We start from the raw sequence: 44,397 nt of genomic DNA, 5'->3' as shown, positions 1-44,397 counted from the left end.
TTCTTTGCTGGCTTTTTCTTCTTACCCTGCGCCCCTTCCTCAGCGGCGACTTTTACTACTATATCAAATATCTGCGGGTTTGTCAATAGGTTTTTGATATTTTACACTGTGTTTAAGTCATTAAAATATAGTTTGGCAATTTTATTTTTTTTTATACATTATATATAGCTTAATATAAACTTAAGAAAAATCCATCCTATGAACTTAATAACAGCTATTATCCCCTAACTATTTTTAGTAAGTGTACTCATTATAAATTATTCTCCAGATATTTTATTCTTTTTTACCTACTACTTTACCTGCAATAAAGATGTAGATTTGTCAAAAAACGATTATTTTAGTCCAGTTATTTTTTTCTTGCATGCAATAGTAATTTCATCATGTGGATTAATATCAAAGGATAAGTTAATATATTTTTCTGCTTTTGTCTTGTCACCTATTTCAAAATACATCATCGCTAGATTACATAATACTTCGCTGTTTTTTTCTTCTAATGCTAATGCTCTATGAAATTCTTCAATAGATTTTTCTATTTCACCAAGGGCTCCATAGCATAGACCTAATTCTACAATGCTATCTACCTGGTTTTCTTTCAGCTCTAAAACTCTTTTAAAGTATTGAAGCGCTACATGAAACGCCCCTAGTTGCCGATGCGCTAAGCCAATGAAGAACAATAAGTTCCACCACTCCTCATACCTTTTCTTCAACTCCTCTAATAGGGGTAAGCCTTCTTGAGGTCTGCCAGCAAGCACTGCTTCATATCCTTTTTCATATTGCACCATATCTTCAACCTCTATAAGCAATGCTTGGAGGTGCTCTTTGTATTTTTCCTCTATTCCATGTTCTATAGCTTTTTCCCAGTGCAACTTTGCTTTAATAAATTGCTTACTATCTTTGTATATAAATCCTAAGTAGTAATAAGCTAAAGGCTCATCTTTCTTTATTAACAATAATTCCTCTAACTTGTCTCTTGCTTCTTTAGTAAACTTTGTATATGTTTTTTTCATTGTAATAAGCTCTTTGTCTCTATATTGTAATACGGTTGTTCCATAATTTATTAGAGCATTGGTGTTCTTGGGATTTATTAAAAGCAAGCATTTAAAGTATATAATACCCTTTATTAGATTATTTACTTCCAGCGCTTGTAATCCTTGAAATAAAATATATTCTTCAATTTTAGGGTTCGCTTTGTATAAAAATTCAATATACTCTTTTTTGTGTTTGAATTTAGAATCTATTCCTAACAAGTATATGATTCCTCTTATTATACTTCCTATAGTAATTACTTCATTTACTTCTTTCTTCTTAATACTCTCTGCTAGTTCTTCTATCATGATAGGCATATCTAACCCATCATGAGGAAGCTTATAGTTCCTTATATTTAACTGTGCGTCGTTCTTTAAGTGAATAAAGGACAATTCCTCTGTCCTTTTTAACAAGTAATCATCTATTAGAAAAATCATTTTTATCCTCCATACATTTTATAATTTATTTATTCCAGTATTTTATGAAAAATGACATCGTCTATATATGTTTTTGTTTTAGCATCAAAATGATGCTGATAGACACTTCCAGAAATAGTAAAGCCACAACATAACATTGTATTGATGGAGGCCTTATTGTTACTATATACATAAGCTCTAGCTAAAGATATATTTTTTTCTTTTTTCTTAATATCATCCAGGCTATACAAAATAAGACTTTTAGCAATATGTCTATTTCTATAATCAGGATCAATTGCAATAGTGATTAAGATACCATGTGATTCATTGCTTAAGCCTCTAACGCCTCTAAAAAATCCTACTATTTTTTCATCAATAATGGCAACATATATATAATAATTAGGCTGATGTAACCAATTTTCAACTTGTTTTTTCTCTACAATATCTACGTATGTAACTTCTGCTGCCTCTTCTTTCAATTTTTTAAACAAAAGCAAAGATTGATGTAAATCATCTTTATTCAACTTTTTATAAATAGTGTTCATTAGGTCTCCTCCATTGAATAGCATCTGCTCGAAATAATTGTAGCGTTATCAACTCTGTAATATATCAAAATTCTCGCATAAATAACCTTTTCCTTCTATTGCTAGTGCTTAATATTTCAAAGAGATATCCTCGATATATCATTGTGAAGGAAAGCCACACTTGGCCTAAGATAAATAGTATCAACCCTATTGGAGATTGGAAGATAATTCTTAGGGATTGAAGAAAAAAGTATATTCCTGTTAATAAGCTTCCCGTTAAAAAATAGAGAACTCCTAGTAAAATTAAATTAGGTGCAAACCATTCTATCCAGTTGTCTTTAACAAATTCAACTGTGTAGGTGATGGTTTCCCATGGATTATAATGTTTCTGATAGATTACCTCAGGTATAGCGTTCAATACAATTAGCACTACTACATTTATAATTAGTCCAATTGCCATCCCCCTAAAAAAAGGTGTCAAAAAAGTATTAAAAATAAGAGATGCAACCCACGCAATAAACATTACTCCCCATACTTTTCTTAAATATACTGTGAATCCATCCTTAAAGTCCTGGAGACCAAATTTATTTTTTCTTATAATACAACTGATTAGATATAAGTAATTAGATACTAGTGCACTAGAGAAAATAATGTGTACCAGCCCTGCTAATATCCAAAAATGAGGCAGCAGCATAGATAATATTATAATCGCTATTGAATAAAACAATCCTGTAAAAATGATAATCCAGTTTTTGTATAAGCTCTCTATAGCATTTTTTGTAACTTTTCTATTTGTATAGAAAATATCCTTTATTATTTCCATTGTTTTTCTCACCTCTTCAATTTTTTATTATATAATGGGTTCTTCCGAGAATTCAATAGTTTTTAATAAATAATACTTGCAATGTTCTATTGCTTTACTTTCTATATCATAATCATATAATAAGACAACCTTACATTTTTCTATATGCTTTAAAGCACTAGGGTTATTTTCTAATTCTAACATATTATATTGAAACTGTTCAAAATGTACTTTTTTTATAATTTGTTTAGCAGGAAGATCGATGTATTGAGGTAAATAGCGCTGTAAATTGTTTGGTTGTTGTAAAAACCTATGACATTTTTCCTTGAATTTAATATCTTTACAAGAAGAAAAGAAATCTGGTAAAGTTGAAGTCTTGTTATACTTTAAAAAATCAAATTTTAGTACCTCTTTAAATACTTCATTGTTTTCAAAGCTTTTATTTAGATAAAAATTCAAAAGAATTTGGTATAATTTATTTCTGCTATGATATTGATGATGATAACCTTCTTCCTCCCAATAAAACCACAGTTCTTCAAAGAATCTAAAAGGACTGCTATAATAATTTGTAATAACAACTTCTATACTGCTACTAAACATCCTGGTATTCCAGAAGGTCTCCACCATCTCTTCTATTCCTTTTAAAACCATAATTTCTCCATAGCTTATAGCATCATTTTCTAGGACTTCATATGGTGGCCTATCATCATAAATATAGTTATACTCTAAGGCTTTTTTTCGAATACCTGAACCCTTTAATAGCTTTAAAAAACCCACTTGAAGTTTTTCAGGTCTTAATGCAAATACATCGTCAAAGGATTTTCTAAAGCTAAAGTAATCTTCCTTAGGTAACCCCACTATTAGATCTAAGTGTTGATGAATATTTTTACCAGAAGAAATTTTTGTAACTACATCTCTTATCTTAGCAAAATCTTTATCTCTTTGTATAGCCTGCAAAGTTTCTGAATTAGTAGATTGAATTCCTATTTCAAATTGAAATAACCCCGCAGGAGCCTTTTTAAGCAAATCTAACATATCTTCATCAAGTAGGTCTGCTGTTATTTCAAAATGAAAGTTCGTCTTACCTTTACTATGCTTAAGGATAAACTGTAAAACATCTATAGCATATTGCTTCTTAGCATTAAATGTTCTGTCTACGAACTTAACCTGTCTCACTTCTTGATCAATTAAATACTTCAACTCTTCCTTCACCATTTCAATAGGTCGAAATCTAACACCTTGAAAGGTTGATGATAAACAGTATTGACAATTAAAAGGGCATCCTCTTGAGCTTTCATAATAAATTATTTTATCTTGGCTCAGCACTTCGTTTTTGTAGGGGAAAATTAGCTCTTGCATTTCTATTGGAGATATACATTCTTCATTGATAAACACCCTGCCTCTTGCACGAAATGCTAAAGAGCGTATCGAAGAGTAATCTTCATCATTGTTAAGGGCATAGATCAATTTAGAAAGAGTAATTTCTCCTTCTCCTATAACTACTATATCTATAGCATCATTTATCTCCATGACCTTTACTGTTTCAAAAGAAACTTCTGGACCGCCAAGTACGATTGTAATCTGAGGCATAACTTTTTTCAATAATCTACTTATTTGATGTACTATTTGTATATTCCAAATGTAACAGGAGAAACAAACAACATCTGGTTGAATTTTATATATTTCATTCATGATATATTCTTGGCTATGATTAATTGTAAATTCCTTTATTTGAATGTTTTCTACAAAGCTTTTTATACTATTGCTCAAGTATCTAATAGCTAGGTTACTATGTATGTATTTTGCATTTATCCCCGTTAGTAAAACCTTCATATAGTATCATTCCTTTTTATATATGTTTTTCTGTATCATGAACATTATAGCACAAATTTCCATATATTAAAGATGTACATTGCTTTATTACCAGTAGATTATCTCTATTTGAATAATGTGTATAATCATAAATTTTATGTGAATCCTATTGTATTATTGCCATTTCTCCAATATAATACTATTGTGTATATAATTCAAAGAAAGGCGGTTCTTTTTTGTTACCACAAAGTCATATTATCATCGCAACAAAACTCCATAGAAGTATCAAAGAAAAATTTTATTTAAATCTAGATATGAAGAATTTGATTTATGGGAGTATCAAACCAGATATTCCTCTTCATTTTAAAGGTCTTAAACACTTTAAACCTCAGTCTTACGAGTATATTACAGATGAAATATATAGGTTGGGAAAACTCTCTTTATGTAACAATACTGAACAAATAAAACTTCTTTCAAAACAAATTGGTATAGTAACCCATTATATTGCTGATTATTTTTGTGTTCCACATAACGATAGGGCTACTTATAAAAATAATTTTCTAAATCACCTTGCATATGAATCAAACCTTCATAAGTTATATAAGACTTATAATAACAAGATTGATGTTCCTAAGAGTTATTTTAATATAGAGAACACAACTTCTCACCCGATTAAGTCTTTAGTTGATACGCTGCATGGAACATATTCCTTGAAAAATGAAAGTCTAAAAAACGATTTGGAAAGTTCTATTGAGGCCGTTGTTATTGTAGGCTTGTATATAGTCTATCATAATATCATTAACTGTACCTATGACATCGCTGCTTAAAAGCTAGTATTGTTAAATGATATAGAGGCACTTAAATATAAGTGCTTTTTTCTTGCTTATATATCCCTTCTCATCAAAAAAAATTTGTAGGAATTTGAAGGTTTTTTTATCTTGTTGTAGAAATATAGTATATAACTTTTTTCACCAGAAGGAGAGAAAAACATGGATGAATTTGCAAAAATATCAGTTGAAGAAATTTCTAAAAGAGACATATTAATGATTATTAAAGCACTTGAATATACAGGTGAAAATACTAAAATTTCCTCATTTCTAGAGCTTAAAAATTCTATAGTTAAACAGTTATGTCTGTTATCTAATACTACTGAAGAAGAATTTATTACCTATTTAGAAAAAAGCTTTTAACCACTAAATAATAAAGTTCTACTGGCTTAGACTATTGAAAAGATCAACAACCTCCAGACTGTTCAAAAATCTTCAGCTTGTAGACACAAAAAACCCAGCTACTGCAGCGTATAGTTAATACGTAAAGGTGCTGGGTTTTTGAAGTGATAAAGAAGATGGAGAATTTTCAGCAATCGAAAAGTTCTACTGTCTTATTTTGTAGTTTAAAAAAGTATATGTTCCTATTTTGGTTTTAACTAATACTTTTATATAGTCTTTTGTTTCGACTTTCTCTATTATACGAATTGTATTTAAAATTGGGTGTTGTAACCTTTCATCTTTTTTAAGTTTAAATATGTCTTGCATTTCTTTGGATTCTCTCTGTTTATCATTATTCTTCCTTTGAATTTGATAGTTTCTTAAATTGTATAAGTATTGACCCATGTTAAAGATAGATTTTTCATCTTTGACTAAGTTTTTCCTTTCATATGCTTCTTTAGAATTTATTCCCCAAAGCCCATAACTTAGAGCCATTATTTCTTTCTTATCTAAAAGTGGTATACCATCTAAACTTTTGGGATTTCCTGATTGTAGTGTAAAATAAAAATCTATACAACTTAATAACATTTCTCTACTGTTCCAAAGACTATTTTGTTTTCTTTTATCGTTTTTGAAGCGATCCAAATCTATAAGAAACTGAATTCTTTCCTTTTCAAATTGTATATTATAGTTCTTAGGTAGTCTTCCTCTAAGATTTTCATTTAATAATTTTAATTGAAGCTGTGTTAAATAGTCTTTTAATTCATCGATGAATTCTTTTTTATTAATAAATCCCTTTTCTAACAACAAATATCCAGATCTTAATAGTATCAATCCAGCTAACAGCACTTGTGGATGTCTGTTTAGATATAATAGATTTTTATAAGCTTCTATTTCTGCTACATGATAGTTTTTATTGGCTATTAAGATAGGGATAATTCTACTTATACTTGATCCACTTGTGTTATTCCAGTAACTTTCGCTTGTATAATAGTCTTTATTATTTAATCGTTCAAGAATAGTGGTAACATTACCATGGCGATAATATTTCCATAACTTTAGTTCTTCATAAAACCGTTGATAATCTACACCAATTTTGAATTCTGAAGCATCATCTATTAAGCATTTAATCATAATTAGTATTAGCTCAGTTATATAGCTATATTGTCCTTTTTGTTTTTCCATAACCAAATCTTTATTATAACAATAAGTAAAGTCCTTGAGGGCAATTTCTTTAGAATTTGTATTCTCCATGAGAAAGCCTAAAGCATCACCATGTGCCATCCATAAAAGACTATTTATTATTTTTCCCTCTGTAGTCAAACCTTTTCCTCCTAAACTTTTTCTATGTGCTTTTATTCTTTTATTATAGTATAAAGAGACAATTTATACAAAATCTCGCTATTTTTTGTTACTTAAAATAGTATAGAAAACTACTGAGTACCTTTTAAAATCAAAATATAAAAAAATCCAGTTACCAAAGCGTATAAAGAAATACACAAGGATACTGGATCTTTCTACAGTTCTATATTACATTTTTTCAGGCGCTTTTATCCCTAAAAGATTCAATCCTATACCGATAACCTGTCTAACTGAAAATACAATGGCTAGACGTGCCCTTTTGATTTCTTTCTCTTCTACTAATACCGGATGATCATGATAAAAGCGATTAAAAGCTTGTGCAATATCAATAATATGTCTCGTTATGATAGAAGGTTCATTCTTCCTTTGAGCATCTTTAACAACTTCAGGAAATTGTTGTATACCTCTGACAACCTCCATTGTAATATCATCAGTCAGTAAAGCTGAATTTATCTCTATGTCTACTGGAACATCAGCCTTTCTCAGAACACTGCTTGCTCTCGCATAGGTATATTGAACATAAGGTCCAGTTTCCCCTTCAAAATTTAATACTTTATCCCAAGAAAAAGTATAATCCTTTATCCGATTATTTGACAACTCTTGAAATACTATAGCGCCTACTCCCACATCCTCTGCTACTTCCTCAAGATTTGAAATGTTTGGATTTTTGTCCTTAATTATTTCCTTGGTTTTCTCTATTGCTTTTTTTAGTACATCTTCCAAAAATACTACTCTTCCTTTTCTAGTAGCAATGGTACCTTCCTCTAGCCTTACCAGTCCAAAAGGAACATGTAAACAGTCCCTGGCCCATTCAAACCCCATCATTTCAATTATCTTTATCCATTGCTCAAAGTGTAGATTTTGCTGAGAAGCTACTACATATATGTTTTTATAGAAGTCATAGGTTTCTTTTCTATAGATTGCGGCTGTAATATCTCTAGTAATGTATAACGTTGACCCATCTTTTTTTCTAATTAATGCAGGAGGTAACCCATAAGATTCAAGATTAACTATATCTGCCCCTTCGGATTTTTCTAATACATTTTTCTCCTCCATCATTTTTAATACCTGAGGCATTTTATCAGAATAGAAGCTTTCTCCTGCCAAGGAGTCAAAAGAAATGCCTAGCAGATTATATACTCGATTAAATTCCTCCAAACTTACATCTCTAAACCATTTCCATAGTTCTAAAGCTTCTGCATCACCATTCTCTAATCTAGTAAACCACATTCTACCTTCTTCTTCCAATGCTGGGTCCTTCTCAGCTTCATCATGAAATTGTATATATAGCTTTAATAAAGTGGGTATAGGACTTTCTCGCACTTCCTCTTCATTGCCCCATTTTTTAAAGGCAACAATTAATTTTCCAAATTGGGTTCCATAATCTCCTAAATGATTTATAGCAATGGTATTGAACCCTAGAAATTTATAAATTCGGTTAATAGAGCTTCCGATAACAGTACTTCGAATATGTCCTATATGGAACGGTTTTGCAATGTTCGGAGAAGAAAATTCTACAATAACGTTTTTACCTTTTCCTAAATCATCACTCCCATAAAGCTCTTTTTTTACAAATACTTCTTTCATTGTCTCTTCTACAAGAATAGCCTTATGGACAAAGAAATTAATATACCCCCCCACCTGTTCTATTTTTTCGAAATATGTAGTTGGTTTAATTGCATTAACAATATCTTTAGCAATCAATGGGGGCGCCTTTCGAAAAGTTTTCGCTAGTTTAAAGCAAGGAAAAGCAAAGTCACCCATCTGAGGATTTGGTGGTATTTCTATCATAGATAAAATTTCCGATTCCTCTGAATCCGCTATGTTTTGCTTGAGGATATCAACTACTAATTTTTTAAAATCTACCATTATTCAACCTCCTAGATCAATAGTTTTTTAGAAAACAAAAACTCTCATCCCTATGTTTAGAGACGAGAGTATTATCCCGTGTTACCACTCTGATTGGCATCATGCCCACTCTTATTTCAAATAACGGTGAAAACCGCCTTGCCCTACTAAATAGTTTCGGACAGGACCTCAAAGGTGCGTTTCAATGCAAAACTGTATCAGACTTCCACCAACTCTGACTCGCTGTAACAACATATTACATCTACTTTCCTTATCATGGGTATATCTCTATTTTTACTTTGTTAATTAATATATCATATATTTTTGCAACAATCAACAAATTTATGCCTAAAGAATCTGTGTCTATGATGTTATAGGATATTCTTCATCTGAATATATCATAATACCGTTTTTCTTAAGAATAGCAGTAGTTACTCCACATCCCTTTCTAAAAACATTGGAAAAGGTTCCGTCATATATTTCACCGACTCCACAGGAAGGACTTCTTGCCTTTAAAATCGCTTCACTAACCTCTAAGCATTTGGCAATTTTCAAGGTTTCTTTTGCTCCTCTCACAAAGGCTTCTGTTACATCCTCACCATTTTTATTGATAATTCTTGCTTTGCCTTCTAAAACATCTTCCCCATCTCCTCCTTGTATTTCTGCCGGTGGTCTAGGAGTTGTTAAGCCACCTAATTGCTCTGGGCATATTGGAATAAAACTATCCTCCCCAATAGATTTCAAAATAGAAGGCTTTTCATTATTCTTTCCATTATATCTACAATTAACTCCCAGTAGACAAGCACTGATTAATTTCATTTTATCACCTAATTCTTAATAATATTTTTAAAAACTTAATTAAAGATTTAAAGCCTCTGAATCAGGGAATTACTTAACATCCTTAATATAATAATATAGAAATCTCCTAAAAAATTCATGTTTTTAATTGAAGGATTTTGAGATGATAAAAAGTTTACTTTAATTCTACAATCGTAACCCCAGCTCCACCTTCTCCGTATTTACCATCCCTATGATCCTTTACATGCTTATGCTTTCTTAGCATTTGCTTAATTCCAGATTTTAGAACCCCCGTGCCTACTCCATGAATAATTGTAATTTCAACAAGTCCAGCTAGATAAGCATCATCTAAATATTTATCCACCTCCATAAAGGATTCCTCTAAATTTTTACCTCTGATGTCCAATTGATTTTTTATATTGGTTGCTTTCTTCTTTGCAATTTTAGCTATACCTTTTTGTCTATTCTCTCCTTTTTTATCAACTCTTTCTAAGTTTGAAACAGGTATATTCATTTTCATAATGCCTACTTGTATATACACCTCATTATTTTCATTTACTGGAGCAAGAACATGTCCAGCTTGATTTAAGGACAAGACTTTCACAGTTTCTCCCGGTTTAAGATTCAAAGGTGGATTTTTACTGGTTTTTGTTAGTATGTTTTCTTGAAAACCTTCTGCTAAATTGTGCATTTTATCATCTATTTGTCTTTTAGCTTCATTTATTTTTTTATTTATAGCTTTTTCTTCTTCTTCTAATTTCATCTTTCTTAAATTATCTATTATTTCTTCAGCCTCTTGTTTAGCCTCTTTTATTATTTTAAAAGCTTCTTGTTTTGCTTCCTTAATATGCTTTTCCCGTTGATGTTCTAATTTTTCCTTCTTTTCTAGATAATTCTTCAGTAAATTCTCTGCTTCAATTCTTATTTTATTGGCATTTAATCTATCCTTTTCTGCTTCTGTTCTATTTTTTTCGATATTCTGCAGTAGATCTTCAAATTCAATATTTTCAGTAGTCAATAAAGTTTTTGCTTCTTCTATCAAGGTATGCGATAAACCTAATTTCTTTGATATCTCAAATGCATTAGATTTCCCAGGAATTCCTATCAATAGTTTATAGGTGGGCCTTAAGGTTTCAACATCGAATTCTACAGATGCATTTTCTACATTGTCCTTCATTAAAGCATACTGCTTTAACTCGCTATAATGGGTAGTTGCTATTGTAGAAACCTTTAGATTATTTAAATGGTTAAGAATAGCCATTGCTAATGCTGCACCCTCTGTTGGATCTGTCCCAGCCCCTAATTCATCTAATAATACTAATGTATTAGGTGTAATTCCTTCTAAAACATTTACAATATTCGTCATATGTGAAGAAAAAGTACTTAGGCTTTGCTCTATACTCTGCTCATCTCCAATATCAGCGAAAATGTTATCATAAACTGCTAGCTTTGTTCCATAATCTGCTGGTACATGTAAACCACTTTGAGCCATCATAGACAATAAACCCACAGTTTTTAAAGTAACAGTCTTGCCTCCCGTATTTGGTCCAGTAATCACTAAAAGTCGAAAATCTTCACCTATCCATATATTTGTTGGCACTACTTCATCTTCCTTCAATAAAGGATGCCTGCCATTTTTTATCCTTATAAGCCCATCTTTATTTAAGCTGGGCTCAATTGCCTTCATGGCCAAAGATAGCTTTCCTTTTGCAAAAATAAAATCTAGTTCCTGTAAAATACTTTGATTGCTCTTGATATCTTCTCCTCTTTCTGCTATCATTGAGGAAATTTCCATTAGTATTCTTTCTATTTCTTTCTTCTCTTTAAGCTTTAGTTCTTTTAATCCATTGTTTAGCTCCACAACCGCCATAGGCTCAATAAATAGAGTAGCCCCACTTGAGGATTGATCATGTACTAATCCTGGGAATTGTCCTTTATGCTCTTGCTTTATTGGTACTACAAACCTATCCTGTCTGATGGTAACAATGGTATCCTGTAAATATTTTTGATAAGTGGTGGAACTGATGATACTATTTAATTTGTTCCTAATAGCATCATTTTTACTGGATATAGAACGACGAATACCCTTCAACTCTGACGAAGCATTATCAGATATTTCTGTTTCACTTACTATGCATAGATCAATTTTATCTTCAATCTCCTTAACAGTTTTCAGTGATTTGATTAATCCCCCAACAATGGATTGTTGCTCTTGCTCTTTATCCTCTTCCTTCATAAATTGTTTTAGTCTTCTAGCAACAGCTAGTGTAGCTTTCAAATGAAGCAATTGACCAGGATCTAGATAAGATCCAATTTCCGTTCTTCTAACTAGCGATAAAATATCATGTATTCCAGTCAGAGGAGGATTTCCTTTTCTAATAAGAATACTTTGTGCCTCACTAGTTTCCATCTGAAGAATTTTAATTTTATCAAGATTATTTATAGGCTGTAACCCATAACTAATATTTTTGCCTAATGAAGATACGCATTTTTCTCCTAATAAATCAATAATTTTTTTATATTCTAGTACTCGAATACTTTTCTCATTCATCCAATATCACCTCTTGAAGCCTTATTGTATTTTACTAGTTATCTTTCTATCCTATTTATTGTATCATATTACTTTTCTCCCATATATTCAAGTTTCTTCTTTTACACAAAAAAAGATACGGTTTCCCCGCATCTCTTTAAAAATATGGTTATACCTTTAGATAAATTTATCTTTTTTACTAAAAAAGATCATGAAATCATTCTAAATAGCTTTTATTATCTACTCCCCATTTTTTTAGTTCTTCATGACTTCCTATCCACACAGGTGTATGTACATTCACTTGGTTATATAATTCCTTAACATCTGTATTGATCATACGTATGCATCCATAAGAGACATTTGTACCTATTGAATAGGGAGCAGCATTCCCATGTATCCCATAGCCACCACCTGATACAGATATCCCAAGCCATCTTCTACCTAATGGATTAGTAGGTGCTCCGCCTTTTTGAGGCTCATATTTTCCCCCCATGCCTCCCCAATATGGATCTACCACTTTGTTGGTAATGTAATACTTCCCACTTGGGGTTGGGGTACTTGATTTTCCAATGGCAACAGCATATTTTTTTGCCACTTGATTTCCCCTATAAAGTGTAAGTATTCTTTTAGTTTTATTGATTGTTATCCATTCATTGTCAGTAGGAGGACTTGCAATTATATCTGGATACTTATATCCCTCATCTTCCATCCTTTTATGCAATGCACTTGTGGATTCCTTACCAAAATCAGCATCTACCTTGAGATTATGGTCACCCTGGAAACGAAGAACTGCATTTCTTAAATTTATTTCTTTATTAGAATAATCTTCATGATAATAACCTAATTCTTTCAGAACTTCTTTATAGTCAATTTCTTTTTTTACTTCTTCTTCTATTTTAAAGTTATTTTCTTCTATTTCATCATGAGTTTCTTCTATTACTATTTCACTCTCTAGTAATTCATTATCTATTACAATCTCACCTTCTAATAATTCCTTCTCTATTACTATCTCATCCTCCAGTAGCTCCTTCTCTATTACTATCTCATCCCCCATTTCTACATGATAGTTTTCTAATGTACCACCTACTGATGATGTTAATATGGTGGCGGTAATGCATAAGGATATCAGTTGCGTTATTATAGTATCACCTCCCGGCTCTATAATTTTTATTAATCACAGAAGTTTTTTATGCCAGTTTTTTGAGGTGAATCATTACTTTATTAAAAAAATTCAAAATCTTTCTTTATTAATAGAAAGAATAGGATATAATTATTAATAAATAACTTTATACAGGGGGAAAAAATATGGATATAAGTGAAAAGAAAAATATATACGATGGAATTTGTAACGCCCTCTTTGAGAAGGATTTTTTAGAGGAATGCCTTATTAGCAAAGCAATCATTAAAAAGCATGTTGAAGACCCTAATTTTATTAATAAGCTACATGAAATCCTAGAAAATAGCGATTTTAGCTGCAATGCCACTTTCCATCTATGCGAAAATTTTTTAAAGGAACTTTGGGGAAAAAACATGCCTGCAAAGCCACTTTTCTACATATATCAATTTACACTTAGCCTGTCTTTTCCGAACTCTGTTGAGATTGAGCTAAATAGCTCTTTAAATGGTGGTTGCTACATTTATTTAAAGGTTCTTAGAATTATATCTAGTTACCAGAAAATATACGAGAAAGATAGCTTTCAGAGCTTATTTCCTTTGCATCTTTTATCGCCTGATGAAGAGAATAGTTTAATGAATACCATAGAATATAGAGCTTTTGTTAGTAGTTTTAATAGAGAATATATTTACGAGATGATGAAGCTAAACTATGAAATTGTTGGTCATAATACTCTGGATCATATATGTGGCGTACATTATCTTTCAATGTTTATTGCTAAACAGCTATTATCTAGAAATATTCCTTTAGATCTAGGTAGAGTCTCAGGTGCCGCAGCTGGCCATGACATTGGCAAGTTTGGATGTAGAAGTTTTGAATCTAAAAGAGTAGCTTATCTTCATTATTACTATACTGATCAATGGTTCAAGAAAAATAATATTCCTTATATCGGTAATGTTGCTTTGAATCATTCTGTTTGGGACTTAGAGTTAGAAAATTTATCTCTTGAATCTTTAATCTTAATTTACTGTGATTTTAGAATAAAAAATATAGTTGGGTCTAATAAAAAAGATGAGATGCAGATGATTGGTTTGAAGGATGCCTTTGATATCATACTAAGCAAATTAGATAATGTTGATGAGAGTAAAGAAAAAAGGTATAAAAGAGTTTATATCAAATTAAAAGATTTCGAAGATTTCATGTTAAGTATTGGTGTCAATATTGATCCTAAAGCTATAGAAAACAATGCTACATCAGATACTAAGAAAATATATGCCTTGATGCATAGTAAAGCGATTACAAATCATCTAAAATATATAGCTATTCATCATAACATTAATTTAATGCATAGATTTGGAGATGAAACCACGCTAAATGAAATTATTGAAATCGCAAGAACTCAGAAGGACCCTAAAGTACTTAGAGAATACTTAGATATTTTTCAAGAGTATTCAACCTATCTAACACAGAAACAAAAAATTATAGCTATGAAATTTCTATATGAAAAACTAGTTCATCCAGAGGAAGATATTCGTAAGCAAAGTGCTCACATCATAGGTAGTTTGATTGCTTTATTTGATGAGAACTATCGTAAGGAGATTCCTGAAGGCTTATCTTTAGAAACACCAGAAATAACTAGTGGAGAATTATTTAATCAATATATAAAACTATTTATGTATCCTGACCATAAAATTATTCCTATACATCGTCGATGGATTAAAAACAGTATAAATACATTAGTAAATTCTTTGTTTGAGCAATGTGAAAGAAGTCAACTAAATCATTATAAGGACATTATCCTAAAATATTATGATGGTACAATTACTCATGATGCAGATATAAAAATAATATTAATGCAAACACTTAAGTGTATTCCATGGCAACCTCAATGTAATTCTCATAATCAAGCCTTAAGCTATACTTTTAATGCTTTAGAAGATATGAATGCTGATGTTAGGATTTCAGCTTTAGATACATTGAGCTATTTAGTTTCCTATATTACTAAAGAAGATACAAGCTATGAATTATTAACGAAGTTTATTTCTGAGGTTCAGATGTCTATTGTCCCGGCTGAAAACTATCTATATCTAAAGATTGCAGATGCCATATCGGTTCCTTCTGAGGTATCTGATAGATTATACGGTTTTTATCAACAGGATATCAATAAAATCTCTGATATGTTCTTGGATAATCTTAAAACTGAAACCAATTGGGTTGCAAAAAAATTTCATGTTGAGTTATTATCAAAATATGCCATTAAGAACGCTATCGTTGATAAGTTATATATTGCTATGCATTTTTGTAACCTTTTAAAGGTAAGTTCTGTTGAAAATGTTCGTAGTAGAGCTGGAGAAACCTTAGTAAAGGTTTTTCCACATCTTCCCATTGAACAACGTAATGATATTGCTATTGAGTTGCTTCGCACCCTTGAAATAGAAGGTGCTCAGTTCACGAAATATATCCCAAATTATTTGGGTCAAATTATTATTTATCTTAAGCCATTGGAATTAGATGAAATTATTGAGGATTTAATCGAAAAAATTAAACATGCTAATACACAAATAAATTCCTTATTACTAAAAACCATTGGTGTTTTCATCGTAAATTATCCCAAATATAAGGAAATATTTAAAGAGGATGAAGAAAAATATAATCAACGTTTATCTAAAATGCTAGGTATTCTATTGAACGGTTTAGTACATGATCATCATCAAATAAAACAAGTATCCTTTAGTGTTATTGGGAAAGATGTATTTGGCTCAAACATCCTTACTCTTGAAGAAAAACACTATATATTTCAATTAATCGCAAAAAAAATCCTTATACTTTTGACAGACGCTGAGGAAACTGAATTATTATTTCTCACCAATTCCGCTGGTTTAAATCATATTTACCGTTTTATTTCTGACTATAAATTTTTATACGGTGATATAGAAGTACAGTCCACAAAAAAAATTGCTTTTTTTCCTGGGTCATTTGATCCCTTTACCTTAGGACATAAAGAAATAGCTAAAGAGATAAGAGATCTAGGCTTTGAAGTTTACCTGGCAGTTGATGAATTCTCTTGGTCAAAACGAACACAACCAAGCTTAATAAGGAAAAATATTATGAATATGTCCGTAGCAGATGAAATGAATATTTTTATCTACCCTGAAGACTTTCCTGTAAACCTTGCTAATGCCGAGGATTTAAATAACCTGAGAGAAAATTTCAGTCATGCAGAGGTATATATCGTAGTAGGCAGCGATGTTATACTTAACGCATCAGCTTACAAACAGCTTCAGAAAGAAAAAGGTATTACTCATTTTGCACATATTATTTTTGAAAGAAGAAACGATGATTATAATAATGAAAAAATGTCCGATTTAGAGGATCGATTAAAACATATTCAACAACCGGTTATAAAGCTAAACCTTCCTCCTCAATATGAAGATATCAGTTCTACGCAGATTCGAAACTATATCGATGACAATAGGGATATTTCAAAATTAATAGACCCATTATCTCAAAAATATGTATATAATAACAACCTGTATAGAAGAGAACCACAGTACAAATCGTTATTACAAACTATTACTGTAAATATAGAAGTGAGAGATAGCTTTGATTATGAATTAATTAATGGTTTAGCATCTGTTTTTCATAATAATTATAACGATGCTTTTAAAAATATTGAAACAGCTAGTAGAAAACCCAATGCTCGTATTGTTCTAGTTAAAGATGTAAAAGAAAACGGGAAAATCCTTGCTTATTCAATTTTTCACTGGCTTCCATCTGATATGATTTATCAAGAGTTCAAAGATAGTCATATTTCCCAATGTATAAGAGAAAGCTATACCGGTAGAATTATCCTTTTAGATGGCATTTTTATTAGAGATGACGTGCCTCTTGATAATTTATATCAAATTATCCTTACTGAGACACTAGCCTACTCTATAAAAAATGATTATAGTTATGGTATTTTTACTAATAATATTCAAGATACTACACCTTCTGAATTAAACAGAATTCTAAAATATCATGGTTTTCAAGATTTACCATATGCCAAGGGTAAAACTCCTGTGTTAGCAGTGAATATGACGAATCCTTGTAGTTTGTATCTTGATATCCAAACTATTATCAAAGAACCTTTTCGAAGTAACGAAAATGTGCAATCCGTTATAGCAAGTTCAAGAAAGAAATTACAAGTAGCCCTTACTAAGTTATATCCCGGAAACCTGGTTATTTCTTTTGATAGAGATATCGTAGAGGAAACCCTTGTTAAAAAGATATGTAGAGAGAATGGCGTGCCTCCTGTTCCCTTAAGTCCAAGGATATTAGGCCCTGCCATGTGTGTTCCCTTCGGCAATATATTAAATAGGGCCATTGTCCCAAATACTGTTACTAAAACCTTACATACCGAAAAAATGTTTGACCCTGATATGCAGCGTTTTACAATAGGTCCTTTTCCCTACTATTTAGACCTAACTAAACAAATTAGAGTCATCCACTCATTCAATAAACCAGTTATCTTGGTAGATGATCTTTTGAACAAAGGATATCGTATTAAAGCTATAGATCCTATACTAAATAGTGAGAACATCCATGTAAAGAAAATAATAGTAGGTATGCTGTCGGGAAGAGGAAAAGAGTTGATGGAGATTCAAAATAGAGAAGTTGATAGTGCTTACTTCATCCCCAAATTGCGTTTATGGTTTAACGAAGCACTATTTTATCCTTTTATTGGTGGTGATACCCTTTGGAGAGGAGTATATCCTAAGAAAAATTTAATTCCTTCTATTAACTTAATATTGCCTTATACATCTCCCACTTTTATTAAGGGGGTTACTGCTGAAAGCTTATACAATTTATCTTTAGTATGTATAGAAAATGCTTTAGACATTTTAAGAATATTGGAAATGGAGTATCAAAAAATTAATGAACGAAAACTTACACTTTCTTTGCTAGGTGAAGTATTTTTATATCCAAGATCCCCAGATCAGGGTGAGAATTTATCTTATGATTTCAATGTAAACCCTTCTATACATTTAGAAAAAGATCTGGAGATGCTTCAACGTCTTGAATATAGCTTTATTGCTAATTATGAAAGGAGGAAATGATAAATTGTACTATTACAAGCACTTAAATAGACTCTTATTCTCACTGAATCCATATAAAGAATTACAAACAATTAGTGAGGATGAGGTAATTCATAGTGATGCTATGATATACTATCTATACTCAATGAATCCCAAGAAGTCTAGAATGCATTTTGCTGTCTCTCATCCCTCTCTATTATCCATGAAACATGAGGGAATAAACCTGCTACAAATGACTTCAACTAGTAATAATAGTGTTCCCAACTGGTTATCAGAAAAAATTGAGAAAAAAAAAGTTATGGCTGTTAATACTGCTTATCTTAACTGGGAAAAAATTCTGTTAAGACAATCTCCAGCTAAGTGGAGGGTGAATATAGCTGGCTTAGGCGATGTAGGAGGAACCCTTCTAACAGGCCTTCGATTAATTGGTGGGGATTGTATTGATTCAATCGGTATATACGACAGAAATCCAGAAAAACTCATGCGCTGGTATTATGAAATCAATCAAGTTTATTCTCCAGGAAAGGCTTACTTCCCAGAAATTGATTGTATAGATATAGATTCATTATTTGATTGTGACATGTTTGTATTTTGTATTGCAAAAGCAGTTCCACCAGTCGGCACAGAAGTTAAAGACGTGCGAATGGTGCAATTCCAAGAAAACGCACAAATAATTAAAGAATATGCTAAAAAAGCAAGAAACAAAAATTTTGATGGAATCTTTGCTGTGGTTTCTGACCCTGTAGATTTGCTTTGTAAAGTTGTTTATAATGCCAGTAATCTAGATGAAAAAAATATTATGGATTATCGAGGGCTTGCACCAGAACAAATCAGAGGCTATGGCTTAGGGGTTATGCATGCTCGTGCCTTATACTATTCAAAAGAAAATCCTAAAACAATTCATTATGCTGAAGAAGGAAGGGCTTTTGGCCCTCATGGTGAAGATTTAGTCATTGCCGATAGTATACAGCACTATAATGAAACTCTATCTCAATATCTAACAAACAAAACAAAAACTGCTAATATAGAGGTTAGAAAAACAGGTTTTAAACCCTATATAGCTCCTGCGCTATCTTCTGGTAGTCTCTCTCTACTGGCTACTATTAAAGGGGATTGGCATTATAGTGCTACCTATATGGGAGGAGTATATATGGGAGCAAGAAATCGCTTGCTTCCAACTGGAACAGAAGTAGAATTATTAGAGTTGCCTGACCTATTATTTAAAAGACTAGAACAAACATATTATAAATTGGAGGAAATGGTATGATTTATTTAATTATGCCAGGTAAAAATTCTCAACAACTTTCAGCTATGGTTGATGTAGCTGTAAAAGGCATAGATACTACTATAGTAAAGAATGCAATAGATATTCCTGATTTAAAAAATAAAAAAATCTTATTTGCCGTGGAACTAAATGATATAGGTTATAATATAGGACTTCTGGAGATTTTAAACACCATATCTAAGAGGGGCAACAAAGCCTTACAAGGATCAACTGCTGGATTGTTAATCCATAGCGATAATGAATTATATACTAAAAGCGTTGCAAAATCAATAATATTTGCTGCTAATCAATTAGGCTGCAACTTTTTAGGGCATCCTTTAGTAGAGGCTACAGGAAGTCTAAATAACTTTTTAACTTGGCAAAAGTCATATTCTATGTCTCTTGAGGAAATTTCCTTAATGAGATCTAAACTTTTATGTGAAAGGCTTTCAAATTACTCATTTGAACCAATTAAACATCCTAAAGTTATTGCTTTGCATTCTAGCTCAAAAACTACTTCTAATACTTTAATGCTATGGCACATGATTAAAGAGCATCTTAAGGATTGTGATCTTGAAGAACTGCATGTTGAGAATGGTACAGTTTTAGATTGTATTGGTTGTCCTTATAATACCTGTAAACACCTAGGCATGAGAAATAGTTGCTATTATGGCGGCATGATGGTAAAGGAAATACTTCCTGCGATTGAGAAGGCCGATGTCATTGTCTGGGTGTGTCCAAATTATAATGATTCTATCTCTGCAAATTTAATGGCAGTAATTAATAGACTCACTGCCCTGTATAGAAAAATCAAATTCTATGATAAAACTATTTTTTCTGTTATAGTATCCGGAAACTCTGGAAGTGATGCTGTTGCTCAGCAATTAATTAGTGCTTTAAATGTAAATAAAGGCTTTAGGCTCCCTCCTTATTTCTCAATTATGGAAACCGCTAATGATCCTGCTGTGATTTTGAGTGTAGATTCTATAGAGAAAAAAGCTAGCGCCTTTGCAGATAATATTATGTCTTCTATTAAGCCCTCATCATCTAATACTTACTAAAATAAAGGCCTTCTATTTGAAAAATATGTTTAGAACCTTTACCAACCACATTTTAGTAAGAATTCATAATCTTAAAAATCATATAGCATCAGCTAGATTATAATTCTATTTACAATTCTATTAATAATAATGAATATTTACAATTTTACCTATCCTCCTTAAAATATTAATCATCTCTCCAATATTTTTAAATTTTGTATCCAGCCTATTTGATTGATCACCTTTTTTATGGGCCACGTTTAATGAATGTCCAAGAAAAAAATTTATATGGGTAGCTTCATTAAGTAGCTTATTAGCTAAGATACTGGCACCATTATTTTCCTTTAATTTATCTAAAATATCCTTAGATAACGGTTTATTTGTAAAATCTTTTAGGTATTCTAAGGCAAACTTCATGGTAATAGCACCTTCAGTGATTAATTCCAGACCCCGCATCTTAGAGATGGGGGGAATTTCTTCCGTTAAAGTGTTAATATCAATACTTATGTCTCTTTTTAGTTCTCTTGCAACAATATTAGCAGCCGTTCCTCCACAGACAATTCTCTTTCCTGGACTACTAAAAAAATTTTTCACGATTATAGGATCTTTTTCTTTTAATAAAGGCGGACCAGTAAAAATATTAATTATTTGTGGAGCCTTCATTTTTATAGTCAAAGCTGTTGCATCATCACTGGCTTGCCCATTATATAAATCGTAGCAAATACCAATCAAAGATTTAGAGATCATCATTGCATTATTTCGTCTATTGGTACATAAGTCCTGCAAGTATTTTGCTACATGATGCCATTCCCAGCCATAGTTTAGTATCTCTCCAACCCCAGCATGAATAACACCATCAGTAGCTACAATCAATTTATCCTCTTCATTCAAGCGAAACTTGATCTCTCTTATTTTTTTGTCATTAATTATTGTTATTTCACCATTAAATTTGATAATCTCTTTTTGCTTTCTTGAGTAATAAAAAACTGTTGGGTTATCAAGTTCAGCAATATAAGTGTCACCATTTTGTTTAACATAAACAATAGTAAAGGTTGAGTAAGCAATACCTCTTACTTTACACACTGGCAATGTATTGGTTATGGTATCCAAAACATCAGCTAAGTTAGCTCCATTTTTTAACATTGTAGCCGCTATTTTCACCGTTAAGGTTGCTAAGATATTTGCTTTTATGCCACTTCCTAACCCATCTGATATGACTACTATAACTCCTTCATCCATTCTAACTATTTCAACTTGATCTCCACAAGTGTCTTCATTCTTTTTGATTAATTGGTCATAACCTACTTCTATGAAGTAACTCATTTAACTATCACCTGACTTTTCTAATGTGATGTCTAAAAACTGTTTTAAAGCCACTCTTGTTTCTGCAGTGGTTTCACCTAATACACTACATATTTCTTGAGCTACCTTCATTTGTTTGGCTATAACTTTTTGTACCATCTCGTCTGTATTCTTCTTTACCTTGATTAATTCTTGTTCCTTTTCCTCTTCTTTAGTAATATCATTAAGTATCGCTAAGATGGTATCCTGTTCTTCAATATACAGCAAATTCTGTATTACAGTTAGGTTTTGCTGCTTTAGCTTAATTTTTTTCCCACAAATACTTTTCTTTGTTTCAAAAACTTTCTCATAATCTTTCTGGTCCAAAAGGTTTGATAGTTGAAGATCATCAGTATATTGTTTCTCTATATTTAAATGATTGATAGCTGCTGGATTAATACTGATTACTTTCAAATCTCTATTTACAAGCAAGTTATAATTTGGCGAATTTTCAAAGATTAAATTTGATATTGTTTCAGTTTTATTTCTAATATAGGGCAAACACATATCACTTTTATCCATGTCATTAAAGATAGCTATTGCTTTATCACGGCATGTGTCATAACCACAGGTGCCACAGTTTATCTCGTCACTTTCCTTATATTTTCCCATTAATTTTAATATTTTGCTTAGTTCACTAGTGTTTGGCTTCAAATTATGTACTTTTTTGTTGGAAAATTTTCTTTTAAATGACTCTTTAGTGTCTTGGGTGTTAATTAAATCCTGAGAGCTTCCACATTCGCTATATTGTTTCATCTGCTTTTTTCTAGTAAACAATTTTGTTTTACACTCATGAAATGAAGGTCCTTGAATACAACCATTCATACAAAAATTGATTTCTATAAAGGCTGGGTCTAAATCATCACTCTCTATGCTTGCTAGAATTTCTTTTGTATTTTCTAATCCATTAACTTTTATATAATTCATTTTTATAGATTTATCAGTGTTAATACTTATAAATCCTTCTATTGTAAATGCTTTAGCAAATTTAGATCCTTCCTGATCAAAAGATCCTGTTTCCAATTTATTTAGATCAATGCTGCTTGAAACTATCCATTCCTCCAGCTCTTGGAAGGTTAAAACAGCATCAACTATCTCCATAAAACCACTACGCTCTAGCTTTGCAGCTGTACATGGTCCTACAAATATTATTTTACTATTCTCTCCATATTTTTCCTTTATCAATTTAGCATGAGCGATCATTGGTAAATCTACAGCCAGCATATACTTGTTTAATTCAGGATAATATTTTTGCACCAACTGATTAATCCCTGAGCATGCAGAGGTAATATAATGCTTTTGATGCGTTCTATTATAAATTTTTAGATATTCATGATGCAGTACATCTATTGCTACTGTTACTTCTTCTGCAAAATTAAACCCTAGCTTTCTAAGGGCAGTTATTACTTTAAGATAATCATTTCCAAAGTATGCTGCAAAAGTAGGATCTAGGGAAGCAATTATTTTAGTATCGTTCTCCATCATTTTTTTCACTCTTGAAATGCTGTTTGGTATTTTTTTATTTTTTTGAGGACATATAATGAAGCATTTACTGCAGCCAACACACCTATCAGATGCTATTACTGTTCTGTTTTCTTTAAAGTATATTGCCTTTACCGGACAACTTCTAATACACTTATAACAATTTTTGCATCTATCTTTGGATAACGTTAAAGCTTTTTCATTATTCATTTCTTATATCCCCCACCTGTAGTATGATTTGTGCTATTCTTAATCTCTAATAGCATATGCTCATTCTAATTCTTACTATATTATCATTACCACTGTATTGTCAGTGCTGTTGCTGCCTTAAGCTTTAGAAGTTAAGCTTTTTAGTTTCTAAGTAAATACTGCATTATTCAAAAGGAAGAAGACTTCAATTTATACTAAACTTCATTATGTCGCTTCTCTATAGTGAATATCATCAAACCTATAAATTATTTTGTTGCTTACAAGCCTTTACAATATGTTTTGCCAAAATGGATGTTGTTACAGAACCAACACCTCCTGGTACTGGTGTAATCATAGAGGCTTTATCCTTTACATTATCAAAATCTATATCTCCACACATTTTCTCATCTTCATCTATATTTATGCCCACGTCAATAACTACTGCACTCTCCCCTACAAAATTTTCCTTTACAAATCTCCCTCGTCCTATTGCAGCTATTACTATATCTGCATTGCTTGAGATTTTATCTATTTCCTTTGTTTTTGAATGGCAGACAGTGACAGTTGCATCTTCATTCAATAGTAATAGTGCCACTGGTTTACCCACCACCATAGATCTACCTAATACTACAATGTTTTTTCCTTGGATATCTACATTATAATGCTTTAAAATCTCTACCACTGCTGTAGGTGTGCAGGGAGGAAAGCCAGTTTTATCTCCTTCTATCATCTTTCCAACGTTTATTGGACTTAAACAGTCTACATCCTTTTCTGGTGAAATCTCATACTTTACAATGCCTTCATCTATATGGTTAGGCAAAGGTCTAAAAATCAATATTCCATTTACTAGGTCATCATCATTTAATCTTTTTAGTTCTTTGACAAAATCCTTCTGTGTAACATCCTCTGGTAATTCTACTACTTCTGTTTCTATTCCAATTTTTTTGCACCTTCCAAGGGCTCCTTTTTCATAGGCTAAATCGTCCGGTCTAGTTCCCACCCTAATAATAGTAAGTTTAGGATTAATACTCTTACTCTTCAATACTTCAACTTCTTTAATAAGCTTTTCACTCATTCTATCAGCCACAGGCTTTCCTTTTATGATTGTATTCATTATTACCCCTCCATTTGATATAATAATCCATATGCTAAACTTCACTATTTATCTACATCATACTCTTGAAATTTCAGAATTTCATACTAAGTATAGTACTTGAAAATTTCTTATTTGGATACATGAATTATAAATGTCTATCCATCTCTATAGAAAAAAATATAGAAATGGGCTTCACTTCATAGTATCCAATAGTTGGGCAATAAACCAGAACCTCAAGGAGAATAGAAATGAAACCCTCTTTATATTTTTATTCGACAGTTAAACTCAATGTCCTTCAAATCAATCTCTTATTCATCACTCAAAGAAATGTAGGGTTATTGCAATAAAAACAATTGGTGACTTTTTCTTTATACTAACTTTCCTTTTTTATATACTTGATCTATGTTCATAACAGTTTCAATATTATCCAAAGGATTCTCTTTTAATACAACAAAATCTGCAACTTTGCCTACCTCTAAGGTCCCATAATCCTCCGCTATTCCTAAAAGCTCTGATGCAGTTTTTGTTGCCGAAACTATTGCTTCCATAGGATTCATAGCAGTATCCACCATAAGCTTTAGTTCATATGGAGCCCTTTCATGATAGTTAAAGGGAGTGCCTGCGTCAGAACCCATGGCTATCTTAACACCTGCATTTTTTGCAGCAGTAAAGCTTTGTAGGTGAGTATCTTTAATCTTTTTGGCCTTTTCGACGGCATATTCAGGTATCCCACCTGTAACACCGTGCTTTATAATATTATCTACTGCCGATAGGGTTGGTACCAAAAATACACCGTTTTGTAACATCATCTCTATAGTTTCATCATCTAAAAATATGCCATGTTCTATGGAATCAATACCTGCCAAAATAGCATTTTTGATTCCTTCCTTACCCTGGGCATGAGTAGCAGTTTTCCTACCTGCTTTATGCGCTTCTTTTACAGCTGCTTCTATTTCTTCTTTGGTCAGTTGTGGGGAACCAGGTTCTACACCTGGTGTCATTACCCCGCCAGTTGCCATTATTTTAATTATATCTGCACCTGCTTTTAACTGTTCTCTTGCTGCTTTTCTTACATCGTCTATACCATCGCATTCTCTACCCATTTGCCATCCATGCCCACCGGTCATTGTTAATAGCTTCCCGCTAACTAAGAATTCTGGGCCTATTATTAGACCTTCCATCCTATGCTTTTTAAGAGCAATATCAACAAAATCTTTTCCACCCAAATCTCTAAAATAGGTTATACCGTTTCTTAACATATTCTTTAAATTCAACATACCCTGTATAGTACTCTCTACAGTTGTTTGGTTTTCCAACGCTTTAGAAGTATCTCCAACCGGTGGAAAAAGCAAGTGTACATGACAGTCAATGATTCCTGGCATGATGGTTTTTCCATTATAATCGATTATTTTAGTATCTTCCTCAATGCTAATATATACCAATTTGCCTATTGCTTTAATCCTATCTCCTTCTAGCAACAAACCAGCTTGTTCTATTGGTGCCCTACCAGTGCCTTGAATAATTCTATCACACTTAATAAGTATTTTTTCCCCCATAATCATCACTCCATTTTTAGTGTAAAGTATTATTATACTCATTAATTATGAGGACTCTAGTTAGTACAATTAAAATCCAAAGAGTCCTCATAACGTTAGATCCTAATATTCTATAAAGTAATTAACCAGTATATATTACTTAAATATATCTACTAAGCTTTCAAAAATATCTTTACTTGCTTTAAGCCTACCTTCATTTCCAAGTACGCAAAGGTAGTTCTGGCTCATCACATCTTTGATTAGTTTTGCTAGGTTATTGATATCTTCTGGCTTGGTATTTAGTACTTCATCTCGTTCTCTTTGTGAATCTTCCTGCGATATTTTACTTATATATCGAGCTGTAGCTTCTTGACCCTTCATGGAAGGTGTTAATGGAGCATCCATTTTACTGATTGTGCCAATAATATACTTTGTCATTTCTCTATCATTAGCAGAAAACGCATCTAAATAACTATAGGCATCATCATATACCTTCAATGTTTTATCTAAATTTGGATCTCTATAAGAAGTAAAATATAGATTACCATTTCTGCTGAAACCAGCCATAGCTCCATAGGCTCCACCAGAAACCCTTACTTTGTTCCATAAATAATTTAGACTAATAATTGTCTTTGCCACCTGTAAGTGCCCTGTATATCGGTATCCTAGTTCATTAAAATTATAGGCTTTTGCCACATATTGTACTTTGCTGGAGGTTAGTAAGCCTTCATTTTTTGCTGTTAGCTTAAATTTATAGCTCTGCTTATCTAGCTTTTCATCACCAAGCTCTTTTAAAAGAGAATCAAAAGATGTCTTAAATTTATCATAATCCTTTTCTTCTATTGTTAAGCTTACCATCATATTGCTTTTATTAAAGAGGATTTTAGCTACTTTGGCCAAATTATCTTGAATTTCCTCTAACCTATTATCAAGATCCTCTTCTAAACCAGCAATAAACTCATAAAAATCAATTCCTGTACACAGTTCTTTATAATAACCTATTGGTGAAAAATAAGAAGTTACCCTTCTTGCTGCAACAATATGTCCATCCTGCATAATATTCATCTCAAGTCTAGACTTTGTTTCTCTAATGATTTCTTTTAGTCTTTTTGCTTCGTTATATCTAGTATTACCTAATAATTCTCCCAAGAGCTCAAACAGTTTTGGTATTTGTTTTACCAATGCACTTGATCTTACCATTAGTTTAGGAAAGTACTCTCCGTCATCATCCTTCAAGGAGTAGGCTTCTACCCGAAAATCAACTCCACCAGTATAGATATTTATTTCGTTGGATAAATCTTCATAATTATACTTTTCTGTACTAACTTTACCTAGAACGAAGCTTAGTAGACTGGCATATGGAATAAGTTGTTGGGGTACAACAGAAGCATCAAAAAGAAGATTCATATAAACAATCTCATTGGTAAACATAGAATGAAGGAGAACTGGTATATCAGCCTCACTTTTTTCTATTAATGGCAGTTTTTCAGCCTCCTTATCTATATCCTCTAAAGCAAGTAAAGGAATTCTTTCTAAGTCTTGAGGATCGTTAGCTTCCTCTTGATAACTTTTTAAAGCGGAGGTGCCTTCTACTAATTTTAGTAATTCCTCCTTAGATAATTTCGCTTTATAGTCCCTAAGCTTCTTCTTCACCTCTTCCTCTTTTTCTTGGGCTAATCCCTTTTTGGGCTTAACAATTAATAGGGATTGATGCTGATTGTTCAATAAGCTTTCTTCAATTAATTCCTCAAAATAATTGGTGGTGAGAGCAGTTTTTATTTTTTGCAATGTATTTTCATAGCCTAAATGTATCATTGGATTCTCGTCATAAAGCCAGCTTTCCATACTCTTCATGCAATAAATTAACCCTTTAGGATATCTTCCATAGTCCGCTTCCCTTAGTCTAAATTCGTGAATATTTATAGCTGCTTCTATCAGCTTTTTATCTATTCCTTTATCTACTAATTGTTGTAAGGTATTCCTCACTACATCCTTAAATTTATCTTTTTTCTCCTGGTTGGAGTTCTTAACAATAACACTTACCACAGGTTGATAGATACTATGATCATAGGAGCCAAAAACATCTTTTCCTAAATCTGCTTCTAAAAGCGCCTTTTTTAATGGAGCTGCAGGGGTTTCTAATAATAGGTAAGTTAATATATCAAAAGCCATATGCAACTCTGGATTTGTTGATTTTCCTACAACAAAGTTCATGCTAAGGAATGTTTTATTTTCTTCTTTTTCATTAGCTGATATAGAGTACTCTACCACACTTGTTTTAGGTTCTTGATATGGGGCTTGAAGACTAATCTGAGAATCTACTTCTATTTTGTCAAAATCCTTTAGATACTGTTCATTGATAAACTTTAAATGCTCCAATATATCCCCATTACCGTACAAATATATATAGCTATTTGATGGATGATATAATTTTTTGTGAAATTCTTCAAATTTATCCTGTGTTAGTTCTGGAATTATCTCGGGATCACCACCAGAATCATATTGGTAAGTGGTATCAGGAAATAAGGACTCCTGCATCTTCCTAAATAGTACTTGTTCTGGAGACGAAAAAGCTCCTTTCATTTCATTATAAACCACACCTTTATAAATAATTTCATCCTCTGGAGTTTCTACTTCATAGTGCCAGCCTTCTTGCATGAGTATTTCAGGTTTTTTGTAAATATTTGGATAAAAAACCGCATCTAAATAAACATCCATGAGATTTATAAAATCCTTATTATTTCTACTGGCAATTGGATACATTGTTTTATCAGAAAAAGTCATGGCATTTAAAAAAGTATTCAAGGAACCTTTAGCTAATTCTACAAAAGGATCCTTTGCAGGAAACTTCCTAGATCCACACAAGACTGCATGTTCTAAGATATGAGGTAATCCAGTACTATCTGTGGGAGGAGTTCTGAAGGTAATGGAAAACACTTTGTTATCATCATCATTTTGTATATAAAGCAATCGTGCTCCGCTCTTATCATGCTGAAAAACTCTTCCTATTGAATTTATTTCTTTGATTTCTTTTTCTTCCACTAGTTTAAAACCGTTATAACTTTGCCCTACTTCAAATATCATTAATTTATTACTCCCTTCCACTTGAATTTAATAAATAGCTTTTTATTGAATCTTTCCCTTTTTTTATCCTTTACATTCTATATAAATAGATTTTTGTTGCATTATCGAGAGAAATGATATCCTCGATGTATAATTATCAAGTCCCTTAATATAGATGCTGCAGCTGGGATAACACCAGAAGCTCCTCCAATAATTGTTAGGTCTCCTAATGTGTCTGAAGCATACCTAACACCTTTGTTTTTTCCATTTACATTAAATAGTGGATGATGATTATCTAGTATCTCTAATTGTACTGTTAGTTCTATTTTGTTATTCTTATTAGTAGCTTTACCAATAAGCTTGTATTTTTTTCCTTCTTCTATTGCTTTTTTTACAGATTCTAAGGTGATTCTAGTAATACCTTCTACTTTTATGTCTTCTAATTCTTTTTCTTGGTTCATTAATACATTTGTAAGAATTAACAGTTTTGTAGCTGTGTCCCATCCTTCCACATCTAGTGTAGGATCCGTTTCTGCTATACCTAAATGTTGAGCTGTTTTTAAAGCTAGTTCATAAGAAATATTTTTTTCTTCCATCTCTTGTAGAATAAAATTTGTGGTACCATTTAAAATACCTTCTATAGAAGTGATTTGTGAACCAGCCATATCTATCAGCCCACCATTAATGGTGGGTAAAGCTCCACCAGCAGTACACCCAATACAAAACTGTACATTGTTTTGTGCTGCCAATAAATTTAGCTGCTTATATGCCAATAATACTGGGCCTTTATTTGCAGTAATCACATGTTTCCCATTGGCTAACGCCCATTTAATATAGGTCATAGCTGGTTCAGCAGTTTTTTTATTGGTTGGTGTCATCTCTATCAAGACATCTATATCATGATTTTCTATTAGCAGCTGGAAATTAGCCTTTTTAGATCCTCCTCGCCTATACTGACTTATATCAGACTGATTTTCTAAAAAAACCGTCAAGTCTTCATAATCTATCCCTTCTGGATCATATATGCCTCCATTACTTTTTAAAATATAGATTAGCTTTATATCTAGACCTTCTAACATTAACTCTTTCTTTTTCTTTCTTAGCAATTGAAAGAATGCTTTTCCTACTCCCCCAAAACCTATTATAGCGATTTTCATGATTTTCCTCCTGATTTACATTAGTTAGATGCTATATAAAGTGAAAAAGTATCTTTTATAGATTCATAATCTTTACTTAATATATTAAATAGATTCTCACAATCATTCATCTGCTCAAGTTTACCTAACTCTTCAAGTTTTAGAGCAGACTGATAAATCGACTGTATATTCAGACATGCAGCTGCTCCTTTCAATTTATGTGCTTTTTTATATAGTGCTTTGCTATCTTTTAGATCTATGGCATTCTTTATTTCCTGTATTAATAATCCAGCATATTCTTTGCTAATAAAATCTCCCATCAACTCTTTTAACAACTCTATGTCACCGTCTAAATTATCTAAAACTTTTTCTAAGCCAATGATTTCATTATTATTGGCAAAAAGTATCTGTTGAATAACAGACCATAGAGTAGCTTCAGTAATTGGTTTTTTTATATATTCATCCATTCCTGCTTCAATACATTTTTGTTTTTCTTTAGATGTATCACTTGCAGTCATTGCTATGATAGGTGTATATTGTTTTCTATGCCTTTCCATCTCCCTTATTGTTGATGTAGCCTGTAACCCATCTATTTTAGGCATATTTAAATCCATAAGAATGATGTCGAATTTTTTTAGACTACATAGCTTTATTGCTTCTTCTCCGTCTGAAGCCAAGAAAACATTCCACCCTTTTCTTTCGAACAATGCATTTACTACTTTTTGATTTATTTTTTCATCATCTACTACAAGTACATTTAAAGATTTTTTGTGTTTTTCCTCCATAAAGTCCCCCCCTTATCCATACATAATAAATCTACTTTCACCTTGTATAAGTGACTGACTCAAAATCAAAGATTGCACTCTGTGAAAGTGACTGACCTAAAATCATAGATTTTAGTCATCTACTTTTAGTCATCTACTTTCACCTTGTATAAGTGACTGACTCAAAATCAATGATTTTGGTCATCTACTTAAAAAGGCGTTTTATCAACCAGTTTTGGTGATAGCCGCCTTCCTATACTCATATCTTACTTCTACAAAGCTTATATTTACTTTATATTATTCATAACCTTCAAGAAAATTTCTACTAATTTTGAATCAAATTGAGTTCCTGCACAGTTCTTAATCTCTTGTAATGCTTCATTAGGCTCCATTGGTTTTTTATAAGCTCGCCCATGAATCATCACATCATATGCATCTGCAATAGCTAAGATCCTAGATATAATAGGTATTTCTTCATTTTTTAGTCCCAATGGATACCCTCTACCATTCCACCATTCATGATGAAATAAGATGGCTTCTGCTATAGGTATTAACCTTTTTGAAGAAGATGCAATTCTGTAGCCTGTAACTGCATGTTGTTTTAATAAGTCCCATTCTTCTTCTGTTAACATAGCTGTTTTATTCATAGTTGTGTTGGATATAGAAATTTTACCTATATCATGAAATTCAGCTAACAACTCAAGCTCCTGTATACTTTTCTGTGACATCCCTATATAATTAGCAATTTGTAATGATATTTTTTTTATGTTATCAATATGTAATTTCGTCTCATGAGTTCTTTCCATTAAAGCATTTTTCAAGGAGTCTATAATCATTTCATGAGCTATTTTACTTTCAATTAGTTTGTTTTTATACATCTTGCTCTCAGCCTTTATTAGAAGCTGATTAATATCTTCATTCTCATTATTTTTGGTTATAGATCCTAAAGCAATACTTGTCTTAATTAGCCCATTGCCTTCCTGTTGACATGTCTTTTTTATGCGGTTGCATATATATTCAGTAGCTTCCTCAGCGGTTTTGGGGAGCAAAATAACAAATTCATCACCGCCCCATCGGGCAACTAAATCTTCATTTCGACAGCTTTCCTTAAGCTTCTGTGCAATGTTGATTAATAGCTTGTCTCCCTCTTTATGGCCAAAAACATCATTGGCTATTTTTAATCCATTGATGTCTCCAATAATAATGCTCAATGGTAATTGACGCTTTACATTAATACGTTTTAACTCCTCTTCAAAATAAGCTCTGTTATAAAGTCCAGTTAATTTATCATAGAAGGTTAAATATTTCAGCTTCTCTTCAGAATTTTTGCGCTCAGTAATATCTGTCAATAATGTTGACAGATATCCTTGTTGAGGACTGCTAATAGTAATAGAAAACCATCTTTTGGCGTATTCAAGATAATATTCTTTTATATGTAATTTTACACCATCTGCAGCTGCTTCCCCATATACATTTATATCATTTAAAAAGCTATTATATTTTTTATCACTAAAAATTTCTTTTATACTACGGTTAATAACATTTTTTCTATTTATACCTAAAGATTTTATAAAAATATCATTCACTTCTAAAAAAATATAGTCTACAGGCTTGTTGTTGCCATCGAAAACTATTTTGTAATATGCAAATCCATCAAACATATTATCAAATATGTTCCTATACTTGACTTCATGTTCTTTAGCCTTTTTTTTCATCATATGTGCATAGGTAATCATTTCAATATTGGCATATAAATCTCTTTTGCGAAAAGGTTTTACAAGATAAGCAAACCCTCCTGTTACTTTTGCTTTTTCTAATGTATCATCATCTGATAGTGCAGTTAAATAAATTATTGGTATATCAAAGGAGGTGCGAATTTCATTTGCTGTCTCAATTCCATTCATATCTCCTTCTATTTCAATATCCATTAATATTAAATCTGGTTCATACAAGAAACAAGAACCCACGGCATCTTCACCAGTAGCAACTATATCAACTACTTCATATCCTAAGCTTTGTAAACTCTTCTTAATTGTCTTTGCCGTTATTTGACAATCTTCTACAACCATAATTCTAGTTTTTTTCATGCTCTCACCTGACCTTTGAGAAGATAATCTTTTTCTATCAACATTTGCTTTTACTCGCCTTCAATATTGCATACAACTATATTATCATAATTATTTCTTTATTTTCAATATTACAGTAAATTATTATGATTAAATTATTATATGAAGTTGAAAGCCTCGCTTTATTATTCGCGAGGCTCATTAACCAATCTAGAGTTTTGTATACTTTCCTTCATTCTCCATTGAAACAAATAGCTTCTTAAGTCCCTGACCTTCCCTGAAAATATAAAAACTTTCATTCCTCCACCTCCACTCAATATGCCAAAACACCCTCTTGGTATGTTGTTTGAATTCTTGTTAATCCAAGGATAATCCAAAGGCTACATAAATTGCTTGGGTTATTATTCAATGGGAGTAAAATATCCCTTTGAATTTAGTCAGATTTTATGGCTTGTTCATTTTTATTATTATATTAATTCATTAATAAAAATATGAGTAGAAATTGTAAGTTTTGTTAGGGTAAAATTATTACACTATTTGTTTTTATTGCTATGTCCCATCTTCCCTTAATTTATCTATACTATGATCTTTTTTGCCACTCCAGATCCATACTAGTCCAAAACCTACAATAAATATGACGACAATAGAAAGGTCAAGAGTATAGGGTAATAATGCTCTCGAGGAACCAAGGATTAATCCCGCAAAGAAGTAAGAGATAAGACTTCTATACTTTTCATAAATGATATTCAATATCTTTGCTAATGAAAAAATCCCTATAAGACTGCCGACTCCAAAAAATATAAGAATCCCTAATTGTAATTCCTTAATAGCAAATAATATATTATCATAAATACCTAATACGATTAATATAGTGCTGCCAGGAATGCCTGGGATTATCATAGCAGCACTAGACACTGCCCCTCCAATAAACAGTAATAACCAGCTAATATTTTCACTTCCCATTACTATACCCATGGGTTCCCCACCCATAAATAATCCTAGTAATAAACCGCTAGTTAAAAAAATTAACCTTTTGGGATTAACCTTTGGACAACCTTTTAAAACAGGTTTAATAGAAGCTATTAAGCATCCCATTAAAAAAACAGCTGTCTCATCTCGAAAGGCTTCAAAAAATAGTGCAAATATCATGCCCCCACCAAAAATACCAATAATTGTCCCTAATAATAATGGTAGATATGGTCTCACATTAAATTTCACCAAATCCTTCAGCATATTCTCGTAGATGCCAAAAATAAGAAATACCGTTCCTCCGCTCATTCCCGGTAAAACAATAATAAAGCCTAAAATAACTCCTTGGATAATAGACTGCATAGTTACCTCCACTTGCATTTTTTTCTATAGTTTTTTGGGTTCTATCCCCAGTAAGAAATCAAAAACTCTTCTCATTATTTTTCTTGTAGAGACATTGTCAAGATTGGCAAACACACCTACTGATAGTTTTTTTTCTGGTATTATTGCAAAGCTTGTTCTAAAGCCTATATCGCTTCCTTCATGTCCTAAGATATCGTATTCTCTATGTTTACCTATAAGCCAGCCTAATCCAATCTTTTCTTGGTTATTATTGATATCTATTACGGGATCCCACATTTTTTTATAGCTAATCTCTTGTAGTATTCTTTCATTCTTTAAGATGCCTAAGTTTAAACTGCCTATTGCCCATTTACTCATATCTAATACATTAGATGTCAAAGTAGAACTGGGGGCATGAGACCTGTTGTAAGGATAGACATTAGAAAGTACAACTTTTTTTTCTGTATTTTTAATATGTGGTATAGCTATATCATCAGTATTTTCTCTGTATAATAAAGTACTATGCTTCATTCCTAAAGGCCTCAATATCCTTTCGTCAATATAGGCTTCAAAAGTCATGCCTGTAACGATTTCTATTAAGTATCCTAATACTTCATAAGCTATATTGCTATAATGAAACCTCACTCCTGGCTCCCATAGTAAAGAAATATTCTTTAATCCCTCTACATATCTTTTTAAAGCTTCTTCATCATATTCTGGATGATGCCATCCATAATCTTGACAATCTGGTAACCCAGATGTATGAGATAACATTTGAAGTACTGTTATTTTGTTAAATCTATTATCTCTTAATTGCAAGTCTGATATGTAACTACTAACAGTTTTATTAAGTTCTATTTTTCCTTTTTCAACCAATTGCATAATACCTGTGGCAACAAACAGCTTTGTTATTGATGCCATATGAAAAATTGTATTTTCTGTTATAGGCAACTTTGTTGCTATACTAGCAACACCATAGCCTTTGCTGTAGAGTATACTTTTATCATCTGTAATCATCAGAGATAATCCAGGAATATCTTGATAGAACATTATTTTTTTAATATCTTCATCAATTAGTTTTTCTACCTTCCTCATGTTTTTATTACCCCTTAATAATTCTGTTATAATTATTCTAATTATAGTGTAACATACTTTGTTTAAAGATGATACTTTTAGCCCAACTTGTAAATAACCTACTAAATACTTGATAATATATTTATAACTGTATTCTATAAATCGTAACAATATATACCTATAACAAATGTATCTTTAGTGAAAGTATCTGTTTTCTCAATATTTTAAAGGGCACATTATAATATAACTGAAAAACTTTAATACCAATTCCTTCTTAGGGTTATTTTTACATGATAGTGGTAGTCATATAATGATCCTTTCTTGAAAATAATAGTATTAAGGAGGGATTTTTATGGCTAAAAATAAATATAAAGAAAAAAACTTAGGTAGAACTATAGAGAATCATAAAACTGCTGCATGGGCTAATATTGAAAGCATAAAGCCTGAATCAAGAGTTCCTATTCCAAATGAAATAGAAGTTAAAAATGCCAAGGAATATGTTGATACAAATCAAAAATAAAGATTATATTTTTCAATCCTTCCAAGATGAACTGGGTTTTAAACATAAGAAAAGGGACTATCTTAGTCCCTTTTCTTATGTTTTTTCTAATGATACTGCATTTCTGCTAATCTTCTATAGGTATCATATTTGTCCCTAGCATTCTTTTCAGCTGCATCAAACAGCTCTTCAGCTATGTCAGGGAAGGTGTTCATAATTTGAGAGTATCTAATTTCTCCATGTATGAATTCTTTGAAGGATTCTTTAGGCTCTTTAGAGTCTAAAACAAATGGATTTTTCCCTTGCTCTTTCAATTCAGGATTATAGCGATATAGATGCCAGTATCCTGCCTCAACAGCTTTTTTCTCTTGTGCTACAGTTGTTCCCATTCCTGTTTTTATGCCATGACTGATACATGGAGCATAGCAAATGATTAATGAGGGTCCTTTATAAGCTTCTGCTTCTGTTATTGCTTTGATAGTATGATTCATATTCGCCCCCATAGACACCTGAGTTACATACACATATCCATAGCTCATAGCCATTAATCCCAAATCTTTTTTTCTGATTTTTTTGCCCGAAGCTGCAAATTTAGCTACTGCAGCAGTTGGAGTTGCTTTAGAGGACTGTCCACCAGTATTGGAATAGATTTCTGTATCCATCACAAGAAGATTTACATCCTCTCCTGAAGCTAATACATGATCTAATCCTCCATAGCCTATATCATAGGCCCATCCATCGCCACCGATAATCCATACGGATCTTTTCACAAGATAGTCTTTCTTTTCTAGGATTTCCTTTATGATTGGATTTTCAAAATGCTGTTGTTTTATCAGTAAGCTTAATAGTCTTTCTGAAGCCTGTTTAGATTTTTCTCCATCATCTATGGCTTCTAACCATTCCTTAAATGCATTTTTGCAATCAGCATCTATATCCGTATTTAAAGCCTGTACCATTAAGTCTGCTAATCTTTCTCTTATTTGTTTAGCTGCTAGGTACATGCCATACCCAAATTCTGCATTATCCTCAAATAGTGAGTTTGCCCATGCAGGACCTTGTCCTTTAGCATTGGTTGTATAGGCTGTTGATGGTGCACTTGCACCCCATATAGAAGAACATCCAGTGGCGTTAGCAATTAACATCCTGTCTCCATATAACTGAGTAGCCAGCTTTACATAAGCAGTCTCTCCACATCCAGCACATGCCCCTGAAAACTCTAATAAAGGTTGTGCAAATTGACTTCCTTTGACAGTTTTTTTATCTATCAACTCATCCTTATAACTAATATTATTATGAGCATATTCCCAGTTTTCTTCTTGTTTTACAACCTCTTTTTCTGCATCTACCATAACCAATGCTTTTTCTGGCGCTGGACAAATATCAGCACAGTTTGCACATCCAGTACAATCTAGGGGAGTAATTTGCATGCGATATTCTAACCCCTCTAAACCTTTCCCCATGGCTTTCTTTGTTTCAAATGTCTCTGGCTTATTTTTGATTTCTTCCTCATGTAATAAGAAAGGCCTAATAACAGAATGGGGACAGATATAAGCACATTGGTTACATTGAATACACTTATCTGTTTGCCACTGAGGAATCATGATGGCAATTCCACGTTTTTCATAAGCTGTTGTACCCAGTGGGAATGTACCATCCTCCATTCCTTTAAAAGCACTGACGGGTAACTCATCCCCCTCAAGCCTTGCCATTGGTCTTTGAATGTTTTTTACAAATTCAGGCTCATCTTTAATAGGGAATGCTTCTTCTTTAGCATGACTCCAATCATCAGGTATTTGTATATTTATTAATCCATCTACACCACGATCCACTGCCTGATGATTCATTTGTACAATTTTTTCGCCTTTTTTACCATAAGTATCTTGAATTGCGTCCTTTAAAAATTTAATAGCATCCTCAATAGGGATTACCTTTGCTAGCTTAAAGAAAGCGGCCTGCATAATCATGTTAATCCTTCCACCTAAGCCAATTTCTTGTGCGATTTTCACAGCATCAATAGTATAAAAATTTATTTTTTTCTCAGCTATAGTCCGCTTTATTGATGCAGGAATCTTATCCTTTAACTCCTCCTGTGACCATGGACAGTTTAATACAAAGGTTCCGTTTTCCTTTAATCCCTTTAACAAATCATAGTGATGTAAATAAGATTTATTGTGGCAGGCGATAAAGTCTGCATTATAGACTAAGTAGGGAGATTTTATAGGTTTTTTTCCAAAGCGCAAATGAGAAACAGTTGTGCCTCCCGATTTCTTGCTATCATATGAAAAGTATGCTTGAGCATATAAATCAGTTTTATCTCCAATTATTTTTATGGCAGTTTTATTAGCTCCAACTGTACCATCGGAACCTAAACCCCAAAATTTACATCTTATAGTTCCTTCAGGAGATGTTTCGATTATATCTTCTTCTGGAAGAGATGTATTTGATACATCATCTACAATCCCTATGGTGAAATGATTCTTTGGATGATCTTGCTTCAAATTATTAAACACTGCTAATATTTGTGAAGGAAGTGTATCCTTTGAGCCTAATCCATATCTACCACCAACGATAATAGGGTTTTCAGGTCTATCATAGAATAAGCTTCTTACGTCTTCGTATAAAGGCTCTCCAACTGCTCCAGGCTCTTTGGTTCTATCCAGCACGGCTATTTTCTTAACGGATTTCGGAAAAATATTGAAAAAATGTTTTGATGAAAACGGTCTATATAATCTTACCTTAATGACACCTATTTTTTCACCTTTTTTCATTAAATAATCTACGGTTTCCTCTATTACATCACAAGCAGAACCCATTGCGATGATAATCCTTTGTGGATCATCTGCTCCATAATAATCAAAGGGCTGATACCTCCTTCCTGTTACTTTATCGATCTCCTTCATATAATTTTCTACTATATCAGGAACAGCATCAAAAAAAGGATTAGCTACCTCTCTGCCTTGAAAATAGATGTCAGGATTTTGTGCTGTTCCCCTTAATACAGGAGCTTCTGGATTTAACGCTCTATTTCTAAATTCCTTCACAGCTTCATAATCCAACAGTTTATCAAAATCTTCATAATCAATTAATTCAACTTTTTGATACTCATGAGATGTTCTAAATCCATCAAAGAAATGCAAAAATGGTACCCTTGCTTTAATTGCTGCTAAATGCGCTATCCCTCCGAGGTCTATCGCTTCTTGTACATTGCTGGAGGCCAAGAGAGCAAATCCTGTTTGTCTAGTGGCCATCACATCCTGATGATCTCCAAATATAGATAATGCATGGGCTGCTATTGCCCTAGCACTAACATGAAAAACTGCTGGCAATAATTCACCCGCCATTTTGTACATATTGGGCAACATTAATAGTAATCCTTGAGATGCTGTATAGGTTGTTGTTAAAGCTCCCCCCTGAAGAGAGCCATGAACAGTTCCAGCAGCTCCTGCTTCTGATTGCATTTCCACTACTTTTACCATTTGCCCAAAAAGATTTTTCTTGCCATGGGCTGCCCACTCATCTACTCCTTCAGCCATAGGAGAGGATGGTGTAATTGGGTAAATAGCTGCTACTTCAGTAAAAGCATAGGATACATAAGCTGCAGCTTCATTTCCATCCATTGTCTTCATTACCTTAGCCATAAACTTCCTCCTTTAGATCTATTTAATAATAGAATTAATTATTGGTATTTTATCCTTATCACTTATTATTTTACTTTTTCTTAATATCATACATAAAAAAACTCCTCTTCAAAGCCTAAGTCAAATTACTTAGTCCTCAAGAGGAGTTTTCTCTTTTTGTATATTTATTTTATCAATTAAGCCATTTGTTTTCTATTTAAAACTGCGTTTAAAACAACACCAATAATCGCTGCTAAGCTTAAACCCGTAATTTTCACTGTTTCTGTAACTGGAATACCAATTGAGATACCAAATATTGCTTCTAAATGTCCAGCTCCAAGTCCTAACACCAATATAGAAACCATGATTACTACATTATTCAGATTGAATTTTACATTGTTCGTCTTAATAGTTTTGACACCAATTAGTGCAATCATACTGAATAACATCATGCTGATTCCTCCCATAACCGCAACAGGAATGGTACTCAGAAATCCTCCAATCTTAGCCACAAAGCCTAGAATGATTGCTAGTATTGCAGCTATTCTTAGAATGGCTGGATCATAGTTTTTTGTTATTGCTAGTACTCCAGTGTTTTCACCATAGGTTGTATTAGCAGGTCCGCCTATGAATCCTGCAAACAATGTTGCTAATCCATCTCCAAGTAGTGTTCTATTTAGACCAGGTTCTTCTATAAAGTTTTTACCTACCACCTGTCCATTTGTTGTTATATCCCCAATATGCTCCATAAATACTGCTAGTACCACTGGTGCAATAATTGCTATAGCTCCTATCTCAAACTTTGGCAAGGTAAAGCTAGGTACTGCAAATAATTCTGCTTCTTTCATTACTGCAGTATCCACCAAGCTTAAGTTAAGAGATATAATATATCCCACTACTACTGCAATCAAAATAGATAACTGTTTACTAAATCCTCTGCCTTTTATAGTAATGGTCAAGGCTGTAAATAGTGTTATAGCTGCTACCACAAAGTGATCAGATGCCATACCATAAGCAACTGGTACTAGGTTCAAACCAATTACTATAATCATTGGTCCAACTACCTGAGGCGGTAAATATTTTTTTATTTTTTCTACACCAACTTTTTTTACAGCAAAGGACATAAGCACATAGATCAAACCTGCTATTACTATGCCTCCCTGAGCATAAGCTAAGTCTCCATTATACAGGTTACCCACCTGGACAATTACAGGAATAAATGCAAAAGATGAACCTAAGAACACGGGTACTTTTCCATATGTGACAAAATGAAATAATAAGGTTCCTACTCCTGCAGATAATAATGCTACTGAAGGATTTAATCCCGTCAGCATTGGCACCAAAACTGTTGCTCCAAACATAGCTACTAAATGCTGAATTGCTAGCATTATGTTTTTAGCAGAATTTAATGTTGTTGTCCCATCTTTCATTTTAATGTTTGTTTTTGTAAAAGTATTCTCTGTCATTTTAAAAAACCTCCTTTTAATTTGTATCAAAGGAGAAAATTATGTTTTCTCCCTTTTCAACCTCACAGGGCTGATTTAAAGGTATTACTAAAAACTTTTTTTATAAGAAAAAGACTTCTTGCCTAACTGGCAAGAAGTCACATTGATTTCCTAAATCATATATGATGACTATATCACTATCTTGCCAGCCTCACAGGACTGAGTTAAAGATTATTCTTATCTAAAAGATTATACCATGTTCTATTTGTACGTGCAATAACATTAGTAAATATTTGTATTTTCTTATAATTCAATATATAAACTATTTTTTAGTGTCATAACCATTACCCTTGCATAAAAATGATTGTTATGTTTCACTCTATTTGTTTTAATTGCTTATTCTATCAACGCTCCATAATTGATTAATAAGTCCTTGACTATTTTTTTATTATCTTCTGATAATACTCTCAAAGGCCGTCGAGGCATGCCCCCTTGATAACCCAGTAAATCCATCGCTTCCTTTAGAGCTGGGACTCCTAACCCTCCTGTTACTGTCAAATTTAATTGCAACATTTTTAACTGTAGCCTCTTTGCCTCTTGAAGCTTTCCTTCATTAAATAATGATACCAAGTTGCAGCAATCCTCAGGTAATATATTCCCTAAAGCTACTGTAGCTCCTTTTGCTCCAACAGAAAGTGCTGGCAATAAATAGCCTGCATTACCTGCAAATACAGAAAAATCTTCATCAGTATCTCTTATTATTTCTGACAATTGAAGGATGTTTCCAGCGGTGTCTTTTATGCCTACTATATTTGTATGTTTAGATAATTTTGCCACTAAAGCAGATGACATATTAATTCCTGTATTCCCAGGCATATTATATAGCATTACTGGTATTGGACAAGCATCAGCCACTTCTATAAAATGCTGGTAAAGAACATCTTCCTTCATACCGCCTTTATAATAATGTGGAGGCAGTACCAACACAGCATCAGCTCCAAATTCTGCAGCTTGCTTACTAAAGGCTATGGTTTCTTTGGTGGAATCATAGGTAGTACCTACGATTACTTTTTTATCCTTATTCCAGTGCTTCATTACAAACTCAATTACCTTCAATTTCTCTTCATGGGCTAAATAGATAAATTCTCCATTGGAACCTAAAACCACAATGCCATCCAACTGAGTCTTTCCCCATTTTTCTAAATTATACCTTAGTTTCTCAAAGTCAATTTCTTCATTTTCCTTAAAGGGTGTTATGATTGGTGTGTAAATTCCTTTAAACATACTATGCCCCCTATCATCACTTTATTTTTTAATTATTGTTTAGGCTAATGCTATTTTAACATATTTTACACTTCTATTGCATAGATGGTATAAAAAACACCTTGGAAATTTAGTGGGGATCTTACTATTTTTTTATTTGTTATTATACTGATAAATTTCCTCTACAATTTGTAGATGTTCCTGTGATCCTAAAATATTATATGGATCAATCATTGCCTCTTCAAAATCTAGTATTCCTCTTTCATACTTAATCATTAGAATTCTTCTTACAGAATCTTCTAACCTCGTTTCTGGTATTACACCCTCTCTTATAGCTCTTAATAGCCCATTATAAGCCTTCTCTAGAGATGCAGGCATCAGAAGTATATCTGCTCCTGCTTGGAATGCTAATACTGCTGCTTCTTCTGAAGTCCAATGTTTAGAAATAGCCGCCATTTCTAGAGCATCTGTTATAATTAATCTTTTATGCTTTAGCTGGTTTCTCAATATATCTTCTATAATAATCTCTGAAAAAGTAGCTGGTAAATTATTGTCTGTAATATTAGGGACAATAATATGGGCAAGCATAACACCGTCTACACCTTTTTGAATTCCACTTTTAAAAGGATGGAATTCCACTGCATTTAATCTTTCACTATTATGATGTAAAGTTACTGCTTCCTTATGAGTATCTAGAGAAGTGTCTCCGTGTCCCGGGAAATGTTTGACTACGGCACTAATATTTTGTTCTTGGATCCCTTGCACCATTTTTCCTACCATTTTTCCTACCTTATGGGGATCGTCACCAAAGGAACGTTCTCCAATAACAGGATTGTTGGGATTTGTGTTAACATCTGCTACAGGGGCTAAATTCATATTAAAACCTAAAGAAGATAATTCTCTTCCCAATAGTTTGCCTACCTTATAGGCTAATTCAGGGTTTTCTGTCATCCCTAGAACTTTGTTCCCTGGCAGCTTTGTAGCTGGCATTCCATTGCTGCTGTTTAACCTGCTAACAATTCCACCTTCTTCATCAATAGCGATAAACAGAGGGGTTTTACTGATTGCCTGCATATTGTTAATAAGCTTTTTTGTTTGCTCAACTGTATCGATATTTTCAGCAAAAAAGATTATGCCGCCTAAATGATGACTTTTTATTAACTCCTTAGTCTTTTCATCTAGATATGTAACAGGCAGATTTTCTCCATTATGTCGAAAGGCTGCCATGAATATCTGTCCTACTTTTTCTTCTAAGGTCATACCATCTATATAGCTATCTATGTAAGCATAAATATCTTCCTCTTCATTACTAGCATTCGTTAATTCCTCAATTGTTTGATTTTCTATAATTTCCAATGGTTCTGATGAAGTATCTAAATCATCATTGTCCCAATAATCTTTAGTACTATTACATCCATTTAATAATAAGGCAATCATTAATACGAAATAGACCCATATACATTTTTTAAGCATATTTCTTGCTCCTTACTCTGGCAGTTTTTCTAAAACTATTATACTCTATCATCGCTTTTTCTTGTGCTTGAATCCTTGTTATATTTATTTTAGCAAAGTTATCACTTAGAACCTTCACTAAGTGAGGATCTATTACGTTGCGATTAACCATTTTGTTTAGAACTTTTAATGCTTCAATTTCCTTCATACCTTTCCTATATGGCCTTTCTTCAGTAATAGCT

30 protein-coding genes and 1 other annotated feature (1 of these 31 cut by a window edge) are annotated in these 44,397 nt (G+C 32.4%); of the genes, 6 read left to right on the top strand and 24 right to left on the bottom strand.

Annotation, left to right across the window (positions count from 1 at the left end):
• Nucleotides 1-332 precede the first annotated feature (332 nt).
• From BMX10_RS12770 to BMX10_RS12755, 4 genes are all read right to left on the bottom strand, one after another.
• Entirely contained in the window at nucleotides 333-1,463 is a 1,131-nt protein-coding gene (locus tag BMX10_RS12770) for a tetratricopeptide repeat protein (RefSeq protein WP_090444865.1), read from the bottom strand.
• A gap of 29 nt (nucleotides 1,464-1,492) precedes the next feature.
• Complete coding sequence (locus BMX10_RS12765) at nucleotides 1,493-1,987, bottom strand: GNAT family N-acetyltransferase (RefSeq protein ID WP_170834815.1); 495 nt, start codon at nucleotides 1,985-1,987, stop codon at nucleotides 1,493-1,495.
• A 64-nt stretch (nucleotides 1,988-2,051) separates the two neighbouring features.
• Complete coding sequence (locus BMX10_RS12760) at nucleotides 2,052-2,789, bottom strand: hypothetical protein (protein ID WP_090444859.1); 738 nt, start codon at nucleotides 2,787-2,789, stop codon at nucleotides 2,052-2,054.
• A 27-nt stretch (nucleotides 2,790-2,816) separates the two neighbouring features.
• A complete protein-coding gene (locus BMX10_RS12755) occupies nucleotides 2,817-4,601 on the bottom strand; it encodes a B12-binding domain-containing radical SAM protein (RefSeq protein ID WP_090444857.1) in 1,785 nt (594 codons plus the stop codon).
• A 215-nt stretch (nucleotides 4,602-4,816) separates the two neighbouring features.
• Between BMX10_RS12755 and BMX10_RS12750 the strand changes: the two genes are divergently transcribed.
• Both BMX10_RS12750 and BMX10_RS12745 read left to right on the top strand, forming a co-directional pair.
• The gene (locus BMX10_RS12750) at nucleotides 4,817-5,407 is read left to right on the top strand and encodes a zinc dependent phospholipase C family protein (protein ID WP_090444854.1); all 591 of its coding nucleotides are present in this window, start codon (nucleotides 4,817-4,819) and stop codon (nucleotides 5,405-5,407) included.
• A gap of 162 nt (nucleotides 5,408-5,569) precedes the next feature.
• Nucleotides 5,570-5,770, top strand: coding sequence for a hypothetical protein (locus BMX10_RS12745; protein WP_090444851.1), 201 nt, complete (start codon nucleotides 5,570-5,572; stop codon nucleotides 5,768-5,770).
• A 183-nt stretch (nucleotides 5,771-5,953) separates the two neighbouring features.
• Here the strand turns inward: BMX10_RS12745 and BMX10_RS12740 are convergent, their stop codons facing one another.
• The 5 genes from BMX10_RS12740 to BMX10_RS18330 form a co-directional block, all read right to left on the bottom strand.
• On the bottom strand, nucleotides 5,954-7,111 hold the full coding sequence (locus BMX10_RS12740) for a hypothetical protein (RefSeq protein ID WP_090444848.1): 1,158 nt from the start codon (nucleotides 7,109-7,111) through the stop codon (nucleotides 5,954-5,956).
• 207 nt (nucleotides 7,112-7,318) lie between these two features.
• Complete coding sequence (gene argS / locus BMX10_RS12735; protein ID WP_090444845.1) at nucleotides 7,319-9,019, bottom strand: arginine--tRNA ligase; 1,701 nt, start codon at nucleotides 9,017-9,019, stop codon at nucleotides 7,319-7,321.
• A gap of 55 nt (nucleotides 9,020-9,074) precedes the next feature.
• Nucleotides 9,075-9,285, bottom strand: a binding site (T-box leader).
• Between the two features lie 76 nt (nucleotides 9,286-9,361).
• On the bottom strand, nucleotides 9,362-9,817 hold the full coding sequence (locus tag BMX10_RS12730) for a 2-thiouracil desulfurase family protein (protein WP_090444842.1): 456 nt from the start codon (nucleotides 9,815-9,817) through the stop codon (nucleotides 9,362-9,364).
• Between the two features lie 154 nt (nucleotides 9,818-9,971).
• Nucleotides 9,972-12,347 carry an endonuclease MutS2 gene (locus tag BMX10_RS12725; protein ID WP_090444839.1) on the bottom strand — a complete coding sequence of 792 codons (2,376 nt, stop codon included), beginning with the start codon at nucleotides 12,345-12,347 and terminating at the stop codon, nucleotides 9,972-9,974.
• A 196-nt stretch (nucleotides 12,348-12,543) separates the two neighbouring features.
• Nucleotides 12,544-13,380, bottom strand: coding sequence for a L,D-transpeptidase (locus BMX10_RS18330; RefSeq protein WP_090444836.1), 837 nt, complete (start codon nucleotides 13,378-13,380; stop codon nucleotides 12,544-12,546).
• Between the two features lie 251 nt (nucleotides 13,381-13,631).
• Between BMX10_RS18330 and BMX10_RS12715 the strand changes: the two genes are divergently transcribed.
• Genes BMX10_RS12715 through BMX10_RS12705 form a run of 3 tightly spaced genes read left to right on the top strand, consistent with a single transcriptional unit; the run spans nucleotide 13,632 to nucleotide 20,843 of the window.
• On the top strand, nucleotides 13,632-18,539 hold the full coding sequence (locus BMX10_RS12715) for an adenylyltransferase/cytidyltransferase family protein (protein WP_090444834.1): 4,908 nt from the start codon (nucleotides 13,632-13,634) through the stop codon (nucleotides 18,537-18,539).
• A 4-nt stretch (nucleotides 18,540-18,543) separates the two neighbouring features.
• Nucleotides 18,544-19,785: a lactate/malate family dehydrogenase gene (locus BMX10_RS12710; protein WP_244272713.1), complete on the top strand. Its 1,242-nt coding sequence runs from the start codon at nucleotides 18,544-18,546 to the stop codon at nucleotides 19,783-19,785.
• Nucleotides 19,782-20,843, top strand: a complete 1,062-nt coding sequence (locus tag BMX10_RS12705; RefSeq protein WP_090444831.1) for a flavodoxin family protein — start codon at nucleotides 19,782-19,784, stop codon at nucleotides 20,841-20,843. The genes BMX10_RS12710 and BMX10_RS12705 overlap by 4 nt, the downstream gene beginning before the upstream one ends.
• Before the next feature lie 120 nt (nucleotides 20,844-20,963).
• On the opposite strand, the gene BMX10_RS12700 is transcribed toward BMX10_RS12705, so the two are convergent.
• The 10 genes from BMX10_RS12700 to BMX10_RS12655 form a co-directional block, all read right to left on the bottom strand.
• Complete coding sequence (locus tag BMX10_RS12700) at nucleotides 20,964-22,145, bottom strand: SpoIIE family protein phosphatase (protein ID WP_090444828.1); 1,182 nt, start codon at nucleotides 22,143-22,145, stop codon at nucleotides 20,964-20,966.
• Nucleotides 22,146-23,855: a [Fe-Fe] hydrogenase large subunit C-terminal domain-containing protein gene (locus tag BMX10_RS12695; RefSeq protein WP_090444825.1), complete on the bottom strand. Its 1,710-nt coding sequence runs from the start codon at nucleotides 23,853-23,855 to the stop codon at nucleotides 22,146-22,148. It lies immediately after the preceding gene.
• A 238-nt stretch (nucleotides 23,856-24,093) separates the two neighbouring features.
• The gene (locus BMX10_RS12690; RefSeq protein ID WP_090444822.1) at nucleotides 24,094-24,948 is read right to left on the bottom strand and encodes a bifunctional 5,10-methylenetetrahydrofolate dehydrogenase/5,10-methenyltetrahydrofolate cyclohydrolase; all 855 of its coding nucleotides are present in this window, start codon (nucleotides 24,946-24,948) and stop codon (nucleotides 24,094-24,096) included.
• A gap of 350 nt (nucleotides 24,949-25,298) precedes the next feature.
• Nucleotides 25,299-26,486: a metal-dependent hydrolase family protein gene (locus tag BMX10_RS12685; RefSeq protein ID WP_090444819.1), complete on the bottom strand. Its 1,188-nt coding sequence runs from the start codon at nucleotides 26,484-26,486 to the stop codon at nucleotides 25,299-25,301.
• 135 nt (nucleotides 26,487-26,621) lie between these two features.
• A complete protein-coding gene (locus BMX10_RS12680; RefSeq protein WP_090444816.1) occupies nucleotides 26,622-29,549 on the bottom strand; it encodes an insulinase family protein in 2,928 nt (975 codons plus the stop codon).
• A gap of 101 nt (nucleotides 29,550-29,650) precedes the next feature.
• Nucleotides 29,651-30,685, bottom strand: coding sequence for a homoserine dehydrogenase (locus tag BMX10_RS12675; RefSeq protein ID WP_090444813.1), 1,035 nt, complete (start codon nucleotides 30,683-30,685; stop codon nucleotides 29,651-29,653).
• 20 nt (nucleotides 30,686-30,705) lie between these two features.
• Entirely contained in the window at nucleotides 30,706-31,449 is a 744-nt protein-coding gene (locus BMX10_RS12670; RefSeq protein WP_090444810.1) for a response regulator, read from the bottom strand.
• Nucleotides 31,450-31,715: 266 nt separating this feature from the next.
• Complete coding sequence (locus tag BMX10_RS12665; protein WP_090444808.1) at nucleotides 31,716-33,515, bottom strand: diguanylate cyclase domain-containing protein; 1,800 nt, start codon at nucleotides 33,513-33,515, stop codon at nucleotides 31,716-31,718.
• 528 nt (nucleotides 33,516-34,043) lie between these two features.
• Nucleotides 34,044-34,826: an undecaprenyl phosphate translocase family protein gene (locus tag BMX10_RS12660; RefSeq protein WP_090444805.1), complete on the bottom strand. Its 783-nt coding sequence runs from the start codon at nucleotides 34,824-34,826 to the stop codon at nucleotides 34,044-34,046.
• Between the two features lie 24 nt (nucleotides 34,827-34,850).
• Nucleotides 34,851-35,900, bottom strand: coding sequence for a serine hydrolase domain-containing protein (locus tag BMX10_RS12655; protein ID WP_090444802.1), 1,050 nt, complete (start codon nucleotides 35,898-35,900; stop codon nucleotides 34,851-34,853).
• Nucleotides 35,901-36,231: 331 nt separating this feature from the next.
• On the opposite strand from BMX10_RS12655, the gene BMX10_RS12650 reads away from it, so the two are divergent.
• The gene (locus BMX10_RS12650) at nucleotides 36,232-36,399 is read left to right on the top strand and encodes a CDIF630_02480 family spore surface protein (protein WP_090444799.1); all 168 of its coding nucleotides are present in this window, start codon (nucleotides 36,232-36,234) and stop codon (nucleotides 36,397-36,399) included.
• Between the two features lie 86 nt (nucleotides 36,400-36,485).
• Here BMX10_RS12650 and nifJ read toward each other — a convergent pair whose 3' ends face one another.
• The 5 genes from nifJ to BMX10_RS12625 all read right to left on the bottom strand — a co-directional run.
• Nucleotides 36,486-40,016: a pyruvate:ferredoxin (flavodoxin) oxidoreductase gene (nifJ, locus tag BMX10_RS12645; RefSeq protein ID WP_090444796.1), complete on the bottom strand. Its 3,531-nt coding sequence runs from the start codon at nucleotides 40,014-40,016 to the stop codon at nucleotides 36,486-36,488.
• A gap of 176 nt (nucleotides 40,017-40,192) precedes the next feature.
• The gene (locus tag BMX10_RS12640) at nucleotides 40,193-41,425 is read right to left on the bottom strand and encodes a uracil-xanthine permease family protein (RefSeq protein ID WP_334292662.1); all 1,233 of its coding nucleotides are present in this window, start codon (nucleotides 41,423-41,425) and stop codon (nucleotides 40,193-40,195) included.
• A 411-nt stretch (nucleotides 41,426-41,836) separates the two neighbouring features.
• The gene (gene dapA / locus BMX10_RS12635; protein ID WP_090444790.1) at nucleotides 41,837-42,724 is read right to left on the bottom strand and encodes a 4-hydroxy-tetrahydrodipicolinate synthase; all 888 of its coding nucleotides are present in this window, start codon (nucleotides 42,722-42,724) and stop codon (nucleotides 41,837-41,839) included.
• A 132-nt stretch (nucleotides 42,725-42,856) separates the two neighbouring features.
• Nucleotides 42,857-44,176, bottom strand: coding sequence for a glycoside hydrolase family 3 protein (locus tag BMX10_RS12630; protein WP_090444787.1), 1,320 nt, complete (start codon nucleotides 44,174-44,176; stop codon nucleotides 42,857-42,859).
• Nucleotides 44,169-44,397: the 3' end of an HD-GYP domain-containing protein gene (locus BMX10_RS12625; protein WP_090444784.1), read on the bottom strand. 1,064 nt of this gene lie beyond the right edge of the window; only the last 229 of its 1,293 coding nucleotides appear in the window; its start codon lies beyond the right edge, outside the window; it ends in the stop codon at nucleotides 44,169-44,171. The genes BMX10_RS12630 and BMX10_RS12625 overlap by 8 nt, the downstream gene beginning before the upstream one ends.

The sequence above is a fragment of the Natronincola peptidivorans genome (genome assembly GCF_900111615.1).
GTDB lineage: Bacteria > Bacillota > Clostridia > Peptostreptococcales > Natronincolaceae > Natronincola_A > Natronincola_A peptidivorans.
Note: the sequence above shows the minus strand (reverse complement) of the source record. Positions and strands in the feature narration are given on the sequence as shown.

Bases quoted from the DNA above. Each gene is read 5' to 3' on its own strand.
- dapA (WP_090444790.1), bottom strand. From the start codon at position 42,724: ATGTTTAAAGGAATTTACACACCAATCATAACACCCTTTAAGGAAAAT.
- BMX10_RS12760 (WP_090444859.1), bottom strand. From the start codon at position 2,789: ATGGAAATAATAAAGGATATTTTCTATACAAATAGAAAAGTTACAAAA.
- BMX10_RS12690 (WP_090444822.1), bottom strand. From the start codon at position 24,948: ATGAATACAATCATAAAAGGAAAGCCTGTGGCTGATAGAATGAGTGAA.
- BMX10_RS12705 (WP_090444831.1), top strand. From the start codon at position 19,782: ATGATTTATTTAATTATGCCAGGTAAAAATTCTCAACAACTTTCAGCT.
- BMX10_RS12640 (WP_334292662.1), bottom strand. From the start codon at position 41,425: ATGAAAGATGGGACAACAACATTAAATTCTGCTAAAAACATAATGCTA.
- BMX10_RS12765 (WP_170834815.1), bottom strand. From the start codon at position 1,987: ATGAACACTATTTATAAAAAGTTGAATAAAGATGATTTACATCAATCT.
- BMX10_RS12685 (WP_090444819.1), bottom strand. From the start codon at position 26,486: ATGGGGGAAAAAATACTTATTAAGTGTGATAGAATTATTCAAGGCACT.
- BMX10_RS12675 (WP_090444813.1), bottom strand. From the start codon at position 30,685: ATGAAAATCGCTATAATAGGTTTTGGGGGAGTAGGAAAAGCATTCTTT.
- BMX10_RS12665 (WP_090444808.1), bottom strand. From the start codon at position 33,515: ATGAAAAAAACTAGAATTATGGTTGTAGAAGATTGTCAAATAACGGCA.
- BMX10_RS12755 (WP_090444857.1), bottom strand. From the start codon at position 4,601: ATGAAGGTTTTACTAACGGGGATAAATGCAAAATACATACATAGTAAC.
- BMX10_RS12700 (WP_090444828.1), bottom strand. From the start codon at position 22,145: ATGAGTTACTTCATAGAAGTAGGTTATGACCAATTAATCAAAAAGAAT.
- BMX10_RS12730 (WP_090444842.1), bottom strand. From the start codon at position 9,817: ATGAAATTAATCAGTGCTTGTCTACTGGGAGTTAATTGTAGATATAAT.
- BMX10_RS12745 (WP_090444851.1), top strand. From the start codon at position 5,570: ATGGATGAATTTGCAAAAATATCAGTTGAAGAAATTTCTAAAAGAGAC.
- argS (WP_090444845.1), bottom strand. From the start codon at position 9,019: ATGGTAGATTTTAAAAAATTAGTAGTTGATATCCTCAAGCAAAACATA.
- BMX10_RS12660 (WP_090444805.1), bottom strand. From the start codon at position 34,826: ATGCAGTCTATTATCCAAGGAGTTATTTTAGGCTTTATTATTGTTTTA.
- BMX10_RS18330 (WP_090444836.1), bottom strand. From the start codon at position 13,380: ATGGGGGATGAGATAGTAATAGAGAAGGAGCTACTGGAGGATGAGATA.
- BMX10_RS12725 (WP_090444839.1), bottom strand. From the start codon at position 12,347: ATGAATGAGAAAAGTATTCGAGTACTAGAATATAAAAAAATTATTGAT.
- BMX10_RS12670 (WP_090444810.1), bottom strand. From the start codon at position 31,449: ATGGAGGAAAAACACAAAAAATCTTTAAATGTACTTGTAGTAGATGAT.
- BMX10_RS12680 (WP_090444816.1), bottom strand. From the start codon at position 29,549: ATGATATTTGAAGTAGGGCAAAGTTATAACGGTTTTAAACTAGTGGAA.
- nifJ (WP_090444796.1), bottom strand. From the start codon at position 40,016: ATGGCTAAGGTAATGAAGACAATGGATGGAAATGAAGCTGCAGCTTAT.
- BMX10_RS12630 (WP_090444787.1), bottom strand. From the start codon at position 44,176: ATGCTTAAAAAATGTATATGGGTCTATTTCGTATTAATGATTGCCTTA.
- BMX10_RS12695 (WP_090444825.1), bottom strand. From the start codon at position 23,855: ATGAATAATGAAAAAGCTTTAACGTTATCCAAAGATAGATGCAAAAAT.
- BMX10_RS12650 (WP_090444799.1), top strand. From the start codon at position 36,232: ATGGCTAAAAATAAATATAAAGAAAAAAACTTAGGTAGAACTATAGAG.
- BMX10_RS12655 (WP_090444802.1), bottom strand. From the start codon at position 35,900: ATGAGGAAGGTAGAAAAACTAATTGATGAAGATATTAAAAAAATAATG.
- BMX10_RS12770 (WP_090444865.1), bottom strand. From the start codon at position 1,463: ATGATTTTTCTAATAGATGATTACTTGTTAAAAAGGACAGAGGAATTG.
- BMX10_RS12715 (WP_090444834.1), top strand. From the start codon at position 13,632: ATGGATATAAGTGAAAAGAAAAATATATACGATGGAATTTGTAACGCC.